Source organism: Heyndrickxia sp. FSL W8-0423, from assembly GCF_038009395.1.
GTDB lineage: Bacteria > Bacillota > Bacilli > Bacillales > Bacillaceae_C > Heyndrickxia > Heyndrickxia sporothermodurans.
The window spans coordinates 1,437,843-1,495,513 of record NZ_JBBPBE010000001.1 but is presented as its reverse complement, the minus strand read 5'-3'; the positions used below and the strand labels follow the sequence as shown (position 1 = coordinate 1,495,513).

At 37.5% G+C, this 57,671-nt stretch carries 49 protein-coding genes, 18 tRNA genes, 3 rRNA genes, 1 pseudogene and 3 other annotated features (2 of these 74 cut by a window edge); of the genes and pseudogenes, 11 read left to right on the top strand and 60 right to left on the bottom strand.

The window, feature by feature from the left end:
• From MKY81_RS07550 to MKY81_RS07500, 11 genes are all read right to left on the bottom strand, one after another.
• Window positions 1-364: the 5' portion of a hypothetical protein gene (locus tag MKY81_RS07550; RefSeq protein WP_341117337.1), read on the bottom strand. The gene continues 29 nt to the left of window position 1, outside the view; the window shows 364 of its 393 coding nt (coding positions 1-364); the start codon lies at window positions 362-364; the stop codon falls past the left edge of the window.
• Complete coding sequence (locus MKY81_RS07545) at window positions 364-513, bottom strand: hypothetical protein (RefSeq protein WP_341117336.1); 150 nt, start codon at window positions 511-513, stop codon at window positions 364-366. The genes MKY81_RS07550 and MKY81_RS07545 overlap by 1 nt, the downstream gene beginning before the upstream one ends.
• Before the next feature lie 340 nt (window positions 514-853).
• Window positions 854-2,326, bottom strand: coding sequence for a DEAD/DEAH box helicase family protein (locus MKY81_RS07540; RefSeq protein WP_341117333.1), 1,473 nt, complete (start codon window positions 2,324-2,326; stop codon window positions 854-856).
• A 46-nt stretch (window positions 2,327-2,372) separates the two neighbouring features.
• Window positions 2,373-2,546, bottom strand: coding sequence for a hypothetical protein (locus MKY81_RS07535; protein ID WP_341117331.1), 174 nt, complete (start codon window positions 2,544-2,546; stop codon window positions 2,373-2,375).
• A gap of 143 nt (window positions 2,547-2,689) precedes the next feature.
• Window positions 2,690-3,298, bottom strand: a complete 609-nt coding sequence (locus MKY81_RS07530) for a hypothetical protein (protein ID WP_341117329.1) — start codon at window positions 3,296-3,298, stop codon at window positions 2,690-2,692.
• 365 nt (window positions 3,299-3,663) lie between these two features.
• Window positions 3,664-3,843 carry a helix-turn-helix domain-containing protein gene (locus MKY81_RS07525; protein ID WP_341117328.1) on the bottom strand — a complete coding sequence of 60 codons (180 nt, stop codon included), beginning with the start codon at window positions 3,841-3,843 and terminating at the stop codon, window positions 3,664-3,666.
• Between the two features lie 71 nt (window positions 3,844-3,914).
• Window positions 3,915-4,787, bottom strand: coding sequence for an SU10 major capsid protein (locus MKY81_RS07520; RefSeq protein WP_341117326.1), 873 nt, complete (start codon window positions 4,785-4,787; stop codon window positions 3,915-3,917).
• An 82-nt stretch (window positions 4,788-4,869) separates the two neighbouring features.
• Window positions 4,870-5,298, bottom strand: coding sequence for a hypothetical protein (locus tag MKY81_RS07515; RefSeq protein WP_341117325.1), 429 nt, complete (start codon window positions 5,296-5,298; stop codon window positions 4,870-4,872).
• A 13-nt stretch (window positions 5,299-5,311) separates the two neighbouring features.
• Window positions 5,312-5,590 carry a hypothetical protein gene (locus tag MKY81_RS07510; RefSeq protein ID WP_341117323.1) on the bottom strand — a complete coding sequence of 93 codons (279 nt, stop codon included), beginning with the start codon at window positions 5,588-5,590 and terminating at the stop codon, window positions 5,312-5,314.
• Between the two features lies 1 nt (window position 5,591).
• Window positions 5,592-5,996 carry a hypothetical protein gene (locus MKY81_RS07505; protein ID WP_341117322.1) on the bottom strand — a complete coding sequence of 135 codons (405 nt, stop codon included), beginning with the start codon at window positions 5,994-5,996 and terminating at the stop codon, window positions 5,592-5,594.
• Between the two features lie 10 nt (window positions 5,997-6,006).
• Window positions 6,007-6,384 (bottom strand): hypothetical protein, encoded by a 378-nt coding sequence (locus MKY81_RS07500; RefSeq protein WP_341117321.1) that lies wholly within the window; start codon window positions 6,382-6,384, stop codon window positions 6,007-6,009.
• Window positions 6,385-6,477: 93 nt separating this feature from the next.
• Here MKY81_RS07500 and MKY81_RS21095 point away from each other — a divergent pair, with 93 nt between their 5' ends.
• A complete protein-coding gene (locus MKY81_RS21095; RefSeq protein ID WP_066229168.1) occupies window positions 6,478-6,789 on the top strand; it encodes a transposase in 312 nt (103 codons plus the stop codon).
• A 38-nt stretch (window positions 6,790-6,827) separates the two neighbouring features.
• Entirely contained in the window at window positions 6,828-7,706 is an 879-nt protein-coding gene (locus MKY81_RS07495) for an IS3 family transposase (RefSeq protein ID WP_373454613.1), read from the top strand.
• A gap of 2,470 nt (window positions 7,707-10,176) precedes the next feature.
• Here MKY81_RS07495 and MKY81_RS07490 read toward each other — a convergent pair.
• From MKY81_RS07490 to MKY81_RS07335, 32 genes and pseudogenes are all read right to left on the bottom strand, one after another.
• Window positions 10,177-11,088, bottom strand: a complete 912-nt coding sequence (locus MKY81_RS07490) for a tyrosine-type recombinase/integrase (protein ID WP_341117318.1) — start codon at window positions 11,086-11,088, stop codon at window positions 10,177-10,179.
• Window positions 11,089-11,287: 199 nt separating this feature from the next.
• Window positions 11,288-12,007, bottom strand: a complete 720-nt coding sequence (locus tag MKY81_RS07485; protein ID WP_108070539.1) for a YebC/PmpR family DNA-binding transcriptional regulator — start codon at window positions 12,005-12,007, stop codon at window positions 11,288-11,290.
• Window positions 12,008-12,070: 63 nt separating this feature from the next.
• Complete coding sequence (locus MKY81_RS07480) at window positions 12,071-12,307, bottom strand: hypothetical protein (protein ID WP_341117315.1); 237 nt, start codon at window positions 12,305-12,307, stop codon at window positions 12,071-12,073.
• 119 nt (window positions 12,308-12,426) lie between these two features.
• Window positions 12,427-13,878, bottom strand: a complete 1,452-nt coding sequence (gene nagE, locus MKY81_RS07475; RefSeq protein WP_341117313.1) for an N-acetylglucosamine-specific PTS transporter subunit IIBC — start codon at window positions 13,876-13,878, stop codon at window positions 12,427-12,429.
• Between the two features lie 242 nt (window positions 13,879-14,120).
• Complete coding sequence (locus MKY81_RS07470) at window positions 14,121-14,945, bottom strand: PRD domain-containing protein (RefSeq protein ID WP_107958177.1); 825 nt, start codon at window positions 14,943-14,945, stop codon at window positions 14,121-14,123.
• Between the two features lie 38 nt (window positions 14,946-14,983).
• Window positions 14,984-15,478, bottom strand: coding sequence for a PTS sugar transporter subunit IIA (locus MKY81_RS07465; protein WP_107958179.1), 495 nt, complete (start codon window positions 15,476-15,478; stop codon window positions 14,984-14,986).
• A 223-nt stretch (window positions 15,479-15,701) separates the two neighbouring features.
• Window positions 15,702-15,962, bottom strand: a complete 261-nt coding sequence (locus tag MKY81_RS07460) for a DUF3949 domain-containing protein (protein WP_341117311.1) — start codon at window positions 15,960-15,962, stop codon at window positions 15,702-15,704.
• Window positions 15,963-16,050: 88 nt separating this feature from the next.
• A complete protein-coding gene (locus MKY81_RS07455) occupies window positions 16,051-16,266 on the bottom strand; it encodes a gamma-type small acid-soluble spore protein (protein WP_108070531.1) in 216 nt (71 codons plus the stop codon).
• Window positions 16,267-16,619: 353 nt separating this feature from the next.
• Window positions 16,620-16,693: transfer RNA gene (locus MKY81_RS07450), tRNA-Ile, on the bottom strand.
• A 12-nt stretch (window positions 16,694-16,705) separates the two neighbouring features.
• A tRNA-Gly gene (locus MKY81_RS07445) sits at window positions 16,706-16,779 on the bottom strand.
• 20 nt (window positions 16,780-16,799) lie between these two features.
• Window positions 16,800-16,875: transfer RNA gene (locus MKY81_RS07440), tRNA-His, on the bottom strand.
• A 12-nt stretch (window positions 16,876-16,887) separates the two neighbouring features.
• Window positions 16,888-16,958, bottom strand: a tRNA-Trp gene (locus MKY81_RS07435).
• A 3-nt stretch (window positions 16,959-16,961) separates the two neighbouring features.
• A tRNA-Tyr gene (locus tag MKY81_RS07430) sits at window positions 16,962-17,045 on the bottom strand.
• Between the two features lie 40 nt (window positions 17,046-17,085).
• A tRNA-Asp gene (locus MKY81_RS07425) sits at window positions 17,086-17,162 on the bottom strand.
• Window positions 17,163-17,183: 21 nt separating this feature from the next.
• A tRNA-Ser gene (locus tag MKY81_RS07420) sits at window positions 17,184-17,276 on the bottom strand.
• Between the two features lie 6 nt (window positions 17,277-17,282).
• A tRNA-Ile gene (locus MKY81_RS07415) sits at window positions 17,283-17,356 on the bottom strand.
• 19 nt (window positions 17,357-17,375) lie between these two features.
• A tRNA-Met gene (locus MKY81_RS07410) sits at window positions 17,376-17,449 on the bottom strand.
• A gap of 85 nt (window positions 17,450-17,534) precedes the next feature.
• Window positions 17,535-17,607: transfer RNA gene (locus MKY81_RS07405), tRNA-Ala, on the bottom strand.
• A 24-nt stretch (window positions 17,608-17,631) separates the two neighbouring features.
• A tRNA-Pro gene (locus MKY81_RS07400) sits at window positions 17,632-17,708 on the bottom strand.
• 7 nt (window positions 17,709-17,715) lie between these two features.
• Window positions 17,716-17,792, bottom strand: a tRNA-Arg gene (locus MKY81_RS07395).
• Between the two features lie 35 nt (window positions 17,793-17,827).
• Window positions 17,828-17,916, bottom strand: a tRNA-Leu gene (locus tag MKY81_RS07390).
• A 10-nt stretch (window positions 17,917-17,926) separates the two neighbouring features.
• A tRNA-Gly gene (locus tag MKY81_RS07385) sits at window positions 17,927-18,001 on the bottom strand.
• An 8-nt stretch (window positions 18,002-18,009) separates the two neighbouring features.
• Window positions 18,010-18,082: transfer RNA gene (locus MKY81_RS07380), tRNA-Lys, on the bottom strand.
• A 67-nt stretch (window positions 18,083-18,149) separates the two neighbouring features.
• Window positions 18,150-18,225 (bottom strand) — tRNA-Thr (locus MKY81_RS07375).
• Window positions 18,226-18,307: 82 nt separating this feature from the next.
• Window positions 18,308-18,383 (bottom strand) — tRNA-Val (locus tag MKY81_RS07370).
• 3 nt (window positions 18,384-18,386) lie between these two features.
• Window positions 18,387-18,461, bottom strand: a tRNA-Glu gene (locus MKY81_RS07365).
• A 46-nt stretch (window positions 18,462-18,507) separates the two neighbouring features.
• Window positions 18,508-18,624 (bottom strand): 5S ribosomal RNA (rrf, locus tag MKY81_RS07360).
• Between the two features lie 191 nt (window positions 18,625-18,815).
• Window positions 18,816-21,769 (bottom strand): 23S ribosomal RNA (locus MKY81_RS07355).
• Between the two features lie 464 nt (window positions 21,770-22,233).
• Window positions 22,234-23,787 (bottom strand): 16S ribosomal RNA (locus MKY81_RS07350).
• The 16S, 23S and 5S rRNA genes sit together here with 18 tRNA genes alongside, the layout of an rRNA operon.
• A gap of 1,010 nt (window positions 23,788-24,797) precedes the next feature.
• Window positions 24,798-25,022 (bottom strand): sulfurtransferase TusA family protein, encoded by a 225-nt coding sequence (locus MKY81_RS07345; RefSeq protein WP_066235671.1) that lies wholly within the window; start codon window positions 25,020-25,022, stop codon window positions 24,798-24,800.
• An 11-nt stretch (window positions 25,023-25,033) separates the two neighbouring features.
• Window positions 25,034-26,104: a YeeE/YedE family protein gene (locus MKY81_RS07340; RefSeq protein ID WP_181294581.1), complete on the bottom strand. Its 1,071-nt coding sequence runs from the start codon at window positions 26,102-26,104 to the stop codon at window positions 25,034-25,036.
• A gap of 207 nt (window positions 26,105-26,311) precedes the next feature.
• A pseudogene (locus MKY81_RS07335) lies at window positions 26,312-26,668 on the bottom strand (hypothetical protein); the annotation flags it as partial.
• Window positions 26,669-26,699: 31 nt separating this feature from the next.
• Here MKY81_RS07335 and MKY81_RS07330 point away from each other — a divergent pair.
• Both MKY81_RS07330 and MKY81_RS07325 read left to right on the top strand, forming a co-directional pair.
• A complete protein-coding gene (locus tag MKY81_RS07330; protein WP_107958486.1) occupies window positions 26,700-27,389 on the top strand; it encodes a hypothetical protein in 690 nt (229 codons plus the stop codon).
• A gap of 130 nt (window positions 27,390-27,519) precedes the next feature.
• Window positions 27,520-27,966 (top strand): KGG domain-containing protein, encoded by a 447-nt coding sequence (locus tag MKY81_RS07325; protein WP_066235453.1) that lies wholly within the window; start codon window positions 27,520-27,522, stop codon window positions 27,964-27,966.
• 65 nt (window positions 27,967-28,031) lie between these two features.
• Here the strand turns inward: MKY81_RS07325 and MKY81_RS07320 are convergent, their stop codons facing one another.
• Window positions 28,032-29,009, bottom strand: coding sequence for a proline dehydrogenase family protein (locus tag MKY81_RS07320; protein ID WP_066235455.1), 978 nt, complete (start codon window positions 29,007-29,009; stop codon window positions 28,032-28,034).
• Between the two features lie 238 nt (window positions 29,010-29,247).
• On the opposite strand from MKY81_RS07320, the gene MKY81_RS07315 reads away from it, so the two are divergent.
• Entirely contained in the window at window positions 29,248-29,625 is a 378-nt protein-coding gene (locus MKY81_RS07315) for an SLAP domain-containing protein (RefSeq protein ID WP_066235458.1), read from the top strand.
• Between the two features lie 52 nt (window positions 29,626-29,677).
• Here MKY81_RS07315 and modB read toward each other — a convergent pair whose 3' ends face one another.
• The 9 genes from modB to MKY81_RS07270 form a co-directional block, all read right to left on the bottom strand.
• Entirely contained in the window at window positions 29,678-30,334 is a 657-nt protein-coding gene (gene modB / locus MKY81_RS07310; RefSeq protein ID WP_107958515.1) for a molybdate ABC transporter permease subunit, read from the bottom strand.
• Window positions 30,335-30,338: 4 nt separating this feature from the next.
• Window positions 30,339-31,124, bottom strand: a complete 786-nt coding sequence (gene modA, locus MKY81_RS07305) for a molybdate ABC transporter substrate-binding protein (RefSeq protein ID WP_107958513.1) — start codon at window positions 31,122-31,124, stop codon at window positions 30,339-30,341.
• A gap of 150 nt (window positions 31,125-31,274) precedes the next feature.
• Window positions 31,275-32,804 carry a DHA2 family efflux MFS transporter permease subunit gene (locus MKY81_RS07300; RefSeq protein ID WP_107958511.1) on the bottom strand — a complete coding sequence of 510 codons (1,530 nt, stop codon included), beginning with the start codon at window positions 32,802-32,804 and terminating at the stop codon, window positions 31,275-31,277.
• A 206-nt stretch (window positions 32,805-33,010) separates the two neighbouring features.
• Complete coding sequence (locus MKY81_RS07295) at window positions 33,011-35,650, bottom strand: EAL domain-containing protein (protein ID WP_108070080.1); 2,640 nt, start codon at window positions 35,648-35,650, stop codon at window positions 33,011-33,013.
• A 177-nt stretch (window positions 35,651-35,827) separates the two neighbouring features.
• Complete coding sequence (locus tag MKY81_RS07290) at window positions 35,828-37,213, bottom strand: amino acid permease (protein ID WP_107958508.1); 1,386 nt, start codon at window positions 37,211-37,213, stop codon at window positions 35,828-35,830.
• A 58-nt stretch (window positions 37,214-37,271) separates the two neighbouring features.
• Complete coding sequence (locus MKY81_RS07285) at window positions 37,272-37,811, bottom strand: MFS transporter (RefSeq protein WP_108070076.1); 540 nt, start codon at window positions 37,809-37,811, stop codon at window positions 37,272-37,274.
• The gene (locus MKY81_RS07280) at window positions 37,808-39,247 is read right to left on the bottom strand and encodes an FAD-binding oxidoreductase (protein ID WP_108070074.1); all 1,440 of its coding nucleotides are present in this window, start codon (window positions 39,245-39,247) and stop codon (window positions 37,808-37,810) included. The genes MKY81_RS07285 and MKY81_RS07280 overlap by 4 nt, the downstream gene beginning before the upstream one ends.
• Before the next feature lie 252 nt (window positions 39,248-39,499).
• The gene (gene thrS / locus MKY81_RS07275; protein WP_107958506.1) at window positions 39,500-40,708 is read right to left on the bottom strand and encodes a threonine--tRNA ligase; all 1,209 of its coding nucleotides are present in this window, start codon (window positions 40,706-40,708) and stop codon (window positions 39,500-39,502) included.
• Window positions 40,709-40,759: 51 nt separating this feature from the next.
• Window positions 40,760-40,993, bottom strand: a binding site (T-box leader).
• Window positions 40,994-41,029: 36 nt separating this feature from the next.
• Window positions 41,030-41,260 (bottom strand) — a binding site (T-box leader).
• Between the two features lie 52 nt (window positions 41,261-41,312).
• On the bottom strand, window positions 41,313-42,842 hold the full coding sequence (locus tag MKY81_RS07270; RefSeq protein ID WP_066235534.1) for a bifunctional GNAT family N-acetyltransferase/carbon-nitrogen hydrolase family protein: 1,530 nt from the start codon (window positions 42,840-42,842) through the stop codon (window positions 41,313-41,315).
• Between the two features lie 244 nt (window positions 42,843-43,086).
• Between MKY81_RS07270 and MKY81_RS07265 the strand changes: the two genes are divergently transcribed.
• The 3 genes from MKY81_RS07265 (at window position 43,087) to MKY81_RS07255 (ending at window position 46,757) form a co-directional block, all read left to right on the top strand.
• Window positions 43,087-45,090, top strand: a complete 2,004-nt coding sequence (locus MKY81_RS07265; RefSeq protein ID WP_066235468.1) for a catalase — start codon at window positions 43,087-43,089, stop codon at window positions 45,088-45,090.
• Window positions 45,091-45,202: 112 nt separating this feature from the next.
• Window positions 45,203-45,598 carry an acyl-CoA thioesterase gene (locus MKY81_RS07260; RefSeq protein ID WP_066235536.1) on the top strand — a complete coding sequence of 132 codons (396 nt, stop codon included), beginning with the start codon at window positions 45,203-45,205 and terminating at the stop codon, window positions 45,596-45,598.
• Between the two features lie 337 nt (window positions 45,599-45,935).
• Window positions 45,936-46,757 carry a GNAT family N-acetyltransferase gene (locus MKY81_RS07255; RefSeq protein ID WP_066235470.1) on the top strand — a complete coding sequence of 274 codons (822 nt, stop codon included), beginning with the start codon at window positions 45,936-45,938 and terminating at the stop codon, window positions 46,755-46,757.
• Window positions 46,758-46,794: 37 nt separating this feature from the next.
• Here MKY81_RS07255 and MKY81_RS07250 read toward each other — a convergent pair whose 3' ends face one another.
• Both MKY81_RS07250 and MKY81_RS07245 read right to left on the bottom strand, forming a co-directional pair.
• Window positions 46,795-47,538 (bottom strand): SDR family NAD(P)-dependent oxidoreductase, encoded by a 744-nt coding sequence (locus MKY81_RS07250; RefSeq protein ID WP_107958504.1) that lies wholly within the window; start codon window positions 47,536-47,538, stop codon window positions 46,795-46,797.
• 34 nt (window positions 47,539-47,572) lie between these two features.
• Window positions 47,573-48,328, bottom strand: coding sequence for an SDR family NAD(P)-dependent oxidoreductase (locus MKY81_RS07245; RefSeq protein WP_325949220.1), 756 nt, complete (start codon window positions 48,326-48,328; stop codon window positions 47,573-47,575).
• Window positions 48,329-48,707: 379 nt separating this feature from the next.
• Here MKY81_RS07245 and MKY81_RS07240 point away from each other — a divergent pair, with 379 nt between their 5' ends.
• Window positions 48,708-49,685 carry a LuxR C-terminal-related transcriptional regulator gene (locus MKY81_RS07240; protein ID WP_341117300.1) on the top strand — a complete coding sequence of 326 codons (978 nt, stop codon included), beginning with the start codon at window positions 48,708-48,710 and terminating at the stop codon, window positions 49,683-49,685.
• 34 nt (window positions 49,686-49,719) lie between these two features.
• Here the strand turns inward: MKY81_RS07240 and MKY81_RS07235 are convergent, their stop codons facing one another.
• A complete protein-coding gene (locus MKY81_RS07235; RefSeq protein ID WP_066235475.1) occupies window positions 49,720-50,022 on the bottom strand; it encodes a hypothetical protein in 303 nt (100 codons plus the stop codon).
• Window positions 50,023-50,105: 83 nt separating this feature from the next.
• On the opposite strand from MKY81_RS07235, the gene MKY81_RS07230 reads away from it, so the two are divergent.
• On the top strand, window positions 50,106-50,642 hold the full coding sequence (locus tag MKY81_RS07230; RefSeq protein WP_181294579.1) for a histidine phosphatase family protein: 537 nt from the start codon (window positions 50,106-50,108) through the stop codon (window positions 50,640-50,642).
• A gap of 876 nt (window positions 50,643-51,518) precedes the next feature.
• Here the strand turns inward: MKY81_RS07230 and MKY81_RS07225 are convergent.
• The 3 genes from MKY81_RS07225 to MKY81_RS07215 form a co-directional block, all read right to left on the bottom strand.
• Complete coding sequence (locus MKY81_RS07225; protein WP_160331489.1) at window positions 51,519-51,674, bottom strand: hypothetical protein; 156 nt, start codon at window positions 51,672-51,674, stop codon at window positions 51,519-51,521.
• A 60-nt stretch (window positions 51,675-51,734) separates the two neighbouring features.
• Entirely contained in the window at window positions 51,735-52,106 is a 372-nt protein-coding gene (locus MKY81_RS07220; RefSeq protein ID WP_236022738.1) for a nucleotidyltransferase domain-containing protein, read from the bottom strand.
• 132 nt (window positions 52,107-52,238) lie between these two features.
• Window positions 52,239-54,101, bottom strand: a complete 1,863-nt coding sequence (locus MKY81_RS07215) for an arginine--tRNA ligase (RefSeq protein ID WP_066235479.1) — start codon at window positions 54,099-54,101, stop codon at window positions 52,239-52,241.
• A gap of 434 nt (window positions 54,102-54,535) precedes the next feature.
• On the opposite strand from MKY81_RS07215, the gene MKY81_RS07210 reads away from it, so the two are divergent.
• Window positions 54,536-55,762, top strand: a complete 1,227-nt coding sequence (locus tag MKY81_RS07210) for an IS110 family transposase (RefSeq protein WP_108073350.1) — start codon at window positions 54,536-54,538, stop codon at window positions 55,760-55,762.
• A 186-nt stretch (window positions 55,763-55,948) separates the two neighbouring features.
• Window positions 55,949-56,164, bottom strand: a binding site (T-box leader).
• A gap of 48 nt (window positions 56,165-56,212) precedes the next feature.
• Here the strand turns inward: MKY81_RS07210 and MKY81_RS07205 are convergent.
• Window positions 56,213-57,671, bottom strand: the 3' portion of a protein-coding gene (locus tag MKY81_RS07205; protein ID WP_341117295.1) for a protein adenylyltransferase SelO. The gene runs 38 nt beyond the window's last position; only the last 1,459 of its 1,497 coding nucleotides appear in the window; its start codon lies off the right edge, out of view; its stop codon occupies window positions 56,213-56,215.

Below are 57,671 nucleotides of genomic sequence, written 5' to 3'. Positions count from 1 at the left end.
GTTCATCTTCAACCTTTTCAAATGTCTTGGCTGCAAGTTTAGCATTGGATTGTATATCCTTTTGCATAGACAAAAAGAGACGAATAGATTTCTCGTCTCCATCTTTAGCTTTCTCCGTTACAATTCTATAAATATCGTCAAAGTCATTAGCAACTTTACTTTCTAACAGTAACAATAATAAGTTTTTATATTCCTGTGTGCGTTCCCATCTATGGAATGTATTCAATGATTTTAGTTGTAACATTTTAAGAAATTCTTTTTCTGTTTTCTGTGGTAAATTTTGATTGAATCTAATATCATGTTTCCACTTGAAATATTCCTGCTTTTTATAAGATACATTTTGCAAGGCTTCATGTATGTTCATTATTTATCACCTGCCATTTGATGAAGGATTGATAATATTTCTTCCTCACGTTTTAACTGTTGGTCATTAAGAAGTTGTAAACGTACAATATTGTCGTGTAGATCATTAATATTTTGTTTCATAGCATTGATAAATTGTGCAGATTTCATTATGATTCCTCCTAGATTAAATTTGTGAATAGAAAAAAGGATAGTCCAATGTGAACCATCCTCAAAATTAAAATATTGATAAGATTTCCCCTGGGGGACGGAAGTATATTCTTTGTGAGTGGTTTTTACGAACAAAAATATACTTACAAGGGGGTGTTTTGATCTTAACTATGTAACATATATAGACATTGGGGAAAGCGACAATTCGGGCAAAAAGAGTACCCGAATCTTACGCCTTGCATTTCCCCAAACCCCATTGCACTTATGATTATTTCATTTTATAGGGACAATTTTAATGTCATGCTTTATATAAAGGGTTACATCAATTTTGTCCCAACTTTTAGTTTGCTATTTTTTCAACAATCCAATAACGTACATTTCCACTTTTCTTTGGTAAAATAACAAATGGTAGTTTAATCATTTCCAGTCCTTCGTTGAGTTTCTTATAACTTCTTTGTTGTCTACCATTTACTTTTAAATCAATTTTTTCAATTAACTCTTTTTGATTTTCCTTTAGTAATTTATGACCTATAATAGAGTCCAAATATTCCATTAAATTATTATTCTTATATTCTTCATCAAACAAAACATAATCATAACCTTGATAAGGGTCATAGAATCCAAACATCCTCGCCATAAACTTACAATATCCAAATTCCTCCTTGACCATTTGTTGATACGTTGCACAGTCCATGACATATTTAATGTAAATAAGATAATTAATGTTTAAGTTTACCGTATCTTTTTCCTTGTCTGCTTTGTCAGCATATACTATGCAATATTTATCATAATCTCTAGGATATTTTTCAATATATTCATGTGCAGAATGATCTTTTAAATATCTAGCCATATCCATTCTCTTATTTAATTCGGTAATCATGCCGCCTAATTGCTTATTGTTGACTGATTTAATGTATAGTTCAATCTTATCGTCTTTATCCTGTATTCTTTTACGACCAATACATTGAATAAGAGTTCTAATATCCTTTACATCACAAAATATGCAGTACAAGTCTTTATCAATAATATTTACCCCAGTATCTAAGCATGTTGTTGTAATGAGAATGTTTTCCTCAAATCTTTCTTTTAGTAACATTTGATTTATTTTTTCTTCATCCACATATTTGTAGTATTTGTCATTGTGCTTGGAACAATTGAATAAGCAATGTTCTTTATACTTTTTGTACAAATTGTATGCTTTCTCTGCTGAATCAATAAAGAATATTGCTTTCTTATTTTCATCAATAGCTTGTTGAATAACTTGTTCAAACGTTTCATCTTTGTTGAAGAAAATCAATTTTCTAATAAAGTTGTAATCTATTGATATTTTGTATGGAGTTACGTCTATTTTCTTAAATCCACTTAGATATTTTTCCATTACATCACCTGTGGCACTCATGAATATTCTTATTTTGTCAGTTTGATTAAGAATAGCATTAAGGGAAATATCAGTGTATTTATTGAAATAGTCCTGCATGAAATAATGAAATTCATCACACACAATATATTGGTATTCACTAAAATCAAAGTTTTTATCATATCTAATTTTCGCTTCAATATGTTGATAAGTCTTAATGTCGATTATGTCAGTTTTATAATCCTTTTCAATTTCCATTTGAAACTGATTTACACAATTTGTTCTATGTATAAGGAATAAAATTTTCTTACCTTGTCGCTTTGCATGAGCATATAAACTGACTTTAATAAATCTACTTTTTCCTGCCCCTGTTCCTGCTGAAATCGTGATAATATCTCCGTTGCTCCATTTTTTAATTTCATCTTGCGTTACGACTTCACTTACCCATTTTTTCATTTAATTTCCTCCGATTAATTAATAGAATTAGATATAGAGTGATTGATTATTTGGATTGTGCTTTATATTCATCAAGTGCCTTTTTAAATGGCTCATTAATTTCAAACAAACTAAAAATTTTCATCGTCTTTGGGTCTTGTGCCACTGTGATGTGATGGATTTCCTTAGTTTTTAGAAAATCTGATACTCGTTTGTTGTAGCAAAAAAAGTAATTCTTCATGATTCCACCTCCTAGTTTTTAGAAATAATACTCAACAACATTTAAAACTGCAAACACGAATTCTCTAGTCTTTCAGTATTTTAACGAGAATGTTATTTTTTTCAAATGGAATTAAAAAAAAGAGACGATATTTCATCTCCCCTTTATGCTTTGTATGTATAACTGACATAAGCCTTACTTGTATAAGCTAATGAGATTAATTGATCTCGTTCGGGGACTCTCTGATTAATAGAGTGTCCTGTGCGAATATTCTTTTTAACCAAAGTAAATTCATTATCAGATAACCCAATTTTCCAATCAAAAAAGGATTGCATTTCCTCAAATTTAATATTTGAAGTAAGCAACCCTTGTTCATTGATATGTATTTTTTCATTTAGTTTGTATTCTTCTTGTAAATCATAATAGTATTTCATTGTATTAGCATTTAATCGATCAATAAGTCCATCAAATCCCATTCTTTCCAACCAAGTAGTATGAATATCCTTAAAGAATTTATTACTTGTGTAATGCCCCTTAAATGCAGAATCACATGCAAGTATTAAATCCTTTCCAATATCACTTTTAGGAAGTGGAATATCATAGTAAGCCATAATTAACATTAATGTACTGAATGGATATTTTTTGTAATAGTTATCATTTGCTGTAATATCATAGTAGATATTAGGATTCATCATAAATGGATTGTATGAACTACTGTAATATTGCTTTGTGACATGATTATCAAATGTGCGGACATTCTTAGTGAAAGCCATATCTACACCGATAAGTGGTAAACCTGTTTCTTTTGCTCGAAATGATGATTCAAAATCATAAAAATAGTTTACTTTCCAATTTCCATTTGTTAAATGTTCTAATAAGCTACAACTTAATGCACTGAATCATCACCGACAATTAAATCACGTTCTAAATTTGTTTCTGTTGCCCACTCTGGACACTGTTTTTTCATAAATTCATTCATTCTAATAGTGAAAGAGAGAAAATCTCCCACACTACTTTTAATCTTGCTCTCCCTTTTTTAACCTAACCTCTCCTTTTGCTAGATTAAAAGGAGAGTGGTCATGACGAATTTCTAAATCTATTCACTGTTTCACCTTACCTTTCTCGATTAAATTTTGATTTATTTTTTGTATGTATCTATATATTCTCTATACATTTGAATCTTCTTATCTGACATTTCACAATCACCTGTTTCATAACGTGAAATAAGGCTTTGAGAACATCCTATGTAGCTTGCAATTTTTTGCATTGAAATTTTCTTATGTCTACGTTTGAGAAAATACTCATCCTTTACATTCATTTTTTCTTCTCCTTTGATTAAATAAAAGAACGCTCCCTCAAAGTGAAGGAACGTTCATTGTATGTATTTGATTATGCTACAGTAACTACTGCAACACCTTTCTTGCTACCTACTTTAAGAGTTGCTTCAGCAATTACTTGACCTTTAATTGAATCACCAGTTTTTGCTAATGGCTCAAAGTGAGGTTGACGTAAATAAGCAAGGTCAACATAGTTATCGTTGAATACAACAATCTTATCTGCTGGAACGTGTTTAGATAGTACAAAGTGTACAGTTCCGTAGTTAGTATTGATAGATTCAACCAATAAACCAAATGAAGTAGTTACATGGCTATAACCGTATTTATCTTTGTAAATAGCGTCAATTTGTTCTTTAATATCAGCATTTACAAAAGCATATACAGTACCTTCTGCTAAATCTTGATTCCAAAGATTACGCATAACCTTTTTAACATCATCTTCTGTGACACTTCCTGTCACACTTACAGCATTAGAAGGGTCTGCCATTTCAATTAATCCACTTAGTTGACGTTTGAAAGGTGCTGCAGAACCATCATTACGTAAACCATTGATAAATTTCTTTTCCATATTGATTTTCAATTCAAGTAAACGGTCATTTACTTCTTGTGCAAATTGATTAGATTTCATAGCAACCGCAGTTCCACTGATTGAAGCACCTTTTTTGAAGATTTCAAGAATGTTATTCAATTCTGCTCTAGCAGTTTCGTAGAATACAATTTCATCTGAACCTTCTTTTGCTGATAAATCATCTGCATGGTCAAGTGTCTTTTCTCTCCATGTATACACAGTAGATAAAGCTTTCTCAACGTTTCCTTTAGCCATCAACATAGATGTTAGGGGCGTACTTTGTACTCCGATTACTGCGATTTCCTTAGCAAGTGAAATTTGTTCCATTTCAGTGAAATTTTTAGATGTGAATGTCATATTAAATATTCTCCTCTGACGTTGGTCGTCACCCAATATTTTTAATATAAAAAAGCACCTCAACATATTGTCAAAGTGCTAGTTACCCAAATAATTTACTTAGTTTTGTTGCAATCATGCCTTGTGTATCTTTCTTTGAAGCAAAGACATCATATTCATTTTGTTGCTTGTGATCGTTTGGAACATAACCATTATCAATTTTAATTTGATTAACAATTCCAGTAAGTGAATCAATCACCGTTTTTAATTCCTCTGAATCGCCTACTTTGATGACATCTGCAAATTGTTCTAAACCATTTTCTTTAAGCGTCAAGGAAACTTCCTTGTCAAATAATTCTTGTTGCTTATTTGCTAAAGCTTTTTCTTCATCTGATAAATCTTTAGGTTTGAATTGAAGCAAGTCATCCCTTTCAGTAATGATAGGATTAAGTTCTTTTTCAACCCATTCATTTTTTGCATTGGATAATGCTTCATCTAGTTGTTCCTGTGTAAAACTGATTTCTTCTGCCATGTATCATGACCTCCTATTGATTAAATTTAATTTCAACTCTCCCCCGACTTAAAATCGGTTTAGAATTATAACTGCCAGCAAACTCGAAAATAAATTCGTTCAATTCACTGGCAGGGGTGTAGTCATAAAAATAGACACCAACATTTTCCTTGTTGCTGTCATCTAAGATAAACTGCTCAATTTGTTCCTTTTTGCTATTGTAGATTGTCAATTTAACGTCTGTTGGATCAATTAATTGTCCTGTAAACGTCTTAAAGTGACATTTCAATCTAACTGTATCGCCTTGTAACATTTTAATTCACCTCCACAAATGAAGGATTATTTATTACATCTAACTGTGAGATATTCTCACTGTATGTAGCCATTGAGGGGTTATATATGACACTTGTATAAGCGTTGACTACATTATTATTAAGAGGGATTAAAACGTCTGTATGGGCTTGTATGGGGCTTACATAGGACATTACAATCCTAGTTTCAATCTTCCCTTTTGAATCACTTGGAAACGATACAAACGAATTAATAAGTGTTATAAAAGAGGTTACTTCTAACGTTTGTCCTTTTTGTACTTCTGCACTTGTAACAATTGAATTAATAGAGGATACTACTTCAACTGTTTCTTTTTTTAATATAACTTCATGATTGTGCAAAGCGTGAGATTGAATCGGGGAAACATGTGATTCAAGAGTAATAATCATAAAACATCACCTACGCAATCGCAGGTACTTGTATTTTGTGCTTAATTGTTAATTCATCATTAGCATTTTCAAATGTAAAAGGTTGAAAGTCCTCTGCTGATACTTCATTATCCACATTATCAATAATGACGGAACGTGATACAGTAGTAGGAAGTGTAAAATCTGAACCCTTCAATGTAATAGTTAATTCTAAGGTTTGATTGGATTCGTATTCTGCTTGACGATAGACCGGATCACCATATTTATCATCACCAACATATTCTTCTTTTGTTTTTTTTAAATGAGTCCATTTTACTTTAGTACCATCAAGTGTTAATTTTTTAATTTCAATGTTTTGGTCATTTCGCAATGATACAGTTTTCCAATTTGATGTTATATATGTCCTCAATACAATATAAGCATCCTTATAAGCCCCTAAATGAACTTGGACAATAAGAGTGATTTATTTTATACTGCTTAATGTACCAAGGAGGTTGACATCATGCCAAGAACAAAACATTCAAAAGAATTTAAATTACAAGTCATCAAAGAGGCGATCGATACAGGGAATAAGACCCTAGTAGCTCGTCGTTATAACCTAAATGCCAACATGGTAAGTCGTTGGTGCACCGAATACAAAAATGGCCAGTATGGAGATGTAGATGTTGCCGTAATACCTGATTTTGATCCAAAGGAGATGTCAAAAGAAAACGAAAGACTTAAGACACTGCTAGGCGAAAAAGACCTTGAAATAGCGATTTTACGAGATCTTATAAAAAAGAAAAACCCTCACTTACTGAAAAACTTGAAGTAGCTGACAAATGGATTAATAAAGGCTACTCCGTATCAACGGTGCTAAGAATCATTGGTATTCCTCGTTCCACCTACTATTATCAAAAGAATTACCGGGTGGAAGAGAAAAAAGTGAGTGAGGGGCGTCCGGCACCAGGTTATTCCTTCAAAGAGGACGGTCAAAAGGTATCCGATGAACAGATCAAAGAATTTCTGCTCGAAGAGATTGCCGGCGATGGCTATAACTACGGCTACCGTAAGCTAACTAAGGTCCTTCGTCGAAAATACAACCTTAAAATTAACAAGAAAAAGGTTTACCGATTGTGTAAAGAACTGGGCGTTTTACGTCCGCAACGCAAAAAGAAAGTCTCGTACCCTAGAAAACTAGCACGAAACCGCATCATTAGCTGTTCTAATAAACTTTGGGAGGCAGACATTAAGTACGGTTTCATCGAAGGTGAAGATCGATTTTTCTTTGTCATGTCTATAATCGACGTCTATGACCGAAGCATTGTGGATTACCATATCGGCCTTAGTTGTACAGGCAGCGACGTGATTCAAGCGTTGCAGCGTGCTTTATTTAAACGCCAACAATTCGATAAATTGGAAAAACCTGTGATTCGAACAGACAATGGACCACAGTTTATTTCCCATACCTTTGAGGAGTTTTGTGAAAATTACAAAATTGAGCACGAAAGAATTCCACCGAAAACACCGAATATGAATGCCCATATTGAGTCGTTCCATCGGATCTTTGAGGATGATTGCTTATCCAGATGGCAATTTGAAACATATGCACAGGTCTATGAAGTTGTCACAGAATTCATGGTTTACTACAATGAGAGACGCATGCATTCTAGTATTTTAGACTTATCACCAATGGAATTTTACAAGAAACAAATGCAGGAAAAGATGCAAATCAAAGAGGTTCGGGTTTAATCTGCCCTTCCATTTTTTCTTCCTTTTGTCCCAAAATAAAAACAGCTATTTCTGGAGTGGAATCAAGGGCGACGATAGTCGGGCGAAGCCTTTACCCTTGATGGAATGGAAGAAATGGCTAGACTCCAAAAAGGACAAAAGGAAACGAAAAACAATGTAATTTTAAGAAAAAGCTAGATTAAGAGAGATAGTGTCCAAAATACGGGGGTTAATCCGGATGGACTACCCAATCAAAAAAGGTGAGGTCAAACAATGTCTAAATTATTATGGAAGGTATTAACCTTCATTCAATGTCATTTGAAATGGCACTCAATGAAAATTATTACTGTGTATTCCACTCTGATAAATATACCCTATCGTTCACACATTTAATATAAAAACTAATCAGTAATTTCAACTTCATACATCATCATTGCATTATACACGTTTTCTGCTTTATTAACATTTCCCTTAGAGGGCATCCAACCTTTTCACCAAATGTAGTTATATCAACATTCTTCATAATAATAAAATAACTTTATGTGCTAGAAATGTAATAGTATGAAGGGTTACAAGGTTTTTATAGCTTTCTCGCTTTTTCCTCCTTTAGGGTTAATTAAGGAATACACTTTATAAACGTTGATATTAAAGGGTTTATTCACATTTGATGTTTTCTTATTCTTATACAGTATTGATGTATCAAGGGTTAAGTGTACTTCATTTTGTCACCTTATACTCTATTCTGATAAATACCATCCTATTTCAAAACGATTTGTTTTTTCTTCCTTTAACGAACATTAAGGAAAATATACCCCCACACCCTACGAAAACCATTATATTTATTGACATTTTCACGCTTATTAAAAGTTAATCACTCGATCAAATATTGGAACGTTGTTGATGTACCAAGTGTTCATACGATTCCTAAATGTCCACATTCCGAGCATACCCCAATACGGTATGTTATATTTTATTGGGTTTCCTATTCTGATAAATACCACTCTAAACTTGGACATTTCTAATTTTTCTTGTTCCTTTAACGAATACTAAGGAATTTAACCATTTTTTCCTTTATTTGCAATGATTTATTGATATTGTATAACTCAAAAGTTTTATGGAATGTGGTATCAGATAGGGTTGGGGTGGTTTCTAAACCCTTAACATTTTCACCTGTTCCTCTATTCTGATAAATAACAAGACAAACGCTAACATATCTATTCTGATAAATAACACTAACTGTCCACATTTTGTTTTCTCTATCATAGTAACAGAGGAATCAAAAAACGCTGTAACCGTTGGGGGACAAGGGGTTTGGGAGTTTTAAAAACCGTTACTTTTCTAATTGATTAGATTTCTATTTAGTCATTTTCCTTTAATAACTATTAAGGATTATTGCCTATAAACCTTACTGTATCAAGGTTTATCAAGATGTCAAATGAATTTTAAAGTAAATAGATATTGATATATCAATAGATAGACTAGTTTCTAAACTTGGACATTTTCATTAGTTCTCAGTTCCCCTATTCTGATATATAAGCCCTAATGCGTTACATCAATTCTACGCTCCGTAACCTAACTAATTAATCATAATCTACAAATTGTAAAATCATCCTAATGTATTTACCCTAGCCAACCGATCATGTAATTTTTTCTATTAATTTAACTTGAATTTTAGCAAATAAACTTGACATGGGTTATTTGTCCTTTTACTTTTGGTTGAGGTGTATGGACAACGGCTTTGGGCATAGTTGTTGCCTACTGTCAGATGATAAAAAAATAATCAAGTGACAATAGACAAGCGACTGTTCCTTTTGTATATCGGGTTATGGTATCCGTATTCGTAACACCCTATTTGTCGGTGGATTTTCTCCACAACATTCTACTGCAACAGATAGCCCTAGCAGGTTCAAAACCGACACAATGTCGGTTCTTACTTGTGAATGTCTTGCGAGTATATCTACTCCTATCCTTCCTTCGATCAGCACTAACGTAGCCCTCACGTTTCAGACACAAGCATAAATAGGGAAATGCTTATTGTGTCCTATCCCCATTTTAAGCAATGGCTGGGTCAATACCTGACGATTGATATTTATAGTCGATTTATCGGCAACCTCGACTGAAACACCCTTCCTATTATCGATACTTTAAACCTAGTCATATCAAGGGTTGAAGCCACCTTTCGCGACCGATTTTTGTCCATTTTCACTAAAAAAGACAATAGGAAACTAGACCCCTTGCATTATATTTTTTTAAATTTTATAATGGTAGTTGAATAGGATGTTTCTTATTCAGTTGTAAGTTTTAAGTTTTAAATAGGGAATTTATCGGCTTAGGGATACTCGCAATATCCCTAAGCCATTTTTCTCTTTATTCCATATTATAAAAATAGACCCTATGTCCTAAAAACATAGTAATATCAAGGGGTTTCATGATTTTCTAAATAGAACGTTTAAATTTAGTTGTCATCTTTGATTAACTCCTTTTGATTAGATTATAAATTTGAAAGTGGGCTCGTTGATTTGGCTAATTCAACAATATTTTCGTCATTTAGTGATTGTAAATATCTCGTTGTAATAACCGTTGATTCATGCCCAAGTAACCTGCTCAAACTATATACGTCTAGCCCTAATTTTAATTGTTTCTGTGCGTAATAATGTCTTATAGTGTGTGGACTACAACGAATAGACTCCCTTACCTTTGCTTTCTTACCTGCTTCTTTTATAATCTTTTCAATTGCAGTAACAGTTAATGTCTTTCCATTTCTCGAAAGAAAATAATTGTTATCGATCATTATTTTATCCTTAAAATACTCATGCTTCATTCGTTCGTATTTAATCATGTATTTCTTTAAAATAGGGGAAATTGGTAAATAGCGTTCTTTATTTCCTTTTCCATCAATTTTAACAACTGTATCCATCACATTTAGTTGAGTAAGTGTACACAATTCGAGGTTACGAATACCAATGTCACAGAAGGTCATTAGGATTAGGCGATTACGAATACTCAAATAGTTGTTATTATTAAATACATTTATCATTCGTTTAATTTCATCATCAGTAAACGTCTTGATTATGACCTTTGGTTCACGCATAAATTTAAGAGAAAGAATAGGATTTCTTTTTTCTGCAATATAACCCTCCTCAACTAAAAATCTGAAGAAAGAACGCATACATTTGTGAATTGTGTTAATATACAGTTCCGTTAATCCTTTTTTCTTCAAATTCATTAGATAGGATTTAATATGTTTCGTTGTAACATCCTCTAATTCTTCAATATCAAATTCATTTTTTAGGTAGCTTAGAAATGCCTTGTTGTTGTTTTTGTAACCTTTTATTGTTCTTGGAGAGTAATTTTTGATCTCCAAATCGTACAAAAACTCTTTATAAACATCGTCTAAATACAACAAAAAACCCACCCTTCGTATGAGATTTTCCATACAAAAAGTGGGTAAAATATTTATCATCAAAAATACTATGATTTTTAACAATGTATATCATCATTCGTTAAATTTGTTAGAAGTTATAATCAGTTAGATTCTAGCGAGAAGTCCTTTGTTTCTCCCTTTCAAATAACTGAAAGGGACGTGTAGTACAAATATAGTATTATTCGCTCAAATCTACATTATGATAAACTTGTTGAACATCTTCCAAATCCTCTAATACATCAATCATTTTTTCAAATTGTGCTTTTGCATCTTCTGGAAGTGTTATTTCGTTTTGGGCAAGCATAGTTAATTCAGCAACTGTAAATTCCGTGATTCCGGCACCTTTCAATGCTTCTTGTACGGCATGGAATTGATCAGGTTCGGCGTAGACAATGACAGAATCTTCTTCTTCAATAATGTCACGAACATCGATATCCGCTTCCATTAAAATCTCGAGTACTTCGTCCGCAGACTTTCCTTCAAGTCCGATCACAGCTGTTGCATCAAACATATATGCGACAGAACCACTGACACCCATATTACCGCCATTTTTACCAAAGGCTGCACGCACTTCTGATGCTGTACGGTTCACATTATTCGTTAATGCATCGACAATAACCATTGAGCCATTTGGTCCAAAACCTTCGTATCGAAGCTCATCATAGTTTTCGTCTGAACCGCCTTTTGCTTTTTCAATTGCACGGTCAATAATATGTTTTGGTACATTATATGTTTTCGCACGTTCAAGTACGAATTTCAATGCTTGGTTAGATTCAGGGTCTGGTTCACCTTGTTTTGCAGCTACATATATTTCACGACCGAACTTCGCATAGATACGACTTGTATTTGCGTCTTTTGATGCCTTTTTTTCTTTAATATTATTCCACTTACGTCCCATTATGAACACTCTCTTTCCACTTTAACTCTACTCAAAAATAGTAATACGAAATAAGCTACTTCATCAAGTTTTTTTCAAAATAGCTATGTTAAACTTGGTTGTTGATTTCCGCTGAAGGTACTCGCTTTTTCGCGGTTCTGCGATGAGCCTCCTCATCGCTTCGCTCTTGCGGGGTCTCATCTGTCCAGCTATTCCCGCAGGAGTCTCGCACCTTCCGCTCCAATCAACAGCGTCAATATCAATATTGAATTTTAACAAAGCCTTCAAAATAAGTACAAGGGAATTTTCCCCATTATTCATCGCTATATTCTTCGTTTACTATTATACATTAAATGTAATAGAAGTATCGAATAGTTAGCAAAAAAAGTAAGATAAAAAAAGTGCAAAATCCGATTCGATTTTGCACTTCTAGTAAACTATTAACCTTTTCTAAGTCGATGGACTTCGTCAGCGACAAATTGAACGGAGGTTCCGACAATTACTTGAATGCTTTGTGGTCCAACAATATTAATTCCCGGTACCCCAGTTGCCTTAATCTTATTTTGATCAACAGCATTCATATCTTTTACTTCAACTCTTAAACGAGTTGTACAATTGTCTACAGAAGTAACGTTCGCATCTCCGCCAAGACCTTCATAAATCTTAGCAGCCATCACAGTAAATTTATTATTTTTATCCGTTGCTGTACTTACGCCTTCATTGTCATCTACTATTTCTTCGCCTCTACCTGGGGTTGCCAAATTAAATTTCACAATAATAAAGCGGAATAAGAAGTAGTAAATAACGGCAAATACGAGACCTTGAACAATTAACATATATGGTTGATTTGCAATTGGAATTCTTAAACTTAATACAAAGTCGACTAAACCTGCACTAAATCCAAACCCAGCTGTCCAATGGAATAGAGCGGCAATCATTAAAGAAAGACCTGTTAATACTGCATGCACCAAATATAGTAAAGGAGCTGTAAACATGAACGCAAATTCAAGTGGTTCTGTAACACCAGTGAAAAATGCTGCGAATCCAGCAGCCATCATCAACGCAGCCACTTGTTTCTTTTGCTTTGTTTTTGCTGTGTGGTACATTGCAAGGGCTGCTGCTGGTAAACCAAACATCATTACTGGGAAGAATCCTGCTTGATACATTCCAGTAACACCTTTCGTACCTTTGTTTGCCCAGAACTTGCCGATATCATCGATTCCTGCAACATCAAACCAGAAAACAGAATTTAACGCATGGTGTAAGCCTGTTGGAATTAATAATCTGTTGAAGAATCCGTAAAGGCCCGCACCTGCAGCTCCTAATTTACTTATCGCTTCTCCGAATGAAACTAAACCTGTGTATACTACTGGCCAAACGAAAAACAAAATTACTGATACAACTAGCATAGAAACCGCTGTCATAATTGGAACTAATCGTTTTCCACTAAAGAAAGCCAATGCATCTGGTAATTGAACTTTACTAAATCGATTATACATATTTGCTGCGACAAGACCTGAAATAATACCAATGAAGGCGTTTCCAATTTTGGCAAAGGCAGGACTAACAGCTTTTGCATCAATGCTCTTTAACATTGCCACTGTGTCAGTTGATAATAATGTAGTTACTACTAAATAAGCGACTAACCCACTTAAAGCGGCAGATCCATCTTTTTCTTTCGCCATCCCTAATGCGAGTCCAACCGCGAATAGAATTGGGATATTATCTATTATAGAACCCCCAGCTTTGATTAAAAATGCTGCTGCCGCATTGCCAGATCCCCAACCTGTAGGGTCAATCCAATAACCAATCCCCATCAAAATAGCTGCTGCTGGTAATACAGCAACTGGTAACATCAATGATTTACCCATTCTTTGTAGATATTTCTTCATGATAACTATTCCCCCCCCGAATAAAAACTTATCTGATTATTTCTTAGTAGTTACTTCATCCGAACAAAACATTTTAATAAAACAAGTTTTCTATAAAATAAAATGAATAAGAGAAAATACAAAAGATGGCACTTTCTATATATAGAAGAATTCTATTAAATTATTAAAATGGTTCGTGATGTGAGTAATACTAATTACATTTCATTCCCCCTTTGCCTCACCTCCTTAATGTTTTTGATTTATTAACCCCATTGTTTTCTTAGTCTTTCAATATGGAGTGTAATATACCCTAGTTCATGTTCGGGCAAAGTAATGCGATATGAATTCAATATATTTTTTGCTATTTCTGTGGCACATTGATAGGACAGAGGAAATTTCTTTTTAATCATTTCAATCATTTCATTATCCATCGTATGTAGTTCATTTTGATTCATTCGCGTTAATGCAAATCGTAAATGTGTGATTAAGCGATGATAAGAGATATCGTCTTCATGAATATGGATGTTCAAAAACTCCGTTATTGTTTGAACAATATCTCTAATAATCGTAGTTTGAATAACGGTTTGACGCATATCGCCGCCCTGATCTTTCATTGTGTGAATATGGAGGGCGATATACGCAGCTTCATCAATGGGGAGTTCGATATTACATTTTTCTTTAATATATTTGATTGCCCAAAGACCGATTTCATACTCTTGTTTATAAAGTATTTTTATTTCATGTAATAACTTGTTTTTTAAATGAATGCCTTCCTGTTCTCTTTCTATCGCGAATGAAAGATGGTCGGTTAAGGCTATATGAATATGTTCATTTAACTTTGAACCAATATACTCTTCTGCATAAGTAATGATTTTTTCAGAGATGATAAAATGCTCTTCTGGGATTCGATTCAAAAGCTGTTGAAGTTTTTCATTTTCCTTCATGACAAATAGTTTTTCAATTTTTTGTTGATTGACAACATCATTTTTCTTTTTCCCATATGCAATTCCTGTGCCAATTGCTATTTTCTCTTCCTGCCCATCCCTTACTACAACAGCATTATTATTTAGAATCTTTGATATCTTCATCGAGCCATCTCCTTGTTTTCACTATACGAAACAGTGTATTACTTATCGGAAGATGTTATCACTATCGTTTTTCCCTGTAAACCTTCCTTTTCTTCTGTAACAGTATACTGTTTCTTACCTTCCATACTATTAGTAATTACTATCGGGGTTATCGTGCTTTTGGCATTTTTCTTAATATATTCCCAATCCACTTCAATTAGTAGTTGCCCGGCAGAAACTTTGTCTCCTTCACTAATTGCCACGTTGAATCCTTCTCCCTTTAAGGCAACCGTTTCTAATCCTACGTGGATAAGTATTTCTGAACCATCATCTGCACGTAATCCAACGGCATGCTTCGTTGGGGCAACTTGGATGACTGTTCCGTTAACTGGTGCATGGATATTTCCATTCGATGGGATAATAGCGACTCCTTCTCCCATCATCTTTTGACTAAAAACTGGATCTGGTACTTCCTCAATTGGAACAATTTGTCCATTAACAGGTGCATATATGTTCAATTCTTCTATTTCTTTTTTGAAAAAATTAAATTTCATTGTAAGGACTCCTTTTTTCCTATGTTACAAATATTCATGGTTTAGCAAACAGTGATCAAATAAAACTATAAAAAGGCATGGCAGCACAATAAAAGGGTTAACCCTTTTACATACCACCATGCCTGATCGTATCAGTAACATGTGATCAATATCTTATTATTAGGTATATAGTAACATTCTCTCTACAAAAAGACAAGTAAGCGGTAACATTTTTTAAAACTTTTTATCCACGATAAGAATTTCGATGTCGTAGCTTGTAAATGAGTGCAGCGACTAAATTAGATGGCATGTTCAAAAGATTGCCTTGAAGATTAAAATTTAGTTGTTCTTCCTCGAAGCTCATTTTTTCATACATTTCATTATGGTGCATATTTGCTTTCTTTTTTTGCTCCTTTATGGAAGAAATATTATTATACTCGATTGGGATCATTACGAGGAAATACAAAATTAAAACCGACCATATTATAATAAACGCGATATCCATACTACCACTCCTTTGTAGAAAATGATTGTTTCTACAATGTACTACGGATCAGGAAAGAAAATGTTTCATTCATTTAAATACATTTCTTTTATTTATTTGATCTCATGGATTCACTAATATTCCTTTTTACTTCCTCAACATTTGTATTACTGTATATACTTGTTCCATGACCGCCTGTTGTTTTAGCCAACCATTCCTTCACTTCATTATAAGACATGCCTGACTGCGCATTTTTTCTTTTCACGTCATCAATGCTTGTTCCAGCTACTGTAAATCCGCTATTATTACTTTGGTTTTCGCTCATAATATCCCTCCTAATACTATTTTCCATCATCAATATATTTTTATACTGTTGTCTTAGATATGCTCATAAAGTTTGTTGTTTATGAAAAAACAATGTCCGTTCCTTTCCGCTGCAGGAGCTTGCTTTTTCGCGGTGAGAAGTCGAGCCTCCTCGGCGCTACTGCGCCTGTGGGGTCACGACCTTTCCTCTATGTCCCGCAGGAGTCAAGCTCCTTCCGCTCCAATCCACTCAGCATTTTTAATATTATTTTGTGTTTAAAGAAAAACAACAATTTATCAGAAAAGAAGCTAAAGTACACAAAAAACTAGCTAAAATATGTAGCTAGTTTTTTTAATAAAGAATATTTTTTTGAATGGGCCTAAATGGACTCGAACCATCGACCTCACGCTTATCAGGCGTGCGCTCTAACCAGCTGAGCTATAGGCCCTTTATGTAAATTTGGAGCGGGTGATGAGAATCGAACTCACGACAACAGCTTGGAAGGCTGTAGTTTTACCACTAAACTACACCCGCAAATATAAAATAATTTTCTATGGGGCGGCTGATGGGAATCGAACCCACGAATGTCGGAACCACAATCCGATGCGTTAACCACTTCGCCACAGCCGCCATAATAATTGACAGGGGTAGTAGGAATCGAACCCACATCAAAGGTTTTGGAGACCTTCGTTTTACCATTAAACTATACCCCTAACTGGTGGAGGGGGACGGATTCGAACCGCCGAACCCTAAGGAGCGGATTTACAGTCCGCCGCGTTTAGCCACTTCGCTACCCCTCCGATAAAGATAGTTATTAAGGGATAAATTATATTTATTTAATGGCGGTCCGGACGGGACTCGAACCCGCGACCTCCTGCGTGACAGGCAGGCATTCTAACCAGCTGAACTACCGGACCAATTTATAAGTTTTACTTTTATGGCGGAGGAAGAGGGATTCGAACCCCCGCGCGGTGTAACCCGCCTGTCGGTTTTCAAGACCGATCCCTTCAGCCAGACTTGGGTATTCCTCCACTTTATGGACCCTGTAGGACTCGAACCTACGACCGGACGGTTATGAGCCGTCTGCTCTAACCAGCTGAGCTAAGGGTCCATCATTATTTATAATTATATAGCGGCGGAGGGGATCGAACCCCCGACCTTACGGGTATGAACCGTACGCTCTAGCCAGCTGAGCTACACCGCCATGATAAGAAAAGCACAAGCGCCTTGATTAGGCGCTGGAGCTGGACAGAAATGAAATGTCATGCTTTCATTTTCCTTTTAAAAAATGGAGCCTAGCGGGATCGAACCGCTGACCTCCTGCGTGCAAAGCAGGCGCTCTCCCAGCTGAGCTAAGGCCCCATCATACTATTTGTATATTTTGAATGGTCGGGAAGACAGGATTCGAACCTGCGACCCCATGGTCCCAAACCATGTGCTCTACCAAGCTGAGCTACTTCCCGTACTAAATGGCGCGCCCGAGAGGAGTCGAACCCCTAACCTTTTGATCCGTAGTCAAACGCTCTATCCAATTGAGCTACGGGCGCATATTATGAAAGTTATTTTGCTTCGTAAAAAACTTTGGTGCCGAGGACCGGAATCGAACCGGTACGGTAGTCACCTACCGCAGGATTTTAAGTCCTGTGCGTCTGCCAGTTCCGCCACCCCGGCAAGGGTTATCTGGAGCGGAAGACGGGATTCGAACCCGCGACCCCCACCTTGGCAAGGTGGTGTTCTACCACTGAACTACTTCCGCAATTTTGATGAGCCATGAAGGACTCGAACCTTCGACCCTCTGATTAAAAGTCAGATGCTCTACCGACTGAGCTAATGGCTCAAATTTTTAATGAAAATATTATTAAGTTTTCTTTATCGCTCATACAGCCAGTAATCCAAATAATAAGTGGTGCCGGCCAGAGGACTTGAACCCCCAACCTACTGATTACGATTCAGTTGCTCTACCAATTGAGCTAGGCCGGCGGATTAAGATATACTTCCAATATTTAATCTGCAAAATTACACTTTTAAATTATGAAAACTCAAAATAACTCGTACAAATAAATGGTGGAGGATGACGGGATCGAACCGCCGACCCCCTGCTTGTAAGGCAGGTGCTCTCCCAGCTGAGCTAATCCTCCATATGGTGACCCGTACGGGATTCGAACCCGTGTTACCGCCGTGAAAGGGCGGTGTCTTAACCGCTTGACCAACGGGCCAAAACTTGTAAATTTCAGCAAAATAATAGCCCCAAATAGGGGCATAGCCTGGCAACGTCCTACTCTTGCAGGGGGAGAGCCCCCAACTACCATCGGCGCTGAGAAGCTTAACTTCCGTGTTCGGGATGGGAACGGGTGTGACCTTCTCGCCATAATTACCAGACTATTTATTTAAGGGATTGTTCCCTCAAAACTAGATAGATGAGAAACAGTAATAACGTTGAATCAACCTGTCCAGCTGCGGGCGCTATCGGCTCGCGTCACTTCACTTCTTCTGTCGAAGTCTTCCAGACTTCTCCGCCAGAAGCTCCAGTGAGTTTCGCCAGAGAGCTGCGCGCCCTTCGCTTTTCTTATTAGGATAAGTCTTCGACCGATTAGTATTCGTCAGCTCCATGTGTCGCCACACTTCCACCTCGAACCTATCAACCTGATCATCTTTCAGGGGTCTTATTTAGATAAACTAAGGGAAATCTCATCTTGAGGGGGGCTTCATGCTTAGATGCTTTCAGCACTTATCCCTTCCGCACATAGCTACCCAGCGATGCCTTTGGCAAGACAACTGGTACACCAGCGGTGCGTCCATCCCGGTCCTCTCGTACTAAGGACAGCTCCTCTCAAATTTCCTACGCCCACGACGGATAGGGACCGAACTGTCTCACGACGTTCTGAACCCAGCTCGCGTACCGCTTTAATGGGCGAACAGCCCAACCCTTGGGACCGACTACAGCCCCAGGATGCGATGAGCCGACATCGAGGTGCCAAACCTCCCCGTCGATGTGGACTCTTGGGGGAGATAAGCCTGTTATCCCCGGGGTAGCTTTTATCCGTTGAGCGATGGCCCTTCCATGCGGAACCACCGGATCACTAAGCCCGACTTTCGTCCCTGCTCGACTTGTAGGTCTCGCAGTCAAGCTCCCTTGTGCCTTTACACTCTGCGAATGATTTCCAACCATTCTGAGGGAACCTTTGGGCGCCTCCGTTACCTTTTAGGAGGCGACCGCCCCAGTCAAACTGCCTGCCTGACACTGTCTCCCACCCCGATTCAGGGGTGCGGGTTAGAATTTCAATACAGCCAGGGTAGTATCCCACCGACGCCTCCACCGAAGCTGGCGCTCCGGCTTCAAAGGCTCCTACCTATCCTGTACAAGCTGTACCAAAATTCAATATCAGGCTGCAGTAAAGCTCCACGGGGTCTTTCCGTCCTGTCGCGGGTAACCTGCATCTTCACAGGTACTATAATTTCACCGAGTCTCTCGTTGAGACAGTGCCCAGATCGTTGCGCCTTTCGTGCGGGTCAGAACTTACCTGACAAGGAATTTCGCTACCTTAGGACCGTTATAGTTACGGCCGCCGTTTACTGGGGCTTCAATTCAAAGCTTCGCTTGCGCTAACCTCTCCTCTTAACCTTCCAGCACCGGGCAGGCGTCAGCCCCTATACTTCGCCTTACGGCTTCGCAGAGACCTGTGTTTTTGCTAAACAGTCGCCTGGGCCTATTCACTGCGGCTCTCTCGGGCTTGCACCCTAACAGAGCACCCCTTCTCCCGAAGTTACGGGGTCATTTTGCCGAGTTCCTTAACGAGAGTTCTCTCGCTCACCTTAGGATTCTCTCCTCGCCTACCTGTGTCGGTTTGCGGTACGGGCACCTTTCACCTCACTAGAGGATTTTCTAGGCAGTGTGGAATCAGGAACTTCGGTACTATATTTCCCTCGCCATCACAGCTCAAGGTACATGGTGACGGGATTTGCCTCGTCACCCCTCTAACTGCTTGGACGCGCTATTCCAGCAGCGCGCTTACCCTATCCTCCTGCGTCCCCCCATCGTTCAAACGGTGAAGAGGTGGTACAGGAATATCAACCTGTTGTCCATCGCCTACGCCTTTCGGCCTCGGCTTAGGTCCCGACTAACCCTGAGCGGACGAGCCTTCCTCAGGAAACCTTAGGCATTCGGTGGAAGGGATTCTCACCCTTCTTTCGCTACTCATACCGGCATTCTCACTTCTAAGCGCTCCACCAGTCCTTACGGTCTAGCTTCTCAGCCCTTAGAACGCTCTCCTACCACGGACACCAACGGTGTCCATCCACAGCTTCGGTGATACGTTTAGCCCCGGTACATTTTCGGCGCAGAGTCACTCGACCAGTGAGCTATTACGCACTCTTTAAATGGTGGCTGCTTCTAAGCCAACATCCTGGTTGTCTAAGCAACTCCACATCCTTTTCCACTTAACGTATACTTTGGGACCTTAGCTGGTGGTCTGGGCTGTTTCCCTTTTGACTACGGATCTTATCACTCGCAGTCTGACTCCTAAGGATAAGTCATTGGCATTCGGAGTTTGTCTGAATTCGGTAACCCGATGAGGGCCCCTAGTCCAAACAGTGCTCTACCTCCAAGACTCTTACCTTAAGGCTAGCCCTAAAGCTATTTCGGAGAGAACCAGCTATCTCCAAGTTCGATTGGAATTTCTCCGCTACCCACACCTCATCCCCGCACTTTTCAACGTGCGTGGGTTCGGGCCTCCAGTAAGTGTTACCTTACCTTCACCCTGGACATGGGTAGATCACCTGGTTTCGGGTCTACGACCTCAAACTCATTCGCCCTATTAAGACTCGCTTTCGCTGCGGCTCCGCCTCTTCAGCTTAACCTCGCTTGAAATCGTAACTCGCCGGTTCATTCTACAAAAGGCACGCTATCACTCGGCGTCTTTCCGAAGGAAATACGCACAGAGCTCTAACTACTTGTAGGCACACGGTTTCAGGTTCTCTTTCACTCCCCTCCCGGGGTGCTTTTCACCTTTCCCTCACGGTACTGGTTCACTATCGGTCACTAGGGAGTATTTAGCCTTGGGAGATGGTCCTCCCTGCTTCCGACGGGATTTCACGTGTCCCGCCGTACTCAGGATCCACTCTGGAGGGAACGAAGTTTCAACTACAGGGTTGTTACCTTCTTTGACGGGCCTTTCCAGACCTCTTCATTTACTTCGTTCCTTTGTAACTCCGTGTAGAGTGTCCTACAACCCCAAGAGGCAAGCCTCTTGGTTTGGGCTTCTTCCGTTTCGCTCGCCGCTACTCAGGAAATCGCGTTTGCTTTCTCTTCCTCCGGGTACTTAGATGTTTCAGTTCCCCGGGTCTGCCTTCCATACTCTATGTATTCAAGTAAGGATACTGCCCCATTACGGGCAGTGGGTTCCCCCATTCGGAAATCTCCGGATCAAAGCTTGCTTACAGCTCCCCGAAGCATATCGGTGTTAGTCCCGTCCTTCATCGGCTCCTAGTGCCAAGGCATTCACCGTGCGCCCTTACTAACTTAACCTCCTGGCGAATGATGAACTTCGCTCTGCTGCGTCAGCTTCCTCTTCTGCGGTGCTCATGTATTAAACCCATACACTCCGCTCCTCGAAGAGTTCGCTTCCTTGCATAGCTCGTTCCTCCTTCGCCAGTCTTCAAAAATGGATTGTAATCCATAAAGTGGCGATTCTCGGTTATTACTTGGTTATTTCTCATATTATCTAGTTTTCAAAGAACAAGGCTACTGATTTCAATCACATCATGATTAATCATCGTAGCATTTGCTTCATGCTGCCTTGCTCCGAGGTGAACCTAATCTTCCTCGAATAAGCATTGCCGCAGGAGCAATTCTATTTAGGTAACATTAGAGTCACTGTATAAGTAATCTCTAATTCCCTAAGATATACTGAAAGGAATTAACCTCTCAAAACTGAACAAAACGAGAACGTCTTTTTTGTAACCACGATAGTGGTCTTCCATATTCCTTAGAAAGGAGGTGATCCAGCCGCACCTTCCGATACGGCTACCTTGTTACGACTTCACCCCAATCATCTGTCCCACCTTCGGCGGCTGGCTCCAAAAGGTTACCTCACCGACTTCGGGTGTTACAAACTCTCGTGGTGTGACGGGCGGTGTGTACAAGGCCCGGGAACGTATTCACCGCGGCATGCTGATCCGCGATTACTAGCGATTCCGGCTTCATGTAGGCGAGTTGCAGCCTACAATCCGAACTGAGAATGGTTTTATGGGATTGGCGTAACCTCGCGGTCTAGCAACCCTTTGTACCATCCATTGTAGCACGTGTGTAGCCCAGGTCATAAGGGGCATGATGATTTGACGTCATCCCCACCTTCCTCCGGTTTGTCACCGGCAGTCACCTTAGAGTGCCCAACTGAATGCTGGCAACTAAGGTCAAGGGTTGCGCTCGTTGCGGGACTTAACCCAACATCTCACGACACGAGCTGACGACAACCATGCACCACCTGTCACTCTTGTCCCCGAAGGGAAATCCCTATCTCTAGGGAGGGCAAGAGGATGTCAAGACCTGGTAAGGTTCTTCGCGTTGCTTCGAATTAAACCACATGCTCCACCGCTTGTGCGGGCCCCCGTCAATTCCTTTGAGTTTCAGCCTTGCGGCCGTACTCCCCAGGCGGAGTGCTTAATGCGTTAGCTGCAGCACTAAAGGGCGGAAACCCTCTAACACTTAGCACTCATCGTTTACGGCGTGGACTACCAGGGTATCTAATCCTGTTCGCTCCCCACGCTTTCGCGCCTCAGCGTCAGTTACAGACCAAAGAGCCGCCTTCGCCACTGGTGTTCCTCCACATCTCTACGCATTTCACCGCTACACGTGGAATTCCGCTCTTCTCTTCTGCACTCAAGTCTCCCAGTTTCCAATGACCCTCCACGGTTGAGCCGTGGGCTTTCACATCAGACTTAAGAAACCGCCTGCGCGCGCTTTACGCCCAATAATTCCGGACAACGCTTGCCACCTACGTATTACCGCGGCTGCTGGCACGTAGTTAGCCGTGGCTTTCTGGTTAGGTACCGTCAAGGTACCGCCCTATTCGAACGATACTTGTTCTTCCCTAACAACAGAGTTTTACGATCCGAAAACCTTCATCACTCACGCGGCGTTGCTCCGTCAGACTTTCGTCCATTGCGGAAGATTCCCTACTGCTGCCTCCCGTAGGAGTCTGGGCCGTGTCTCAGTCCCAGTGTGGCCGATCACCCTCTCAAGTCGGCTACGCATCGTCGCCTTGGTGAGCCGTTACCTCACCAACTAGCTAATGCGCCGCGGGTCCATCTGTAAGTGGTAGCTAGTGCCACCTTTCAATTCTCCTTCATGCGAAGGAAAAAGTTATCCGGTATTAGCCCCGGTTTCCCGGAGTTATCCCAGTCTTACAGGCAGGTTACCCACGTGTTACTCACCCGTCCGCCGCTAATCTGAGAAGGAGCAAGCTCCTATCAGATTCGCTCGACTTGCATGTATTAGGCACGCCGCCAGCGTTCGTCCTGAGCCAGGATCAAACTCTCCAAAAAGATGTTTGAAATAGCTCTAGTTTAAAATAAATTAATTGACGTTTCGTTTTGTTCAGTTTTCAAAGATCAATTTCTTCGCTTTTGTAAGCGACTTTTATATATTATCACATCTTCTTTTAATCGTCAAATACTTTTTTGGGATAATTTTTTCAAATCTTTTTCGTATCAGCGATATTTATAAATTATATCAGACTAATAATATAATGTCAACATTGTAATCGAGTTTTTTAAAAAAAATCTTTCAATCTGCTGTATTTTATTTAGCAGAGTTATTATATTACTATTTTATTTTATATAAGTCAATAATCTAAAATGATTGTTTTTCTTTCATTGTAAAACCTATAAAAAAAGACTATGAAGGAACGTATCGGGTTCTCTTGAAGGGGACAATATAAGTAAATCGCATGCGATTTAGCATTAAATTAACCTTGTACATTAGCTGTTGTGCAATGCTATTTTTCTACGATATTAATTACTGATTTTATGTTCATTTTTTATTATATTGGAGGCTCTATTATTTTTCATTGTTGATTTTCGTGTAGGTATGAGAATTCATAAGCGGAGAATTTCCGTCTATTGTATATAAGGGTGGGTTAAGAAGAAGATATAGGCGGAGATATTCCGGTTAACTGCTCTAAATGCGACAAAATCCAAAGATTTGAATAAGATAAGCGGAAAAACTCCCCTTATCTTTAGGAAAATATGAGTATTTTCAAATTTAAACGGAATTTTTCCGTTTATTTTTCAAACACGGTAAATTCAACATTCAGTTATAATAGGGTCATATCAAAAGATATTCAACTTGTAAATAAATTCAGCTTTTCCGAATAGTTGATGTTTAATCAACACACGGTAAAAAGTTGATTAATAACGTTAAAAAAACTGCAATTTTTAAATAAAAGCGCAGTTTTTTCTTTGTCAAATTAGTGTGATTTCATATGTTATTTTTTTGTCCCCCAGAAGAGAACCCGTTATTTATTTAAAATTAATAATTAATCATCTTTCTACTATTATTTCTTTTTCAAACTAATCGTCCAGGCTGCATCTCCTATTTGTTCAAAATTAGTGACTGCATGACCTTCCTCTGCAGCCCAACGCGGGAGACTTTCTGTAGCCTGAGTGCAGTCAAATTTAATAACTAGTTCATCCCCTGATTCTATTTCTTCGATAGCTGATTTTGCTTCTACCAATGGAAAAGGACATACTTGCCCCATTACTTCTAAAACTTTTTGCATTTCATTTCCTCCTAAGCCATGTTTATTTTTGTTTGAACAGTAGGTGATTTCTTCCTTACTTTCGGACGAACAAAGATGAAGTATGATGCTGTCCATGTACCCAAAATTATGAACAACAGGGAAACCCAGCCTTGCCACGTCATCATCGCTGTCATCACCAATCCATTACCAATAGAACATCCACCAGCCAAACTCGCTCCAAAGCCCATTAGGTTTCCACCTATGAAACTAGTGATTCCGGTTTTTGCATCCGGCATTCTGAATCGAAATTCGTTGCTACCTTTTGCGGCAATAAATGAACCTAGGAAAATTCCTAAGACCAGAAAAATACCCCAGTTAACAAACAAGCGATCTCCCGTTACCAAATATTGAAGAATATTTGCTGATGGAGTTGTAATACCTAAACCGGACATTCTTCCAGTAGCTTCACTAAGAGGCCATGCTAAAATGGCAATTAGCCCTACTAAAATAGCTGAAAAAAATGGGTGCCACCGTTTTTCAAATAACAAATGTGCTAGTCCTGTACGTTTAGGTTTCATGGTCGGAATTGCAATTTTCGGCTTTTTTTGTTGTTTTATAACAATTCCTACGACAATCGCTACAAATAGTAAAATATAGATCCATACGGATAAACCGGTTGTTTCTGCAATCGAATTAGATGGTAATTGTACAGACTGAATCGATTGATTAACTGGAACGAGTAATCCGGATTTCATAACAGCACTCATGAACATATACCCAAAAAGGGCAATCCAGCTTCCTAGGAGTCCTTCACCAGCACGATACCATGTACCGGTTGCACAGCCTCCAGCTAGAACGATTCCAATTCCAAATACAAAAGAACCTAAAATGACTGCTAACCATGGAAAACTTCCTGCTGAAAACTCAATCACACCAAATTGGATAAGTGAAAATACCCCTACACTTTGAATAGCAATTGCAATGAGTAGTGCATAAAACATTCGATTATCTTTAGCGATGTACATATCACGAAATCCACCAGTAAGACAAAATCGACCTCTTTGCATAACAAAGCCTAGTAATGCTCCACAAAGCAACCCAGTAACAATCATTTGAAACATTTTGTTTTCCCCCTTTCAATTCCAAGTAAACTTATATGTATTATATAATATGAGTATTAAATAATTGCGTCAAGTGATAAAATTCCTATTGCAAATCTTGCTACATTTAATGTAAGAACGATAATTCCACAAAAAAGCCATCTCAAAAAGTAAGCCAAACATACATTTTGAGACAGCGTTTATCATTTTTCATTGGTTTGTTCTTTTTCATCCAAAACACATTGTATTGTTGATAACTTCTTCACGAAACAGCCCCAGTTTCCCCATTGAATTTTTCCGTATACTAAGCTGTGGATGTGCTTTATGAAGGACGGAGGGTCTTGCAAGTATGAGTACAATTCCAATGAGGAGTGCTGCCGATAGCAATAATATCCATTGAGCAGGAAAGACATCATACAAAAATCCATAAAGAATCATCCCTAGCGGCATTAGAGCCAATGACATCGTTTCAAGGATGGAGAAAATTCTCCCTTTGTAATCATCATCAATTTGCTTTTGTAACATTATTTGCATTGGTGTATTGAAGAAAATAACCATCGCACCGAGAGCAAACATTAGTAGCGTATAAAAGGAAAATACTTCGAAACAAGCTTACATGAATCCAATGACTCGACTTGATCTTGATTATCATGAAGCCATTTTATATTTCGCTATTGGTGATTCAAAAACGGCGATACATGTTATGGAAAAGGCAATTGATTTTTCAAAAGAAAACCGTCTATATTATCGAATAGATGATTTATATAGACTTGCTGCAGCGGAAGCACTTATGTCACATAATAAAGAGAAAAGGGAGTATTATATAAAAAAGTGGAAACAGTACGGTGAATTTGCTGATGATAGGCACTCCATTTTAGCCCATGAATTATTTCAAATTATGGCACTCATCGCTGAAGATCATAATTATCAGCATGCTTTGCAATTGATCAATCAATACAACTTAGATTCAAAGGATATAGGAAGTTTCAGATTTTGGTTTTATCTTGAAAAAGGTAAAGCCTTATATGGACTTGGACTTTTTAAAGAAGCACTCCTTTATCTTAAAAAAGTAGAAATACCCGAGAACTTTCATCACCCATTTGATTTATCACTATTTTATGTAACGGATTCGTACAAAGCTCTTTGTTATGTTGAATTACAAAAAATAGATTTAGCACTAGAATCGGCAAAAATAGCTGTGGAAAAGATTTCGCCACTTCCACATACGCCGTATAAAGAGATGATCTATAATACGTACGACAAAATAAAATGTAAGGCAAATAAGGCAAAAGAAGCGGAAGATTAGTAAGATAACTTCCTCCTTCATTTGTCTCTTTTCTATAAAACTATCATTTGTTTGTTTAACTCTACATGTCCCGGGTATACATATCAATGTAAGCATTATTAAAAAAACTTCTATTAAGGAGAGGATTTTAATGGCTGACAACAAATCTAAAACTATGAGTACAGAAGAAGCAGGACGTAAAGGCGGAGAAGCTACCGCTAGAAATCACGACAAAGAGTTTTATGAAGAAATTGGTCAAAAAGGTGGAGAAGCTACCGCAAAAAACCATGACAAAGAATTCTATCAGGAAATTGGTCAAAAAGGCGGAGAGGCTACCGCAAAAAACCATGATAAAGAATTCTATCAGGAAATTGGTCAAAAAGGTGGAGAAGCTACCGCGAAAAACCACGATAAAGACTTCTATCAAGATATTGGACAAAAAGGTGGAGAAGCTACTGCTGAAAACCATGACAAAGAATTCTATCAAAGGATTGGCGAAAAAGGCGGAGAAGCTACTTCTAAAAATCATGACAAAGAATTCTATCAAGAGATTGGTGAAAAAGGCGGAGAAGCTCGCTCACGTCAAAACAATGACTAGTTAAAATATAGAAAACCAGGTCCAATTACGATTGGATCTGGTTTTTTTATATTTTATAGAATCTATTATTTCTTTTTATTTTTCTTAGTTAATCTACCTAATAAAAATGCACCAGCCGCGACACCGATGACTGTGTTCGTTTTCTTATTAAAGACTTGTTTTACAACTAGATTTAAATTTTGTGGCCTTTCAGCAAGACGCCTCATGAAGTAGCCATACCAGTCACTTCCGAAAGGTACATACGTGCAGAAGTTATATCCTTCGCTTGCCAACTGTAATTGCATTTCTCTTCTGAATCCATACAGCATTTGAAACTCGAATTTATCATTAGGAATATTGTTTGCTTTTACAAATTTCTTTACATGATTAATGATATTATGGTCATGAGTAGCAATCGATGTAAACTTTCCATTTAATAAATGCCACTCAATTAATTTAATGAAATTTTCATCGATCTCTTTCTTCTCTTGATAAGCAAATTCCTTCGGCTCTTTATAAGCACCTTTTACAATACGTAAGCGGAAATTTTTATACTTTTGAATATCCTCTTCCGCTCTATAAAAATATGCTTGGATGACCGTTCCTACATTATCATAATTTCTTGATAACTCATCTAAAAGATCGAATGAAGGTTGCAGATGACTATTATCTTCCATATCAATATTGACATGAATGTTATATTTGCTCGCTCTATCAACAATTTCCTCTAAGTTATTTAAACAGAATGTATAATCAATATCTAAACCTAATTGTGTTGGTTTTAAAGAAATATGTGCATCCACATCATTTTCATGGATCGCGTCTATCACTTTAAGAATTTGTTCCTTCGCTTCTGTCGCCTCTTCTTTTTCATAGACGAACTCTCCTAAATTATCAACCGTACAGGAGATCCCGTGGGAGTTAAGCTCTTTAATACTCTTGATGGTCTCTTCTATATTCGTTCCGGCTACAACATTTTGCGCTCCCAGCTTTAACCCATATTTCTTAGCTGCACTATTTAATAATTGGTTCTGGGATAAGCCCATAAAAAGATCTTTCAACATGGCGATTTCTCCTTACAATTAGTTTTTTATATTTTTTAGTATTTTAGCAGTTTACTAAATAGCGATAATCTTTATAAAAGTACTTCTATAATATTATAGCACATCTTTGTGAATCCGTTATCATTCTAAAAATTGCGAAATTATTTATTAGAAATAAATACTAATTCTACTTTTGATAACGAAATGAACCAGTGTGTTAAAATAAAGTAAATTTAACTTATAAAAGAGGTGTCACTAAATGCAAAAGCTGCAATTTGAATCAGCCTGGGATAAAACACTATCTGATAATGATCGTGAACGAATTAAAAATGTTTTTTTCAAAACAAATTACTCCAATGATAATAGCATTCAATTTACACCTCTGTGGCAAGCAATAAATCATAAGGGAGAATTATTAGTGACCACACTAATTCATAATTTCAGTGAACATCCTGTTACTTTCAAAAATAAAAAACTGCTTTATTATGAAAACAATAAAATGATTGCTGATCATACCTTCTCCATTCCAAACTTATTAGTGGAAAAGAAAACAAGCATGCCGTGGACGTTTATTTTTCCTGCTGATAGTTTTCATCAAAAGGCGGATTTAATGAATGGCTATATTGAAATGGAATAAGGTATCAAAAAAGCGATTCTACAATTGAATCGCTTTTTTGTAGCAATTTTTATTACTTCCTCATCAACTGAATACCAAACAACATAAGAAAAGAAATCCCAATCATACATGCTACCCATAGCCAGGCCATTTCCATGTTCCCTGAGTCAATCGCTATGTATATTGCAGTTGGGGTAGTTTGCGTCTTTCCCGGAATATTTCCGGCGAACATTAAAGTTGCTCCAAATTCACCTAAGGCCCGCGCAAAGCTCATAATTGCACCTGAAATAATAACTTTCAATGATAAAGGTAACGAAATAAATAGGAAGATGTTGAATTCGCCCGCCCCATCCACACGGGCCGCATTTTCAATATCCTTATCGACCGATTCAAAACCTGTTTTACATGATTGATACATTAATGGGAAAGCAACAACGATCGCAGCAAGAACAGCTGCCCACCACGTAAACATGATTGGTTGTTGAAAGATCGATTCAATTAGCTGACCAATCAGACTATTTCGCCCAAAGAAAATAATTAGCAAAAAGCCAACTACAGTTGGAGGTAAGACGAGTGGTAAAAGAAAAATCGTTTCAATGATCGCCTTCCCTTTAAACCATCGATTTGCCATAAACTTTCCAAAAATTATTCCAAAAATAAATACGACAATACATGAGAAAATTGCAATTTCGATTGATAGTATGACTGGTGACCAAAAATTAGTAGCCATTTTTTTATTTTAACCCCTTAAATCCATACTTTTCTAAAACCTTTATCCCTGATTCACTTTGTAAATAATCATAAAAAAGTTGAGTTTCTTTTGGATGTGAGGTGTTTTTAACGATTCCAATGGGATAAATAATCGGTGCATGTGAATTTTCCGTAGCGGTTGCTACAATTTCTACTTTATTCGAACTCAAGGCATCCGTTTTGTAGACAATTCCTGCATCAACATTTCCCGTTTCTACATATGTAAGTACTTGGCGAACATCTTTAGCATATACAGCTTTGCCTTTAACATCCTCCCACAAATGTAAATGTTCTAACGTTTCCTTCGCATACTGCCCAGCCGGAACTGATTCTGGGGTGCCAATGGCAATCTTTTCAACTTTCGGTATATCTTCAAACGAGTGGATGTCTGTTTTGGAATTTTTAGAAACAACAAGGACGAGTTCATTTCTTACGAGATCAGTACCTTTTTCTTTATCGATGAACCTCTTTTGAATTAATTTCATAAATTTGTCTTCAGCTGCCGAGAAAAATAGATCAGCAGGCGCACCTTGCAGTATTTGCTGTTGCAATGCCCCAGAGGAGCCAAAATTAAAATTCACCTTTATTTGAGGGTGTTCTTTAACAAAATCATTTCGGATTTCATTTAATGCATCTTGTAAACTCGCTGCTGCAGATACTATCAATTCTACTTGCTTATCAGACTCTTTATTTTCTTTTGAATTGGAACACCCGGAAACTACAACCAATACTAAGATAGCTACCGTCGCTAAGTTAAAAAGCTTTTTCAAATACCCCACCCTCCTTTATAAAAATTTATTCTTATTAATTATAAATATTTATACTTATCAGAACAACAGACCGATTTTTCTTGCCTCAAAAAATAAGGACCTATTTCAAAATGAAATAGGTCCTTATTTGGTAGGTCACTAAAAAGCCCTTTAGTTCCCTGCTAATTTTGTTTCGAGCTTTTCGTTCGATCCTGTTCCAACCAAAGGATCTTCAGCTTGTTTAGCACGTTTAATAAAGAATGAAAGAACGAGTGCAACAGCAGCTATAAATACTGTTACTAAGAAGGAAAAATTAATTCCTTCCAACATAGCTTTCATTTCAATTTGTTGCTTCATTGCAGCCATTGCTGCTTCTGTAGGCTGACCTGTTAAATGTTTCATTGCATCTGCAGCTAATTCTTTTGCTGTTGATTCTGTACGGTTAGACATAATTGTTACTAACAATGCTGTACCGATGGCACCTGAAACTTGCTGCAACGTACTATTCATAGCAGTACCATGTGGGTAGAATCGTGCAGGTAATTGGTTTAGTCCATTTGTGGAAACAGGCATCATAACCATTGACATCCCAAACATACGCAAAGAGTAAAGAATAATTAAATGTGTATACGTAGTATCAAAACTTAATTTGCTGAAAAAATAAGTGGTTACTATTGTAATCGTTAGTCCGATGATGGCTAGTATTCTTCCGCCAATTTTATCAAATAGTTTACCAGTAATAGGTGACATCAGAGCCATCAATATTGCCCCTGGTAATAACAGGAGTCCTGCATCTAGTGGAGATATTCCACGAAGCGTTTGAACATAAATAGGTAAAAGCATCATGGCAGAAAACATCGCCATCGTAATAACCATTGAAATGACCGATGATAAAGCATACATTGGATATTTATAGATTCTGAAATTTAACATCGGTTTTTCTTGATATAATTGACGGATAATAAACCAAGCTAATGAAAGAACACCGACGATCAATGTTCCATATACTTGTGGGCTATCCCACCCTTTACTACCTGCTGAACTAAATCCGTAAAGAATCCCACCAAATCCTAGACTTGATAATAAAACCGATAACATATCAAGTCGGATGTTCACTTTATCTTTTTTATCTTTAAGCAAGAATAATCCAAGCAAGAAGACGACAATAGCAATTGGTGTAATAAAATGGAAGAGCATTCTCCAGTCAAATTGTTCAACTAGCCATCCTGATAAAGTCGGACCAATTGCTGGTGCTCCCATCATAATTAAACCGAAAAAGCCCATTGCTGCTCCCCTTTTTTCTACTGGGAAGCTCACAAGCATTACATTCATTAAAAGTGGCATCATAATTGCCGAACCTGAAGCTTGAATCATTCGGCCTGCCAATAATAAACCAAATACATGGGCAAAACCAGCGAGAATTGTCCCTACTGTAAATAAGCCCATTGCTATTAAGAATAAGCGACGAACAGAGTATTTTTGAATCAAAAATGCAGTGGTAGGAATCAACACTCCATTTACTAACATAAACCCAGTAGCCAGCCATTGCACTGTTGAAGGTCCCACTTCCAAATCCTTCATAATTGACGGTAGTGCAATATTTAATAACGTATTGTTTAAAAACGCAATAAACGCTCCAACCATTAGGACAGCAATAATCCCATACGGTGGGCGTTTCGTTGTTTTTATCGATTGTTCCATTGTTTTCCCCCTCATAGACAAACGGTCTACTTTTCTGAACCAGTGTTTCACGTAAACAATATCATAAACCATGAATTTGATTAATGCAATCAAAAATTTTGTAGATTTGAATGAACAAAAGAAAATAAGATACTAAACGTTTATGCAGGTGGTATAGTTATACCCAACCAAAAAGCGAACAGTTTTGCCACTGTTCGCTTCTCATCTTAACTATAGACCCGATCCCTGGAAAGGAACCTTCCCATCTCCTCACTACTGATCGGTTTACTGAATAAATATCCCTGTAATTCATCACAGCCCATCTGTACTAATATATCTCTTTCATTCACCGTTTCAATTCCTTCTGCTACTACATTTAACTGGAGTCCATGGGCAATATCAAGAATGGATCGAACAAGTAAAGATTTTTTCTCATTTTGATCGATGTCCATTATGAATTGCCTATCAATTTTTATTTCATCAATTGGTAACTGAAGTAATTGATACAAAGATGAATAACCCTTTCCGAAATCATCGATTGAGATATGGATGCCTAATTCTTTTAACTGACGGATTATCTCTGCAACATGTGAAAGGTTATCGATAAACACACTCTCGGTTATTTCCAGTTTTAAATACTCCGGAGCTAAACCTGAGACATCCAACGCATATTTAATAAGTGAAATTAAATAATCCTGTTGGAAGTGTTTGGCTGAAATATTTACTGAAACAGGTACAGTGGCCAACCCACTGTCTTGCCAAGCCTTATTTTGTTTACAGGCATTGATCAACACCCATTCATCAATTTGTAAAATTAAACCGATATCCTCGGCAATTGGGATAAACGTACTGGGTGAAACATTTCCTAGTTTCGAATCCTGCCATCGAATTAATACTTCCATACTAGTAACCTTTTCATTACAGAACTTAGGTTGATAATAGAGTTCCAATCCGCCTTTATCAATAACTGCTCTTAACGCATTTTCGATCGTGAGACTATCTTCAAATTTATTTTTCATCGATTTATCAAAGAATTGAGCGGTATTCCCGCCGTTCTCCTTTGAACTATACATCGCAATGTCCGCACATTTAACAAGGGTATCCAAATCCTCCCCATCTTCAGGGTACATACTAATACCGATACTTGCTGAAATATAGAGTAATTGTTGTTGGACGTGAAATGGTGCAACAAATTCTTGTGCCATTTGTTCTAATGTGTGATTGACCTCCTCACGATGATTCACATTCTGAACGATCACAAATTCATCTCCGCCTAATCGGAATACCTCTCGATAATCGTCATGGAGCGTGCGCAACTTATTGGCAACTAATTGAAGCAGTGTATCGCCGGCAACATGTCCTAACGTATCATTTATCTGTTTAAATTGATTAATATCGATAAAAATAATTGCAATATGTTTTGACGTATTCCTTTGAATAAGCGACTTTACAAAATCTTGAAAATATAGTCGATTAGGCAATCCGGTTAATACATCATAAAAAGCTAATCGGTGTAGTTCATCCTCTGAATGTGTTAATTTCTCGGTTTGTTTTTTCAACTTTTCATTCATGTCAGTACTTTCCCGAAATAATTCTATAATCTTATCTGCCATCTTTACTAAGTTCTCTGTAAGCAGTCTCATTTCCGACACATAACTTTGTGGCCAATCAATCTTCTCAAATTGAATCAGCTTCTGGGGTAATCCGGTCGTTGCAGTTGTTAGCTGCTTAACATTTTTCATAAATAAGTTACTAACAATGTGGACAAGTATGGCTATACATAGTGCGAAGATTAGTGAAAACTTTAATTGATCCAAAAATATTGTATAAATTTTATTTTGAAATTGGGAAATAGGGTATTGAATTACAAGTTTTAAAGGAAGCGGTTCAAGCTTCTCTGTAAAAAGATAGTTACCCTTATTCCACTTACCTATAGGATAATCCTCATTGTCATTCGGTAAAACCTCGTAAAAATCATTATTGATCTGATGAACTGAATGGTTTTTCCTCCAGTTATAAACAGTATGAGCCAATATGCGCTCAGAACTAGAAGCATAAACCAGATTTGCATAGTCAGTAATAATAATGTCATATTCTGAAGATTGATAGGATCTAACCAATACGTTTAGTTGGTTTAACAATTTTTCATTTTGCAAAGAAATTTCCTTATTACCATTTTTATTTAAGAAAGAAATTTCTTCGACGATCAAATTCATATTTTTTTCCGCTTGTTGCATGATTTCTTTCTTAACATATCTTTCCGTTGACCAAACATTTATCATCACACTTAAGAAAAAAGGGATGATAATTGAGATTAATGTCACATGGAATAGAAACTGATGAATAGATACGCTATTTTTGTTCACACTATTATTCTTAAATAATTTATAAAAAGGAACATAGGCCAAAAGCATGTCCGCCAGCAATACATTAAGAAATCCATTAATAATATTTTTTCCTATTTGAAAATAAAGAGCTTGCCCTTTTACAAATGGATGATTGATCAAATATAATGCAATCAACCCAATCGTTAACCAAAATAATGCATCAACAAAAAACATTTTTGCCTTTCTGCCTTTATAAAAAAAACACCCTACAAAAATGATTTCCGTGAGTAAAAGAAGATGAAAAGCGATATTAGAAAAATGGTGAGGAATAACGAAAAATGCTAAAACGGCCGTTAATACAGCCTGTGGAAGTCCATATAGACGAAGGATTAAAAATAAAAAAATACTCGTAAAGGAAAAGATAAATCCATACTCCATCGTCAATTTATAACTTGAAGTAAAAAGAACCATCCCGAATAAAATTATATAAAGTAAAGATTCTTTATCCCATCGCAAAGGAAAATTTCTTACGTTGAACATACTAATCTCCTAATCTTCCAAGAATTCAACTTTAAATAAAGATTACTAGTTTTATCCTATAATCCAATATATTTCATCATACCATATGCAAGAATGATTGAATATAATGAATCATAGGATAAGAATTTTCATCTATACCTCCATAAATATGAAAAGTGAATCCTTATTAAAGATCTCCTAGTGGTTTTGATCCCCATCAAAATCTATCAATGGTGTTCTCTTGCCCATTTTTAATAAATAATAACTTGCAGCGACTAGTGATAGGAAAACAACACCGACTATTAAGGATATCCGCGTACTAGAATTAAACCACATACCGACTAAAACCATTAGTAAGAAAGCAATTGTAATATAATTACTGTAAGGAGCAAAAGGCATTTTGAAAGGATGACTGCCCATTTCAGCAGCTCTAATCTTACGAAATCGGAGTTCACTAATTAATAGAACAAACCAGGGTATCATTCCAGGTAGAACACTTGAACTATAAACATATAGAAACAATTGCTTTGGTGCAAGATAATTTAAAACAATCCCAATAGCCAATCCTATAAGAACTGCGATCGTACAATAAAAAGGAATTCCATTTTTGGATACTTTCGCAAAAATTTTAGGTGCCTGTCCGTCCAATGCCAGAGTAAAAAGCATTCGGCCTGCACTGAAAATCCCGCTATTACATCCAGACATTGCAGCAGTAATCACAACGAAGTTAATGATTCCGGCAGCTGCTGTTATACCCACTTTTGCAAAAGTTGAAACAAACGGACTACCTACCGCATTAAGTTGATCCCAAGGATAGACTGTTACGATAATAAAAATGGCACCAATGTAAAAAATTAATATACGCCAAATAATTGTTTTAATCGCCTTCGTTAACGTTTTGGTCGGATTTTTAGCCTCACCTGCAGTGATACCAATTAATTCAACCCCTTGATAGGAGGCAACGACAAGGGAAAGGGCAAAGAAGAAACCTTTTAATCCGCCTGTAAAGAATCCCCCATTTTTCCAAAGATTCGATAAGCCAATTGCATGACCGCCATTTCCTAATCCAAAAAAGATAAGTCCAAGTCCTGCAATAATCATCAGTACAATTGTTACAATTTTTATTAGCGCAAACCAAAATTCAAATTCCCCAAACGATTTTACAGAAATAAGATTAGCTGCTCCGAGGATGATCAATGCAATCAAACCAGGTATCCAAGCAGGCAAATTAGGAAACCAATACTTCATATACATACCTACAGCAATAATCTCTGACATACCGACAATAACCCATTGGAACCAATAGCTCCATGCAGTCAAATACCCCGCTAGTGGATGAATATAATTACGTGCAAAGGTTGCAAACGAACCCGTACTAGGTTCTAAATATAGCATTTCACCCATAGAGCGCATAATAAAAAAGATAAACAGACCTGCAATTGCATACGCTAGCATGATAGACGGACCTGTCCATTTAATCGTACTAGCTGACCCCATAAATAACCCTACTCCGATGGTACCACCTAAAGCAATCATCTGAATATGACGTGACTCGAGTCCTCTATTTAATTCTTTGTTTGGCATAAAAATCTCCTCCAGACGCTCGGACCAACGGAAAACATGTACTACACACCTATTTTCATTAGCCATTTTTATATTTTTTTAACAAGACCGAACCACTGATAAGATATAGCAGGGAGGCTAGGTAAAAAATACTTCCAATCGTAATAAAATCAACCATATACCCGGTTAAAATGATCGCAATCGATGCTCCAACTGAAGTCCAAATATGATACCTTCCAATTTCAACTCCCGCTGTCTCTTTAACCACATTTCGAGCTAAAGTTGTTTTCTCCGTGTTTTTTTGGATTGCACCTAATATTCCCATTAAGACTTGTAGGATATAAACCTGCCAAACTTCTGTAACTATTGGAAAAAACAGTAGAAGAACTGCCATAGACCACGAATAAATAACAAGTAATGTTTTATCCCCTAGTTTATCTGAGAATTTTCCTATTAACGGATATACAAATGCAGAAGTTAAGGCAAACAACCCATATGCCCAGCCGAATTGTGAATAGCTATCACCGACATTTTTTAGAAGCAAAATATAAAAGGGAAATATCATACTGCTCGCCATAACGATGATGCTTTGAAAGTAAATAAATCGTTTATATGTCATTTCCCATACTCCTTATAAAATAAATTAACAAAGCGCTCATCCGGATCATATTTTCGTTTCATATCAAAAAACTCATCTGTACGTGGATAAGCCTGATATAGTTGCTTTTTCGTTGGATAAGAGTAATAGGGTAGATAATAACTCCCATTATGTTCCAGTGTTACATCAATCATTTTCTGAACGACTTTTTCTGTATTCAAAATATCTTGCTTCGAACGACCTTGATTGATCAGCAATACAAGAGCAAACATATTATTTTTTGCATAGGACATTACAGCATGTTCATTCTTCGAAACATAGCGAATCGTTATATTAAGAAGATTAAAATCATCATCCTTTTTAAGAACAGAACGTAAATCATCAATGTAACTAGTAAACTCTGTTACTGGAACAAAATATTCCTGGAGTATCTCCGTTCTTGTTTCACTATCATATTCCATAAAAGCCGACTCAGATCGCATGACATTATTTCGAGTTTCTAGTTTATTATTTATTGTTTTCATATATCTTTTTTGGAGGTTCCAAAAGGCATCTTTACCCCAATCACTATATCGAGACACTCCAAGCAAAAGCTTAGGAAGTGCGACAATATTGTCCTTTTTCAATTTGTTATATTGTCTCAATTCATCTTGGTTGGATGCTAGTTCATAGTTTGTTACATACATTTCTCGCAAAAATGTTTCTGGTGCAACAGAAATACGAGCTAAATGCATTTTTACCTGTTCATTGTTTTTAACCTTTTCTTCAAAATATGAAGAGTAATCTTTATAATCAATTGCCTTTGAATTGGTTACATATAATTCATCATCAGTTAATTGAATCGTTACATCTAAAATTACTCCGAACAGCCCGTATCCGCCGATGACATAGGGAAAAAGCTCTGAATTTTCCGTTCTACTTACATTCACAATTTCTCCTCTCGGATTTAAAAGATGAAAAGACTTAATTGTATCTATGAGTGCATCATTTCGTATATCTCTACCATGAACATTAACACTCAAGGAACCTCCGACAGTAAAAATGTTTTGGGATTGCATTACCTTTATAGCCAAACCGTATGGATTTATATAACGCTGTATATCGTCCCATGTGGCACCGCTTTGAACTGTGATAGTTTTATTTTTTTTGTCAAGATTTAGTATTTTATTATACCGTTTCATATCAATCATAATGGCATTAGGATACAGGGTTTGTCCCCCCTGACTATGTTGCATCCCTGCAATAGAAAGCTTATCATTTGCTGTTATCGCTTTTTTTACTATTTGTTGCAGTTCTTCATCACCTTTAGCGGATTTAATACTTTTCATTGAGACCGGTAGTAAATGTCCCATATCCTCTGCCAATGGATGGCTAAGCTTATCTCCATATGTATAAATGGATGCTCCAAAGGCTATTCCATATCCAATAATAATGAGAATCAGATATTTTTTCTTCAAGTATTCACCTTCTATTTTAAAAAAATATTTGCTTTATTAATAGAATATAAGAAAAGAAGCAGTTTGTTAATTTCAACTTTTTGCAAACTTTCCATCAAAAAGCATAAATAAAAAACACTCACCATGAGAGTAAAGTAAGTGTCTTTTTTCATAGTGCATTTTTTAAGCTTGATCGATTATGTTTACTTTAACGCAGCATCCCTTTGTTTTTCAGACACTGTTTACGATTTTTGATTTTCATTATATAAGAAATTACCCTTTAAAAATTTCTCCCTTCAGCAGATCAATTGTTTCTTGAATACCTCTCACCCCAAGATTTCCATTTTTCCTTTGTCTAATCGCTACCGATTCATTTTCAATTTCCATATCACCAATAACGAGCATATAAGGAACCTTTTGTTTTTCTGCCTCTCTAATTTTTAATCCCATTTTTTCGTCCCTATCATCGATCTCGACTCGAAAACCAGCCGATTCCATTCGAGATTTTACATTCTCTGCATAATCTATATGGGATTCTGCAATAGGGATGATTTTTGCTTGAACGGGTGATAACCAGAGGGGAAAATCGCCTGCGTAATGTTCAATTAAAATCGCCATAAATCGTTCGACTGAACCAAATATTGCTCGGTGGATCATCACTGGTCGGTGAAATTGGCCTTCTTTCCCTACATAAGAGCAATTAAACTTTTCTGGCATTAGAAAATCTAATTGAACTGTTCCACACTGCCAGCTTCTTCCTAAGGAATCTAAAATGTGAAAATCAATTTTGGGACCATAAAATGCTCCATCGCCGTGGTTAACTTGATATGCAATGGCTTTCTTTTTTAATACTGATTCTAATGCAGCTTCGGCATCGTCCCAAATTGCTTTGGAGCCCATAAACTCTTCTGGGCGTGTAGATAGTTCTACCTTGTATTCAAACCCAAAATGTGTGTAGAACTCTGCAATTAACTCTAGTACTTTTGCAATTTCAGCTTCAATTTGGTCTTCCCTAACAAATAAATGTGCATCATCCTGAGTAAATGATCGGACCCGCAGCAATCCATTTAAGGAGCCTGAAAGCTCGTGGCGATGGACTAATCCAAGCTCCGCGTAGCGAACAGGGAGTTCCCGATAACTTCTTCGCTTATTATTAAAGATTAAGATGGCGCCAGGACAATTCATCGGTTTAATTGCATAATTTTGCTGATCAACATTGGAAAAATACATATTTTCGTGATAATGATCCCAATGACCCGATTGTTCCCAAAGTTCCTGCTTCATCATAATCGGTGTCTTAATTTCCTGATAGCCGGCTTTAACATGCTTTTCTCTCCAATAATTTTCCAACTCATTTCGAATCACCATTCCTTTCGGTAAGAAAAACGGCATCCCTGGTGCTTCTTCCATTGAAGCAAATAGCTCTAACTCTTGACCTAATTTTCGATGATTTCTTTTTTCTACTTCCATTTCATTTAACATGTTTGATTCCTCCTTGTTTATTTTATTTATAAAAAAACGCACCCATCCCAAAAAAGGGACGAGTGCGGTCGTGGTGCCACCCTATTTCCACAATGCACAAACTTCGTACATTATGCTCAGGAAAGATAACGGTTTTTGCCGATTATAGTTAATTTGTTTTCTACATTTCCCTATAATTGCTCGAAGGTGGTAAACTACTCTCTTTTCTTCAGGGCTCTCAGCCATTGACCCTGTTCTCTGGTTAAGAAAAACGAAAATAATTCATGTCCTTTTCATCGCAATTAATATTAAATTTACAAATAAAAAACGCACTCATCCCATAGAAGGGACGAGTGCGGTCGTGGTGCCACCCTAATTTCACAATGTACAAACTTTGTACATTATGCTCAGAAAAGATAACGGTTTTACCGATTATAGTTAATCTGTTTTCAACATTTCCCTATAATGCTCATAGGTGGTAAACTATTCCCTTCTCTTCAGGGCTCTCAGCCATTGACCCTGTTCTCTAATAAGATGAACGAGAATAATTCATGTCCTAATCGTCGCTTTCAATTTATATTGAAATGAATTTTAACATCTATATTTGAAGAATGCAAGGATTTTTTTATTTAGGAAATTTATTCGTCTCAATCCTGTACAAATCCTTACGACGATCGCGTAATTGTCTTACGGAACCACTATTTCGTGAACGTCTAAGTTTCTCAAGATCCACATCACCGACAACAACCGTATCCACATTAGGATCACATTCTCCAACGATCCCATCTCTCGCAAATCCAAAATCAGACGGAGAAAAAATAGCTGATTGTGCATATTGGATATCCATATTCTCAACATGCGTTAAGTTGCCCACGGTACCAGCAATACAAGTATAAACCTGATTTTCTATCGCCCTTGCCTGTGCACAGTAGCGTACACGCAGATATCCTTGACGATCCTCTGTACAAAATGGCACGAAAATAATATTTGCTCCTTTATCAACGGCAATACGAGCAAGTTCCGGGAACTCAACATCGTAACAGATTTGAATCGCAATTTTTCCACAATCGGTGTCAAACACATTGATTTCATTGCCCTCGGCTATCCCCCACCACTTTCGTTCATTTGGTGTGGCATGAATTTTTGACTGATTTTCAATCGTTCCATCACGGCGAAATAAATAAGCAACATTGTAGATGTCTCCATCTCTTTCTACGAAATGTGAACCACCTATAATATTCACGTTATATCTAACCGCCAGCTCCGTAAACAATTCAATATACTGGTCGGTATAGGTTGCCAAACGTCGTACTGCTTGGTCTGGACGTTTTTCCTCTAAAAATGACATTAATTGAGTAGTAAATAATTCGGGAAAAACAGCAAAATCCGAACCAAAATCAGCTGCTACATCTACATAATATTCAACTTGCCTTGTAAAATCCTGAAAGGAATCAATTTTTTTCATCATATACTGGATGGAACAAATTCTTATTGGAAAAGATGCACGATACACTCTTCGTGTCTTCGGTAGATAGTCAATATTATTCCATTCCATCAAAGTTGCAAAGGCAGCAGATGCCTTGTCATCCGGAAGATATCTAGTATTGATCCGTTTAATTTTAAATCCTTCAAGAAGCTGAAACGACAGGACCGGATCATAGATACTATGTTTTTCAACCTCTGTCACATACTCTCGAGGCGTCATCTCGTCCTTATATTTATAATAATTCGGAATCCGCCCGCCAATGATGATGCTTTGGAGATTTAATTTTCGTGCGAGCTCCTTCCTCGCTTCATACAAACGATGCCCAAATTTCATCCTACGATATTCCGGGTCAACCATCACTTCAATCCCATAAAGATTAAATCCATCCGGATCATGATTCGTAATATATCCATTATCAGTAATGGTATTCCAAGTATGCTGATCTTCGTATTCATCAAAATTAACGATTAGACTGGAACAAGTACCGACAATTTTGTCCTCGTATTCCACACAAAATTGCCCTTCCGGAAACGTATGAATATGACTTTCTAATTGTTCCCGCTTCCATGGTTCCATCCCGGGAAAGCAACGTTTCCACAGCTCCATAATGTCATCAATATCTTCCATTTTTATATTCCTAACGATAATTTTCTTTTCATATTTCGACATATCTGTTTCTGTCACGTTCTCACATCCCTAACACAATCTTTTATCATTTATTTCTACGGTTATCATACCCTCTTATATAATTTTTTAACTTCAATCCGAATTTTTTTAAGTATCTTGAATAAAGTTTTCCTCAAAATCGTATAATAACAGTGACACACCCGGTTCCCACCACGTTTATTCCACCCCGTTCAGGGTATTTGAAAATTAGAAGTTCAAGTTTCTTAACTAGTATAGGAGGCTAACAATGGAAAACAAGAAAACAAATCAATTAAAAAAATACGCGATTAATAATGAAAAGCATGCTGGTTTAACGACTAACCAAGGATTAAAAATGGCTGAAGATGAGTTTTCATTAAAAAGTGGTTTAAGAGGCCCTACCTTGATGGAAGACTTTCATTTCAGGGAAAAAATGACCCATTTCGACCATGAACGAATTCCTGAACGTGTGGTTCATGCACGAGGAGTTGGTGCGCATGGAATCTTCCAACTATATGAATCTCTAGGGAAATATACGAGGGCAGATTTTTTAACAGACCCTTCAAAAATCACCCCCGTATTTGTTCGATTTTCTACAGTTCAAGGGTCTAGAGGATCGAGCGATACCGTTCGAGATGTGCGCGGCTTTGCAACAAAGTTTTACACGGATGAGGGAAATTTCGATTTAGTTGGAAATAATATGCCGGTTTTCTTTATCCAAGATGCGATCAAATTCCCTGATTTTGTCCATGCTGTTAAACCGGAACCGCACAACGAAATCCCCCAAGGGGCCAGTGCTCATGATACTTTTTGGGACTTTATCGGTCAAAATCATGAATCAGCACATATGATCATGTGGCATATGAGTGATCGGGCCATCCCGCGAAGCTTACGTATGATGGAAGGCTTTGGTGTACATACCTTCCGCCTTGTCAATGCTGAAGGAAAAGCACATTTTGTAAAATTCCATTGGAAGCCGACATTAGGTGTACATTCTCTAGTGTGGGATGAAGCGCAAAAGATTGCTGGAAAAAATCCGGATTTTCATCGCCAAGATTTATATGAAGCAATTGAAAAAGGTGATTTTCCGGAATGGGAGCTTGGATTGCAGATCATACGCGAAGAGGACGAACACGCATTTGATTTTGATATTTTAGATCCTACGAAAATTTGGCCAGAAGAAGAAGTTCCGGTGAAGATTGTTGGTAAAATGACATTAAATCGAAATGTTGATAACTTTTTTGCGGAAACCGAACAAGTAGCCTTTCACCCTGGTCATGTTGTTCCCGGTATTGATTTTTCTAATGATCCTTTACTTCAAGGGCGTTTGTTTTCCTATACCGATACACAGCTATCAAGACTAGGTGGTCCTAACTTCCACCAAATCCCTATTAATCAACCAGTATGTCCTTTTCATAATAACCAGCGAGATGGAATGCATCAAATGACGATCCATCATGGACAAACAAGCTATCATCGAAATGGCTTAAATGCAAATCAACCTCAGCCTGTTCCTGTTGAAAAGGGTGGTTACGAGCATTATCAGGAAAAAGTGGAAGGAAATAAAATTAGAGGTCGCAGTGAAAGCTTTCTGGATTTCTACTCGCAAGCTAAATTATTTTACAATAGTCTTGCCCCTTATGAACAACAGCATGTAAAAGATGCATTTAGTTTTGAACTAGGTAAATGTAAATCAGATATGGTGAAATATAACGCAATTGATCTTTTAAATCATATTGATCGACAATTGGCGAAAGAAGTCGCCGAAAATATAGGTTCCCTACTACCTGAAAAAAACCGCGAAGTAAACAGTTCAAAAAAGTCCCCTGCGCTTAGTATGGCAAATACCGTTCGTAAGCCCGATACAAAGTCAGTTGCCGTTCTATTAAATGGGAAACCTAATGAAGCGCAGCTTTCTGATTGGATTAAAACGTTTGTACAGCATAAAATAAATTATAGTATCGTTGATAAAAAAGTTTATCCGTTAAACGGCATGCTGAAAGTGACGGATACGTATGATACTGCCGACCCTTGTCTTTTTGATGCAATTTTACTAATGAGCAGCGGACCAATTATTGATGCCCCTGTCTTAGATTTTATTGAAACCACATATAAACATTATAAGCCTTTAGGTTTGGCTCTTGATGATCATCAAGCTTTAGAGAAAAGCCGTGTTAATACAAATGCAATTGGCGTGTACGATCTATCTAAGTCTAGTATTCAATTATTTATTGAAGGTATTGCCCAAGGCCGATTTTGGGATAGAAATTAATTTCACAGGACAGTGGACAAGGTCTACTGTCCATTACAAATTTATAGCTCCCCAATGAACTTTTTTATTATGATATGATAGTGGTAAAAAATTGGGGTGTGAGAATACGATGATAGAGGATGTTCTAGAGATTATTGTCCGCTCTACAGAAATCGATGTAAATGGACATGTGAATAATGCAAAGTATTTGGAGTACCTTGAATGGGGTCGTGAAAATTGGTATGAAAATGCCGGACTTCCTTATGAACGATTTCTTGATATGGGGATTCAAACAGTAACAGTCAACATTAATATTAATTATCGTAAAGAATGCAGACAAAATGACCGGCTTTCGATACGAACACGCCCCGAAAAAGTTGGTCGAAGCAGCTATGTCTTGCTCCAAGAAATTTATAATCAACATGGTCAAAAGTGTGCGGATGCGCTTGTAACAAGTGTAACCATGAATGCCACAACACGTAAAAGCTGTGAGGTGCCTGATGAATTACGCACACTATTTGATAGATAATTAGAATTTGATATTAATTGCTTCCGAGGTCACAGGTTCCGTTAAAAGTAAAAAACAGCGATTTCTTTGAATGTTTTTGCTAATAACGGAATCAGTGTCCGATTAGTCCTTTCATTAAGGGCATTCGCTAAAAATAACAGATCCATTGTCCTCTCAAACTCCCCTTTTTTCGACTAATTTCTTCTAATTCACCTTTTAATCAAACGTTTGATTAAAAAGCCATAAACCTGTCTTTCCACTGACTTTGTGCATCAATTACCATAAAAAATTTGTCTAAGTAAAGGAAATGAAATGAGTAATGTCGAATAAAATGATGTAATAGGAAGGGGTTAAATGAATGCTAAGTACGAAAGAATTAGATAATATAAAAAAACTTCAGCAAGTATGTGAACAAGAAGAGGAGATCCGCTTAAAATTAAATTGGGATATGTTAATGACACGGAATGAGAAGGAGAAAACGGATTTTCTTTATTATGAAGATGGCGAACTAATTGGTTTCATAGGTATATATGGATTCGGCAATAAAATAGAAGTATGTGGAATGGTACATCCAAAACATCGGCGAAAAAAAATATTTTCACAGCTTTTTTCAGAAGCCATGAATGAAATTAAAAAACAAAACGTTAGTCAAATTCTTTTGAACACACCTACCCGCTCCTTCTCAGGAAAAGAATGGGTAAAAACACTCCCCTGCCAATTTTCTTTTTCTGAATATCAAATGAAATGGGCAGAAACTAATTTAGGTGAACAGGAACATATTATCATTCGAGCTTCCACACCTGACGACATTGAAACGGAAATTCAGTTAGATGTTCAATGTTTTCGTTTTTCTGAAGAGGAAGCGAAAGTTTATAATCAAAGAATAAAAAAGGAAAATATCCAAGATTTCTTTATTATTGAAGCAAATCAACAAAAAGTAGGTAAAATACGTATTCAGCATATAAAAAAAGAAGCATGGATTTATGGATTTGCAATATTTCCACAATATCAAGGACAAGGAATTGGAAGAAAAGCTTTAAATAAAATCCTCAGACAAGAGCACCAAAATGGATTTGATATTTTTCTAGAGGTCGATTCAAAAAATGCCAATGCCTTAAAACTTTATGAGTCATGTGGCTTCAAAGCATATGACTCACAGGACTATTATGAATACAAATAAAGGAACAGTGGACCCGGATGGCCCGCTGTTCTTGTCATTAATGTGCAGTATACCCGCCATCAACAAGTAAGGTTGTCCCATTTACAAAACTAGAGTCATCACTTGCTAAAAATAAGACTGCTTTAGCAACTTCCTCCGGTTTTCCTAGTCTTCCTTGTGGATGAAGGGAAACTAAAAATTCTTTCTGCTCCGGATTCACCTCTGAAAGTAAAGGAGTATCAATATATCCAGGACAAACTGCATTTATACGAATTCCATCTTTTGCATAAGCAGTACATAAGTTTTGAGTAAGTAACTTCACGCCGCCTTTTGCAGAAGAATAGGCAGTTGGATTTGGTAACGAAACAAAGCTATGAATGGATCCTGCATTAACAATAACACCGCCGGTACCTTGTTTAAGAAACTGTTCAATAGAATATTTATCAGAAAGGAACACACCTGATAGGTTAATATCAATGGTTCTTTTCCATCTTTCATAAGATAATTCATGGGCTGGTGCATCATCAGCTATGCCGGCATTTGCATACATAATATCAAGTTTACCGTACTTGTTTACTGTTTCATTGATCATCTGTTTAATTTGATCTTCATTAGTTACATCTGTTTTAACAAAGAGAGTATCATGTCCCTTTGCATTTAATTCTTCTGAAATACTTTTTCCGCGATCAGAAAAATCGGCAATTACTACTTTTGCACCTTCTTCCGCGAATAAACGGACAGTTGCTTCACCAATCCCACTTGCTCCACCAGTTACAATAGCTACTTTATCTTTTAATCTCATGTTAAATCTCTCCTTCTGTTAAATTGACCCGATATTATCTTGATGTTGCTCCACCGTCTATAACGAATTCCGCACCTGTTGAATACGCTGATTCGTCAGAAGCTAAGAATAATACAGTATTAGCAACATCTTTCACTGAGCCAAGATGTCCTAATGGAAATAAACTTTTTCCTAACTCTTCTTTTGAACTTCCTGAAACTTCAGATGCATAATCAGCCATTCCTGTATCAATATACCCTGGATGTATTGAATTAACCCTTACGCCATATGGAGCATATTCCATTGCTGCATCTTTTGTCATAATACGAACAGCACCTTTGCTCGCTCCATATAGAACATGTCCAGGTGCACCAGTTAGCCCTGCGATAGAGGAAGCATTGATAACAGATACTTTATTTTGTTTCGCCATTAACGGCATAATATGCTTCATTCCTAAAAATACACCAGTCACATTAATAGACATGAGACGATTCCAGTCTGCTAATTCAATTTCTGCTAATGGTTTAATAATATAAATTCCCGCATTATTAAAAAGTATATCTACTTTCCCAAATGTTTTTATTGTTTCATTAGCAACTCTTTTCCAATCATCTTCATTGCTCACATCATGTTGGATAAAAAGAGCTTCCCCGCCATTTGCTTGTATATCCTTAACTGCTTGACTTCCAGATTCTTTATTAATATCCGTTATAACAATTTTTGCCCCTTCTTTAGCAAATAACAATGCGGTTTCTTTTCCGATACCTGTTCCACCGCCAGTTATAATAGCTACTTTATTTTCAAGTCTCATGTTCATCACAATCCTTTCATTATTCATGCTTTCGAACTAACGACACTTTCCTATAATTTGTTATTTGTGATAAAAAGATTCATTAACTTGTCACAATTCCATCTTACTCCTTTCATTTTGAAATACTATCCTATAAAATGCTGTATAATATGAAAGAATCTTCCCTCCGTTTATAGGTGTGTTACTTTTATAGGAGGATTTTTTGTAAGGGAGAACTATTTTCTATGGCACAATCTCTTCATTCATTTGACGAAATTACTTTTAAGCAATTCGTTTTATTTATAAAATCTCACCACCAACAATTAGAAGAAAATCTTTGCATTTACTTAAATCAGGACGACACCCTTTCACACGAGGAACAAAAATAGTAGGCTCATTATTGGACTCGTTTTTACTATTTTTTGTTACCTTTAACATCGAGGAATCTGAAGATGAGTTCGAAACCCATGTAGTCGTTTGGCTCAAATCACAATTATCGCTCTTATCTATAAAAAGTTTTAATCTTTTTCGGTTAATTTTTGAAAAAGCTTTAATTACGTTAATGATTCAAATTAAGTACAATCGAAGCACCTCTATTCTCATGTGTTTGTTATCCATTTATTCACAACTTATCTATCATTTTAATGAATGGGTAAACGAAGACATGACAGTTGTACATTCGAAATCTTTTCATGACAATACTAAACTCCAATCCTTGGATCGTTTAAATAAACTCCTTATACGCTCCTCCAGGGTTCATGAATTTGCGCATATTTTAAAAAAATGTGAGGAGTTTTTTTCGTATAAACGATGTGTATTCTATGCCTACATTCCTTGGTCCAATCAAGTTTATGGAGTAATCGGTGCGGAACTTCCGAAGGTTCAAAGCATGAAGGGCCAACTAAGTTCAAGAGAAACGACAATTTTTAATGCACAAAAAGCTATCTTTTTAAAGGATCCTAAAGGATATGTAAAGGATGAACATATCGAATTATTTAATCTTTCATCGGTTATTTTTGTACCAATTGTAAATAAACAGCAGGTTTTTGGATGGTTAACGTTTGATCAGTTAGGTGAGGAGTTCGATTGTTCGAAGGAAGAATTAGACTTTCTGGAGGAAGTAGGAAATCGGCTCGGTTTATATTTATCCAGAAGTGGCGAAAGCACATCGGGATCCTCTAATCTCCATCTAACAGAAAGAGAAAGCGAGATCCTCGATTTACTGGCTGAAGGGTATGACAATAAAAAAATGGGAGAAATTTTGTATTTAAGCGAGCATACAGTAAGAGATTATATTAGTAGTTTAATGACAAAATTAAAAGCTAAAAATCGGACACAAGTTGTTGCTTATGCCTTTCGATACGGGATATTAAAATAATTACAATCAATGGGGGCAAATTTGTTCTCCCCCTTTAAACGTATTGTAAAAATAATGTGTATTTTATTGTTGCATCAGTTTTCTTATCGAATTCACGTGAGCGAAAACCAAATGTAATTGTTACCTTCACTTCATATGGTGAAATAATTTGACTGCTTGTATCAATTGTTGTTCGAAAAAACATCCCTTCTTGGTCAGAAAAGCCATAATCAATCCCTCTTAAAGCACAATTGGCCTGATATACTCTATATGGATAGGTCCGATATGTACGAGATATGGTTCTTCCTTTTTCTAACGCTTTAGGAAAACGAACTTCATCCTCGATAATTTTCAGCATATATATCACCTCATTTGATATATATGCGTTTTTTGCAGGCAGTAGTCTTTGTTCCGGAATATATGCAGAATTGGAGTATTAACATGAAAATTGGTTTAATAAGACATTATAAAGTGTTGAAAGATTTTCCGAAGGAGAAACGACTATATTCTGCAGAAGAGGTAAAACAGTGGTTTGCAGAGTATGATGTTGCAGAAATTGAATACAGAAAGGATCCTCCCAAAACGACTGAATGGAAAGCCTGTTATTCAAGTCCGATGTCACGAGCAATTAAAACAGCTCGGCATCTTTATGATCGCGACATTATTGAGTTAGAGGAGCTTCAGGAAATTGCAGCTCCCGTTTTTAGTACGAGATTGAAGTTGCCTTTTACCGTGTGGGCATTCTTCATTCGTTTTTCCAATTTATTTAATAAGCAAACAAGAGCAGAAATAAAGCAAACAAAAAAGAAAATTAATTACGTGCTAGATGAAATTTTGAAGAGTAATAAGGAAGATGTACTCATTGTAAGTCATGCCGCATTAATGTTTTACATAAGAAAAGAACTTTTAAAAAGAGGCTTTACAGGGCCAAAATTCACTATTGCTAAAAATGGGGAATTGTATGAATTTAAATTGTAATTATTGCGTGGCCTTGCGGATCAGGATCCAGTTTTCCCCTTTATCTTGTGCTATATTGCGATGATTTCGTTTGCTAATCCTTGAGATGCGGGTAGGAAATGATGATAAATCGATGCCCACCTGCTCGAATCCGCTGCTTGCGGGCAGATGAGAGGGCGGTCTCTCTCCTTATCTTCTCGTATCCGATTATTGCGGGTAGATGAGAGGGCGGCTCCTCTCCTTATCTTCCCGTATCTGCTTCTTGCGGGTAGTTGAGAGGGCGATTCTCCTCCTTATCTTCCCGTATCCGATGCTTGCGGGCAGATGAGAGGGCGGCTCCTCTCCTTATCTTCTCGCATCCGCTGCTTGCGGGTAGTTGAGGGCGCGGCTCCTCTTCTTATCTTCCCGCTTCTGATGCTTGCGGGTAGTTGAGGGCGTGATCTCTCTCCTTATCTTCTCGTATCCGATGCTTGCGGGTAGATGAGAGGGCAGCTCCTCTCCTTATCTTCCCGCTTCTGATGCTTGCGGGTAGTTGAGGGCGCGGCTCCTCTCCTTATCTTCCCGCTTCCGATGCTTGCGGGTAGTTGAGAGGGCGATTCTTCTCCTTATCTTCCCGTATCCGATGCTTGCGGGTAGATGAGAGGGCGGCTCCTCTCCTTATCTTCCCGCTTCCGATGCTTACGGGTAGTTGAAGGCGTGATCTCTCTCCTTATCTTCCCGCTTCCGATGCTTGCGGGTAGTTGAGAGGGCGATTCTTCTCCTTATCTTCCCGTATCCGATGCTTGCGGGTAGATGAGAGGGCGGCTCCTCTCCTTATCTTCCCGCTTCCGATGCTTGCGGGTAGTTGAGGGCGTGATCTCTCTCCTTACCTTCTCGAATTCACTACAGAGAATTCATTTAAAATAACCGCATTTTTTCTGACACATGCTTCCCATCACCAATTACATATCCCATCGATTTATAACCAACTAATCGTTTATCATACATTTTCTTTAAAATAGAAACCCTTACGTCCACATAATCCTTTATTGAATGTTTATATAGTAAATACATTTTAGAAAGATAAACAAGATTTTCAGTTTTCTATCACGTACTTTAGACACAAAAGTCAGGTTATTTCTGACTAAGCTCACTTTTTCTATATATTTCTCTACCAAATGTATCAATATGATTTTTCAAATTTTCATTATTTATTTCTTCATATTGCACGATGTCAAAGAAATAAGGTAGTGGAAATTCTTCGTTTAAAAGATCGTCCAACTGATAAAGCGTTTTACTAGTCACATTTTTACCTGATATCGCAATATCGACATCTGACCCTTTTTTATAGTTCCCTAGAGCCCTACTCCCAAAAATGATCGCTTTATCAATTTCTTTTAAATTTTCCATTGCTCTTTGTATATACTCAAAATCTCGATCCAATAATCCAAACATCGAATCATTCCTTTGAAAGTTTATCATATAATGATTTAAAAATTGGAACATAAATTTTATACAGTTTTCACAATTGAAACATCCTAACTTCTTTTAACCAATTTTACTTGTTGTCCCAGCAAAAATCCACCGATATAACGTCCATATCCATGCTCATTAGGATAAAAGACATTCCTTTTTGTTTTACATCCGATTGGGTGTCGGCAGCCCCAGTACGGTCAATGCATCGCCAATTGTTTCTTTGAATTTTAACGTAAGCCAAAGTCTAAACGCCTTTTTGTCATTATCGGCTTTAATAATTGGGCAGGCTGCATAGAAGTTATTGAACAAAGTTGCTAACTCATGTGCGTACGTACATATTCTGTGCGGTGATAATTCTTTAACAGCCGTATAAAGAGTATCCTGCCAAGTGGCGATATGTCTGAGTAGTGCGTATTCAGCCTTATCCATCTGATTTATTTTGTCCGGAACCAATTGCTCCGAATATAAGTCAACTTCGGCTTTACTTAAAATGCTAACTGCACGAGCATGGGAATACATTAAATACACACCCGTATTTCCTGTCACTTCTGTCGCCTGTTGGATATCAAAAACGACCTCGGTTAATAAACTAAAACGAAGAAGGTAGTAACGGATCGATGCTACCGCAATTGTTCTACTCGACAAACCACTTTTATCTGAACGTTTATTTTCAATAATCCCTTCCATAAGATCAACTAAATCAGATATTTTTATTCCTATTCCTTGTCTTCCAGACATGGCATACGATGCTTTTCCATCTGTTGTATCTAAACCAAGTTCCTTCGCAGCCGCTGGGCTTAATGAAACGACACCGTAACTGACATGTCGAAGTTTCTCAGCCTGTTTTGTATATCCCAATATTTCAAGTGCTTGTTTCACCATTGCTTGCGGGTATTCTTGTCTGTGGTCAATAACATTGATGACGAAGTCCGCTTGACCAAATGACGCATCCGTTCCATTCATACTCGTTGTCCATAAACCTTCTGTAAAACGTTTATACATAAAGTCCTTTTCCAGCAATCCAAATTTCCATAGATGATAAGCAATGTCTTTTGCTGTATAAGTTAAAATGCCATTGGATCGAACTAAAACTTTATCCATACTATGTTCGGATTCGGTATCTTCTGCGACAGTTGTAGGCTGTTTCAACACCCAGCACCCCTTCAACTTACCGGAAGTTTCTTGGTGAAAATGTTCTGTTTGTTTAAGTAAGTTAAACGCCGCAGTCCAAAATCCTTCCCTTACAATATTGCTTTCCCATACTAACAAATCATAATGAATGTCAAACTCATTCATTTCTTCGATATGTTCGCGAACAATTCGATCTACAACAAGCAACCCGACCCAAGACAAATTTTCATTCCCCTCTTCAAGTGAATGTAAAACATTTGTCCTTTGTTCAAGTAATGAAGGATTTTTTTCATACTGCTTATTGACCGTAGAGTATATATCCCAACAGAAATCACCAAAACGAGAGTGCTCTTTTTTATATGGAATATTCAAAATACCAACAACTGTGTCTGCAAGCTGATTCCCCAAATCATCGATGTAATTATGCACTTCTACCTTATATCCCGCTCTTTTTAAAAGTCGTACAAGAGAATCACCGATACACGAATTTCTTAGGTGGCCAATATGGGCTGATTTGTTCGGATTGATGGATGTATGTTCAATGACTACTTTTTCTCCGTTGTTCAAAGGAAAAGTGAAATCCCTCTGAGACCACTGATTCCAATCGATATACATATTGATAAATCCCGGTGGTGCGACTTCAATTTTGTTAACCAAATTCTTCAAGTACCCATCTTGCTCCAGTTTGTTTTTCAACATTCCCGCAATTTGAATTGGTGCTTTTCTCAAAACTTTTGCAAGCTGCATGGCAATATTCGTTGAATAATCGCCATGTTCCAAATGTGATGGCTGTTCAACAGAAATTTTCAAATCCTCATTGTAGTTGAGACCTATTTCTTGAAAAAGACTTATCACAGACTTTTCGATGTTGTTTATAATCAATTGGCTTATCATAAAAAAACCTCCTCGTATAATAAGTTTTAGAAATTGCTTTTATTGTTCTTTGATAACTAAATAATTAAGATATTGCTATCTATGATGGAGGCAATGCTGCTCTCTCTTTATATTCATAAATAGCACAACCCGAATTGCTTGGATACTGGGGGATATCCCTGGATAATAGACATTGGAATGGATCCAACTGGGAATATGCTGTTTCCTCCTGTAGTTCGACTACGATTAAAGACTGTGACCCAGACAATGGTTGTACTGCAAACACACAAGCTGTATCGGTGTATTTCTATACCAATGTTAGTGGACATTGGGGCAGCTTTTAGAGACGCACCTTTTGAATACTCATACGCGAGGCTGTTGCCAGACCATTGTTTCTAGGGATATCCCGCAGTATCCAAGCTTATTCCATAATCAAATGAAAGGAGGTCCTTTCCGTGAATTTATTTGTAGGTATTGATGTAAGCTCTAAAAAACTTGATGTGTGTTTTCTGGACAGCGAAGACACACGTTTAAAAGAAACGACTTTTCCAAACGATATTCATGGAGCGAACCAGATTAAAGAAAATATCTTAGCTTATCATGGACAATCCCATTACGAAAAAATCATTGTCGGCATGGAATCCACCTCTGTGTATAGCTTTCACCCTGCGCATCTTTTAGATAACGATGCCGACTTAAAACGGATTGGGGTGGAAGTGGTGGTTCAAAATCCAAAGGCGATCCATCGGTTTAAAGGCTTATTTGAAGAAGATAAAACCGATAAAATTGATGCATTTCGGATTGCCGACTTTCTTCGGTTTGGGCGCTATAATAAAACCATCATCAAGGAAGAAAAGTATGTTGCCCTTCAGCGTTTAACGCGTTCTCGTTATCAGGTCATTCATCAATTGACCGAGTGTAAGCAGCATTTCCTTGAAAATCTCTATTACAAGTGCAATACATTGACCAATGAAGTAGATACTTCTGTTTTTGGTTCGACCATGATGGAGTTGTTCGCTGAATCCTTTTCGCTGGATGAGATCGCTCAGATGGAGCTGGAAGAGCTGGCTGAGTTCCTTCAAGAGAGAGGAAAAGGTCGCTTTCGTCAGCCAGAAAAAGTTGCGAAATCCATCCAAAAGGCGATTCGTGACTCCTACCGTTTAGGCAAGGTCGTACAGGACTCCGTTGATGTCGTATTGGCCACCTATGCCAAACTCATTCAAACACTTAAAAACCAGGTCAAAGAGTTAGAAAAAGGGATTGAGTCCCTATTTCACATTATTCCAGAAGGACAGTGCTTGAAAAGCGTGCCGGGTATTGGTCCGGTTTATGCGGCAGGGATTATCGCCGAAATCGGTCAAATTGATCGATTTGAAACACAAGCGCAAATAGCTAAATATGCCGGTCTCTTCTGGAAAAAATCGCAATCAGGCGACTATGAATCGGAACGAACACCACGAGTCATGTCGGGAAATCAGTATCTTCGTTATTACTTAGTTGAAGCTGCCAACTCGGTCCAACGAAATGAACCCGCCTATCGTGAATTTTACTTAAAGAAGTATAAAGAAGTTCCGAAATTTCAACACAAAAGAGCCCTTGTCATGACTGCAAGAAAATTAGTGCGTTTGGTGGATGTGCTACTACGCAATCACCAACTCTACACGCCAAAAAGGAGCGTGTAACTCAAAAGCAAATAGCTGCTTTTGAATCCTTTCAGCAAACCCGAACAAGCGTTCTTGTGATGGTGCGGGTTTAGTTCAGTGCGCCTTTTTTTCCTTTGAAAGTCCAAAATCAACTTTATTTTTTATGGATTTTCTCTTGACTTATTACCACAAGTCTTTAAATAAAAAAAAGCCTTCATCTCCTTAAAAAGAGACGAAAGCTTTGCATTCGCGGTACCACTCTTGTTGTTAAACTTACCGTTTAACCACTCAATAAGATAACGGTCTTAGCCGTGACTTCCTACTAATACATTCAAAAGTCATTCTCATGGGTCCGTTTCATTGTTAACTCGGTACCGGCTCTCACCAACCCGGCTCGCTTTGACTCTCATCAACAATTACTCTCCCAGTCCTAGAAACTGTTGTATTTTTTAAACATTATATCCGAATAAACAAAAAAGTCAATCTTCATTAAGTACCACAGAAAGTTCGATAAGGTGTGGTTGACTTTGGCAAAGTAGCGTATTCAAATTGTTCATCAGAGTGTTCATAGGGATTTGAAAGTACATGTAATAGCCGATTCATCACACTATAGTCTTCTTTTTCAACAGCGGCTTCTAGTGCTTCTTCCACCCGATGATTCCGTGGAATCACTGCAGGATTGCTATTTCTCATCAATTGATTTGATTCTGCTTTCGATTCCGGTTGTCTACCAAGTCTTGATTGCCAGCGCTCATACCACTGAGCAAACTCCTGTGTTCCAAATAAATTATTATTATCACGCTTATCAAACGTTAAAGCAATAAAAGTATTCGTATAATCCGCTTGGTGTTTTTTCATTAAATCAAGGAGATCCTTAATAATGGAATCATCTTGTTCCTCTTCGTTAAAAATTCCTAGTTTCGCTCTCATTCCTGCGATCCAATAGGAGTGATATAGTTCGCCAAATTTTGAAATCTCACCTTGGGCCAGCTTAACCGCCTGCTCTAGATTATCATGCAAAAGCGGCAATAAAGATTCAGCAAAACGAGAAAGATTCCATGCTGCCATATACGGCTGATTGCCATAAGCATAGCGTCCTTGAATGTCAATCGAACTAAATACCGTTTCAGGATCATATGTATCCATGAATGCACATGGACCATAATCGATCGTTTCTCCACTAATCGTCATATTATCCGTGTTCATTACGCCATGAACAAAACCAACTAGTTGCCATTTAGCGATCAGTTTAGCTTGGCGATTAATTACTTCCTCAAGTAATGAAAGATATCGGTTTTCAATATTCTCAAGCTCTGGATAATGCCGCTGTATTGTATAATCAGCCAAAATTTTAAGTTCCTCCACTTTACCCAAATTAGCGACATATTGAAAAGTGCCGACACGAATATGACTGGCAGCTACACGGGTCAATATTGCACCTGTTAGTTCCGTTTCTCGGATAATTGACTCACCCGTTGTTACTACGGCCAGACTACGGGTGGTTGGAATTCCAAGAGCATGCATGGCTTCACTAATAATGTATTCCCGCAACATCGGGCCAAGTGCCGCGCGACCATCTCCCCCTCTTGAATAAGGCGTTCTGCCTGCACCCTTTAACTGGACATCAAACCTCTCACCTTGGGGAGTAATCTGCTCACCTAGAAGCACTGCCCTTCCGTCCCCTAACATAGTAAAATGCCCAAATTGATGACCTGCATACGCTTGAGCAATCGGGGCTGCACCTTCAGGAATCTTATTCCCCGCAAGCATTGCTACCCCATCATCACTTTGCAACTCCTTAACGTTCAAACCCAAGGATTTTACGATCTGATCATTGAGAATGATCAACTTAGGCGCCTGTACAGGTGTTGGGTTGGTGGGAGAAAAAAATAACTTTGGCAGACGAGCATAACTATTGTCAAAATTCCATCCAAATTCCTTATTTGCT

Coding starts and splice junctions, on each gene's coding strand:
- MKY81_RS07545 (WP_341117336.1), bottom strand. CDS start 513: ATGAAATCTGCACAATTTATCAATGCTATGAAACAAAATATTAATGAT.
- MKY81_RS07540 (WP_341117333.1), bottom strand. CDS start 2,326: ATGAAAAAATGGGTAAGTGAAGTCGTAACGCAAGATGAAATTAAAAAA.
- MKY81_RS07535 (WP_341117331.1), bottom strand. CDS start 2,546: ATGAAGAATTACTTTTTTTGCTACAACAAACGAGTATCAGATTTTCTA.
- MKY81_RS07530 (WP_341117329.1), bottom strand. CDS start 3,298: ATGGCTTTCACTAAGAATGTCCGCACATTTGATAATCATGTCACAAAG.
- MKY81_RS07525 (WP_341117328.1), bottom strand. CDS start 3,843: ATGAATGTAAAGGATGAGTATTTTCTCAAACGTAGACATAAGAAAATT.
- MKY81_RS07520 (WP_341117326.1), bottom strand. CDS start 4,787: ATGACATTCACATCTAAAAATTTCACTGAAATGGAACAAATTTCACTT.
- MKY81_RS07515 (WP_341117325.1), bottom strand. CDS start 5,298: ATGGCAGAAGAAATCAGTTTTACACAGGAACAACTAGATGAAGCATTA.
- MKY81_RS07510 (WP_341117323.1), bottom strand. CDS start 5,590: ATGTTACAAGGCGATACAGTTAGATTGAAATGTCACTTTAAGACGTTT.
- MKY81_RS07505 (WP_341117322.1), bottom strand. CDS start 5,996: ATGATTATTACTCTTGAATCACATGTTTCCCCGATTCAATCTCACGCT.
- MKY81_RS21095 (WP_066229168.1), top strand. CDS start 6,478: ATGCCAAGAACAAAACATTCAAAAGAATTTAAATTACAAGTCATCAAA.
- MKY81_RS07485 (WP_108070539.1), bottom strand. CDS start 12,007: ATGGGACGTAAGTGGAATAATATTAAAGAAAAAAAGGCATCAAAAGAC.
- MKY81_RS07480 (WP_341117315.1), bottom strand. CDS start 12,307: ATGAATAATGGGGAAAATTCCCTTGTACTTATTTTGAAGGCTTTGTTA.
- nagE (WP_341117313.1), bottom strand. CDS start 13,878: ATGAAGAAATATCTACAAAGAATGGGTAAATCATTGATGTTACCAGTT.
- MKY81_RS07470 (WP_107958177.1), bottom strand. CDS start 14,945: ATGAAGATATCAAAGATTCTAAATAATAATGCTGTTGTAGTAAGGGAT.
- MKY81_RS07465 (WP_107958179.1), bottom strand. CDS start 15,478: ATGAAATTTAATTTTTTCAAAAAAGAAATAGAAGAATTGAACATATAT.
- MKY81_RS07460 (WP_341117311.1), bottom strand. CDS start 15,962: ATGGATATCGCGTTTATTATAATATGGTCGGTTTTAATTTTGTATTTC.
- MKY81_RS07455 (WP_108070531.1), bottom strand. CDS start 16,266: ATGAGCGAAAACCAAAGTAATAATAGCGGATTTACAGTAGCTGGAACA.
- MKY81_RS07345 (WP_066235671.1), bottom strand. CDS start 25,022: ATGCAAAAAGTTTTAGAAGTAATGGGGCAAGTATGTCCTTTTCCATTG.
- MKY81_RS07340 (WP_181294581.1), bottom strand. CDS start 26,104: ATGTTTCAAATGATTGTTACTGGGTTGCTTTGTGGAGCATTACTAGGC.
- MKY81_RS07330 (WP_107958486.1), top strand. CDS start 26,700: ATGAATCCAATGACTCGACTTGATCTTGATTATCATGAAGCCATTTTA.
- MKY81_RS07325 (WP_066235453.1), top strand. CDS start 27,520: ATGGCTGACAACAAATCTAAAACTATGAGTACAGAAGAAGCAGGACGT.
- MKY81_RS07320 (WP_066235455.1), bottom strand. CDS start 29,009: ATGTTGAAAGATCTTTTTATGGGCTTATCCCAGAACCAATTATTAAAT.
- MKY81_RS07315 (WP_066235458.1), top strand. CDS start 29,248: ATGCAAAAGCTGCAATTTGAATCAGCCTGGGATAAAACACTATCTGAT.
- modB (WP_107958515.1), bottom strand. CDS start 30,334: ATGGCTACTAATTTTTGGTCACCAGTCATACTATCAATCGAAATTGCA.
- MKY81_RS07300 (WP_107958511.1), bottom strand. CDS start 32,804: ATGGAACAATCGATAAAAACAACGAAACGCCCACCGTATGGGATTATT.
- MKY81_RS07295 (WP_108070080.1), bottom strand. CDS start 35,650: ATGTTCAACGTAAGAAATTTTCCTTTGCGATGGGATAAAGAATCTTTA.
- MKY81_RS07290 (WP_107958508.1), bottom strand. CDS start 37,213: ATGCCAAACAAAGAATTAAATAGAGGACTCGAGTCACGTCATATTCAG.
- MKY81_RS07285 (WP_108070076.1), bottom strand. CDS start 37,811: ATGACATATAAACGATTTATTTACTTTCAAAGCATCATCGTTATGGCG.
- thrS (WP_107958506.1), bottom strand. CDS start 40,708: ATGTTAAATGAAATGGAAGTAGAAAAAAGAAATCATCGAAAATTAGGT.
- MKY81_RS07270 (WP_066235534.1), bottom strand. CDS start 42,842: ATGTCGAAATATGAAAAGAAAATTATCGTTAGGAATATAAAAATGGAA.
- MKY81_RS07265 (WP_066235468.1), top strand. CDS start 43,087: ATGGAAAACAAGAAAACAAATCAATTAAAAAAATACGCGATTAATAAT.
- MKY81_RS07255 (WP_066235470.1), top strand. CDS start 45,936: ATGCTAAGTACGAAAGAATTAGATAATATAAAAAAACTTCAGCAAGTA.
- MKY81_RS07250 (WP_107958504.1), bottom strand. CDS start 47,538: ATGAGATTAAAAGATAAAGTAGCTATTGTAACTGGTGGAGCAAGTGGG.
- MKY81_RS07245 (WP_325949220.1), bottom strand. CDS start 48,328: ATGAGACTTGAAAATAAAGTAGCTATTATAACTGGCGGTGGAACAGGT.
- MKY81_RS07235 (WP_066235475.1), bottom strand. CDS start 50,022: ATGCTGAAAATTATCGAGGATGAAGTTCGTTTTCCTAAAGCGTTAGAA.
- MKY81_RS07230 (WP_181294579.1), top strand. CDS start 50,106: ATGAAAATTGGTTTAATAAGACATTATAAAGTGTTGAAAGATTTTCCG.
- MKY81_RS07225 (WP_160331489.1), bottom strand. CDS start 51,674: ATGTATTTACTATATAAACATTCAATAAAGGATTATGTGGACGTAAGG.
- MKY81_RS07220 (WP_236022738.1), bottom strand. CDS start 52,106: ATGTTCCAATTTTTAAATCATTATATGATAAACTTTCAAAGGAATGAT.
- MKY81_RS07215 (WP_066235479.1), bottom strand. CDS start 54,101: ATGATAAGCCAATTGATTATAAACAACATCGAAAAGTCTGTGATAAGT.